This is a genomic window from Hymenobacter bucti (genome assembly GCF_042681145.1).
In the GTDB taxonomy this organism is placed as follows: Bacteria; Bacteroidota; Bacteroidia; order Cytophagales; family Hymenobacteraceae; genus Hymenobacter; species Hymenobacter bucti.
Genome location: NZ_JBHUFD010000002.1, coordinates 272,945 through 330,201 on the forward strand (window position 1 = coordinate 272,945; position 57,257 = coordinate 330,201).

General features: G+C 62.2%; 50 protein-coding genes (2 of these 50 running past the window's edge). 18 read left to right on the forward strand and 32 right to left on the reverse strand.

The features are described from left to right. From ACFSDX_RS07115 to ACFSDX_RS07125, 3 genes are all read right to left on the reverse strand, one after another. Positions 1-369, reverse strand: partial view of an aspartyl protease family protein gene (locus tag ACFSDX_RS07115; RefSeq protein WP_382312576.1) — the 5' portion only. Its footprint begins 954 nt before the window's first position; the window shows 369 of its 1,323 coding nt (coding positions 1-369); the start codon lies at positions 367-369; the stop codon falls past the left edge of the window. A gap of 181 nt (positions 370-550) precedes the next feature. Continuing rightward, entirely contained in the window at positions 551-1,636 is a 1,086-nt protein-coding gene (locus tag ACFSDX_RS07120; protein ID WP_382312577.1) for an o-succinylbenzoate synthase, read from the reverse strand. Positions 1,637-1,743: 107 nt separating this feature from the next. Next, entirely contained in the window at positions 1,744-2,016 is a 273-nt protein-coding gene (locus ACFSDX_RS07125) for a KGG domain-containing protein (protein WP_382312578.1), read from the reverse strand. A 292-nt stretch (positions 2,017-2,308) separates the two neighbouring features. Here ACFSDX_RS07125 and egtB point away from each other — a divergent pair, with 292 nt between their 5' ends. Next, on the forward strand, positions 2,309-3,655 hold the full coding sequence (gene egtB, locus ACFSDX_RS07130) for an ergothioneine biosynthesis protein EgtB (RefSeq protein WP_382312579.1): 1,347 nt from the start codon (positions 2,309-2,311) through the stop codon (positions 3,653-3,655). Between the two features lie 148 nt (positions 3,656-3,803). Here egtB and ACFSDX_RS07135 read toward each other — a convergent pair whose 3' ends face one another. The 6 genes from ACFSDX_RS07135 to ACFSDX_RS07160 all read right to left on the reverse strand — a co-directional run bounded on the left by ACFSDX_RS07135 (position 3,804) and on the right by ACFSDX_RS07160 (position 10,748). After that, a complete protein-coding gene (locus tag ACFSDX_RS07135) occupies positions 3,804-5,126 on the reverse strand; it encodes a HAMP domain-containing sensor histidine kinase (protein WP_382312580.1) in 1,323 nt (440 codons plus the stop codon). Beyond that, the gene (locus ACFSDX_RS07140) at positions 5,123-5,812 is read right to left on the reverse strand and encodes a response regulator transcription factor (protein ID WP_382312581.1); all 690 of its coding nucleotides are present in this window, start codon (positions 5,810-5,812) and stop codon (positions 5,123-5,125) included. The genes ACFSDX_RS07135 and ACFSDX_RS07140 overlap by 4 nt, the downstream gene beginning before the upstream one ends. Before the next feature lie 108 nt (positions 5,813-5,920). Then, positions 5,921-6,730, reverse strand: a complete 810-nt coding sequence (locus ACFSDX_RS07145; RefSeq protein WP_382312582.1) for an OB-fold nucleic acid binding domain-containing protein — start codon at positions 6,728-6,730, stop codon at positions 5,921-5,923. Between the two features lie 200 nt (positions 6,731-6,930). Further along, positions 6,931-7,512, reverse strand: a complete 582-nt coding sequence (locus tag ACFSDX_RS07150) for an LOG family protein (protein WP_382312583.1) — start codon at positions 7,510-7,512, stop codon at positions 6,931-6,933. 145 nt (positions 7,513-7,657) lie between these two features. Then, entirely contained in the window at positions 7,658-9,451 is a 1,794-nt protein-coding gene (gene argS / locus ACFSDX_RS07155; protein ID WP_382312584.1) for an arginine--tRNA ligase, read from the reverse strand. Between the two features lie 55 nt (positions 9,452-9,506). Then, entirely contained in the window at positions 9,507-10,748 is a 1,242-nt protein-coding gene (locus ACFSDX_RS07160; RefSeq protein WP_382312585.1) for an MFS transporter, read from the reverse strand. Between the two features lie 182 nt (positions 10,749-10,930). Between ACFSDX_RS07160 and ACFSDX_RS07165 the strand changes: the two genes are divergently transcribed. Beyond that, positions 10,931-12,148 carry an alpha/beta hydrolase family protein gene (locus tag ACFSDX_RS07165; protein WP_382312586.1) on the forward strand — a complete coding sequence of 406 codons (1,218 nt, stop codon included), beginning with the start codon at positions 10,931-10,933 and terminating at the stop codon, positions 12,146-12,148. 37 nt (positions 12,149-12,185) lie between these two features. On the opposite strand, the gene ACFSDX_RS07170 is transcribed toward ACFSDX_RS07165, so the two are convergent. Further along, positions 12,186-13,142, reverse strand: coding sequence for an arginase (locus ACFSDX_RS07170; protein ID WP_382312587.1), 957 nt, complete (start codon positions 13,140-13,142; stop codon positions 12,186-12,188). Positions 13,143-13,444: 302 nt separating this feature from the next. Here ACFSDX_RS07170 and ACFSDX_RS07175 point away from each other — a divergent pair, with 302 nt between their 5' ends. The 3 genes from ACFSDX_RS07175 (at position 13,445) to ACFSDX_RS07185 (ending at position 16,002) form a co-directional block, all read left to right on the forward strand. Next, a complete protein-coding gene (locus ACFSDX_RS07175) occupies positions 13,445-14,866 on the forward strand; it encodes a type III PLP-dependent enzyme domain-containing protein (protein ID WP_382312589.1) in 1,422 nt (473 codons plus the stop codon). A gap of 143 nt (positions 14,867-15,009) precedes the next feature. After that, positions 15,010-15,156, forward strand: coding sequence for a hypothetical protein (locus ACFSDX_RS07180; protein ID WP_382312590.1), 147 nt, complete (start codon positions 15,010-15,012; stop codon positions 15,154-15,156). 75 nt (positions 15,157-15,231) lie between these two features. Next, positions 15,232-16,002, forward strand: a complete 771-nt coding sequence (locus ACFSDX_RS07185) for a DUF2625 domain-containing protein (RefSeq protein ID WP_382312591.1) — start codon at positions 15,232-15,234, stop codon at positions 16,000-16,002. Here the strand turns inward: ACFSDX_RS07185 and ACFSDX_RS07190 are convergent. The 11 genes from ACFSDX_RS07190 to ACFSDX_RS07240 form a co-directional block, all read right to left on the reverse strand. After that, entirely contained in the window at positions 15,986-16,642 is a 657-nt protein-coding gene (locus tag ACFSDX_RS07190) for an HAD family hydrolase (protein WP_382312592.1), read from the reverse strand. The two genes, ACFSDX_RS07185 and ACFSDX_RS07190, sit on opposite strands and share 17 nt — an antisense overlap. Positions 16,643-16,647: 5 nt before the next feature. Continuing rightward, positions 16,648-19,056 carry a transglycosylase domain-containing protein gene (locus tag ACFSDX_RS07195; RefSeq protein WP_382312593.1) on the reverse strand — a complete coding sequence of 803 codons (2,409 nt, stop codon included), beginning with the start codon at positions 19,054-19,056 and terminating at the stop codon, positions 16,648-16,650. Positions 19,057-19,108: 52 nt separating this feature from the next. Beyond that, positions 19,109-19,546 carry a hypothetical protein gene (locus tag ACFSDX_RS07200; RefSeq protein ID WP_382312594.1) on the reverse strand — a complete coding sequence of 146 codons (438 nt, stop codon included), beginning with the start codon at positions 19,544-19,546 and terminating at the stop codon, positions 19,109-19,111. A 77-nt stretch (positions 19,547-19,623) separates the two neighbouring features. Continuing rightward, positions 19,624-20,013 (reverse strand): hypothetical protein, encoded by a 390-nt coding sequence (locus tag ACFSDX_RS07205; protein WP_382312596.1) that lies wholly within the window; start codon positions 20,011-20,013, stop codon positions 19,624-19,626. A 209-nt stretch (positions 20,014-20,222) separates the two neighbouring features. Next, positions 20,223-20,624 (reverse strand): ribosomal maturation YjgA family protein, encoded by a 402-nt coding sequence (locus ACFSDX_RS07210; protein ID WP_382312598.1) that lies wholly within the window; start codon positions 20,622-20,624, stop codon positions 20,223-20,225. A 40-nt stretch (positions 20,625-20,664) separates the two neighbouring features. Next, complete coding sequence (locus tag ACFSDX_RS07215; RefSeq protein WP_382312599.1) at positions 20,665-21,465, reverse strand: ferritin-like domain-containing protein; 801 nt, start codon at positions 21,463-21,465, stop codon at positions 20,665-20,667. Positions 21,466-21,867: 402 nt separating this feature from the next. Then, entirely contained in the window at positions 21,868-22,254 is a 387-nt protein-coding gene (locus tag ACFSDX_RS07220) for a hypothetical protein (protein WP_382312600.1), read from the reverse strand. A gap of 126 nt (positions 22,255-22,380) precedes the next feature. Continuing rightward, entirely contained in the window at positions 22,381-23,832 is a 1,452-nt protein-coding gene (locus tag ACFSDX_RS07225) for a B12-binding domain-containing radical SAM protein (protein WP_382312601.1), read from the reverse strand. Between the two features lie 192 nt (positions 23,833-24,024). After that, entirely contained in the window at positions 24,025-25,647 is a 1,623-nt protein-coding gene (locus ACFSDX_RS07230) for a DUF4153 domain-containing protein (RefSeq protein WP_382312602.1), read from the reverse strand. 233 nt (positions 25,648-25,880) lie between these two features. After that, positions 25,881-26,174: a winged helix-turn-helix domain-containing protein gene (locus ACFSDX_RS07235; RefSeq protein ID WP_144851031.1), complete on the reverse strand. Its 294-nt coding sequence runs from the start codon at positions 26,172-26,174 to the stop codon at positions 25,881-25,883. Positions 26,175-26,185: 11 nt separating this feature from the next. Continuing rightward, on the reverse strand, positions 26,186-26,869 hold the full coding sequence (locus ACFSDX_RS07240) for a hypothetical protein (RefSeq protein ID WP_382312603.1): 684 nt from the start codon (positions 26,867-26,869) through the stop codon (positions 26,186-26,188). A gap of 242 nt (positions 26,870-27,111) precedes the next feature. On the opposite strand from ACFSDX_RS07240, the gene ACFSDX_RS07245 reads away from it, so the two are divergent. From ACFSDX_RS07245 to ACFSDX_RS07260, 4 genes are all read left to right on the forward strand, one after another. Beyond that, the gene (locus ACFSDX_RS07245; protein ID WP_382312604.1) at positions 27,112-27,393 is read left to right on the forward strand and encodes a hypothetical protein; all 282 of its coding nucleotides are present in this window, start codon (positions 27,112-27,114) and stop codon (positions 27,391-27,393) included. Between the two features lie 233 nt (positions 27,394-27,626). Beyond that, positions 27,627-28,394: a DUF4197 domain-containing protein gene (locus ACFSDX_RS07250; RefSeq protein ID WP_382312605.1), complete on the forward strand. Its 768-nt coding sequence runs from the start codon at positions 27,627-27,629 to the stop codon at positions 28,392-28,394. A 99-nt stretch (positions 28,395-28,493) separates the two neighbouring features. Then, positions 28,494-29,294 carry a class I SAM-dependent methyltransferase gene (locus tag ACFSDX_RS07255; RefSeq protein WP_382312606.1) on the forward strand — a complete coding sequence of 267 codons (801 nt, stop codon included), beginning with the start codon at positions 28,494-28,496 and terminating at the stop codon, positions 29,292-29,294. A 70-nt stretch (positions 29,295-29,364) separates the two neighbouring features. After that, positions 29,365-30,243 (forward strand): UbiA family prenyltransferase, encoded by an 879-nt coding sequence (locus tag ACFSDX_RS07260; protein WP_382312607.1) that lies wholly within the window; start codon positions 29,365-29,367, stop codon positions 30,241-30,243. A gap of 5 nt (positions 30,244-30,248) precedes the next feature. On the opposite strand, the gene ACFSDX_RS07265 is transcribed toward ACFSDX_RS07260, so the two are convergent. Both ACFSDX_RS07265 and rho read right to left on the reverse strand, forming a co-directional pair. Beyond that, on the reverse strand, positions 30,249-30,716 hold the full coding sequence (locus ACFSDX_RS07265) for a hypothetical protein (RefSeq protein WP_382312608.1): 468 nt from the start codon (positions 30,714-30,716) through the stop codon (positions 30,249-30,251). A gap of 186 nt (positions 30,717-30,902) precedes the next feature. Beyond that, complete coding sequence (gene rho, locus ACFSDX_RS07270; RefSeq protein ID WP_382312609.1) at positions 30,903-33,218, reverse strand: transcription termination factor Rho; 2,316 nt, start codon at positions 33,216-33,218, stop codon at positions 30,903-30,905. A gap of 481 nt (positions 33,219-33,699) precedes the next feature. Here rho and serS point away from each other — a divergent pair, with 481 nt between their 5' ends. The 3 genes from serS to ACFSDX_RS07285 all read left to right on the forward strand — a co-directional run bounded on the left by serS (position 33,700) and on the right by ACFSDX_RS07285 (position 36,673). After that, a complete protein-coding gene (serS, locus tag ACFSDX_RS07275) occupies positions 33,700-34,971 on the forward strand; it encodes a serine--tRNA ligase (protein WP_382312610.1) in 1,272 nt (423 codons plus the stop codon). A 227-nt stretch (positions 34,972-35,198) separates the two neighbouring features. Beyond that, positions 35,199-35,663: a hypothetical protein gene (locus tag ACFSDX_RS07280; RefSeq protein WP_382312612.1), complete on the forward strand. Its 465-nt coding sequence runs from the start codon at positions 35,199-35,201 to the stop codon at positions 35,661-35,663. Positions 35,664-35,782: 119 nt separating this feature from the next. Beyond that, a complete protein-coding gene (locus tag ACFSDX_RS07285; protein WP_382312613.1) occupies positions 35,783-36,673 on the forward strand; it encodes a DUF2911 domain-containing protein in 891 nt (296 codons plus the stop codon). 114 nt (positions 36,674-36,787) lie between these two features. Here the strand turns inward: ACFSDX_RS07285 and ACFSDX_RS07290 are convergent, their stop codons facing one another. From ACFSDX_RS07290 to ACFSDX_RS07300, 3 genes are all read right to left on the reverse strand, one after another. Next, a complete protein-coding gene (locus ACFSDX_RS07290; RefSeq protein WP_382312614.1) occupies positions 36,788-38,767 on the reverse strand; it encodes a CocE/NonD family hydrolase in 1,980 nt (659 codons plus the stop codon). 108 nt (positions 38,768-38,875) lie between these two features. Next, complete coding sequence (locus ACFSDX_RS07295) at positions 38,876-40,333, reverse strand: aspartate kinase (RefSeq protein ID WP_382312615.1); 1,458 nt, start codon at positions 40,331-40,333, stop codon at positions 38,876-38,878. A gap of 173 nt (positions 40,334-40,506) precedes the next feature. Then, on the reverse strand, positions 40,507-40,725 hold the full coding sequence (locus tag ACFSDX_RS07300; RefSeq protein WP_382312616.1) for a hypothetical protein: 219 nt from the start codon (positions 40,723-40,725) through the stop codon (positions 40,507-40,509). A gap of 370 nt (positions 40,726-41,095) precedes the next feature. Between ACFSDX_RS07300 and ACFSDX_RS07305 the strand changes: the two genes are divergently transcribed. From ACFSDX_RS07305 to ACFSDX_RS07315, 3 genes are all read left to right on the forward strand, one after another. Next, positions 41,096-44,089 (forward strand): PD-(D/E)XK nuclease family protein, encoded by a 2,994-nt coding sequence (locus tag ACFSDX_RS07305; RefSeq protein WP_382312617.1) that lies wholly within the window; start codon positions 41,096-41,098, stop codon positions 44,087-44,089. 155 nt (positions 44,090-44,244) lie between these two features. Then, positions 44,245-46,032, forward strand: a complete 1,788-nt coding sequence (locus tag ACFSDX_RS07310) for a chloride channel protein (protein WP_382312618.1) — start codon at positions 44,245-44,247, stop codon at positions 46,030-46,032. A 160-nt stretch (positions 46,033-46,192) separates the two neighbouring features. Next, entirely contained in the window at positions 46,193-47,416 is a 1,224-nt protein-coding gene (locus tag ACFSDX_RS07315) for a BaiN/RdsA family NAD(P)/FAD-dependent oxidoreductase (protein WP_382312619.1), read from the forward strand. Positions 47,417-47,520: 104 nt separating this feature from the next. Here ACFSDX_RS07315 and ACFSDX_RS07320 read toward each other — a convergent pair whose 3' ends face one another. Continuing rightward, positions 47,521-47,772 (reverse strand): ATP synthase subunit B family protein, encoded by a 252-nt coding sequence (locus ACFSDX_RS07320; RefSeq protein ID WP_382312620.1) that lies wholly within the window; start codon positions 47,770-47,772, stop codon positions 47,521-47,523. 218 nt (positions 47,773-47,990) lie between these two features. Here ACFSDX_RS07320 and ACFSDX_RS07325 point away from each other — a divergent pair, with 218 nt between their 5' ends. The 3 genes from ACFSDX_RS07325 to ACFSDX_RS07335 all read left to right on the forward strand — a co-directional run bounded on the left by ACFSDX_RS07325 (position 47,991) and on the right by ACFSDX_RS07335 (position 53,254). Continuing rightward, a complete protein-coding gene (locus ACFSDX_RS07325; RefSeq protein ID WP_382312621.1) occupies positions 47,991-49,454 on the forward strand; it encodes a diadenylate cyclase in 1,464 nt (487 codons plus the stop codon). Between the two features lie 178 nt (positions 49,455-49,632). After that, the gene (locus tag ACFSDX_RS07330; RefSeq protein WP_382312622.1) at positions 49,633-50,478 is read left to right on the forward strand and encodes an N-acetylglucosamine kinase; all 846 of its coding nucleotides are present in this window, start codon (positions 49,633-49,635) and stop codon (positions 50,476-50,478) included. A gap of 151 nt (positions 50,479-50,629) precedes the next feature. Continuing rightward, positions 50,630-53,254, forward strand: coding sequence for a glycoside hydrolase family 5 protein (locus ACFSDX_RS07335; protein ID WP_382312623.1), 2,625 nt, complete (start codon positions 50,630-50,632; stop codon positions 53,252-53,254). Between the two features lie 72 nt (positions 53,255-53,326). Here ACFSDX_RS07335 and ACFSDX_RS07340 read toward each other — a convergent pair whose 3' ends face one another. The 5 genes from ACFSDX_RS07340 to dnaJ form a co-directional block, all read right to left on the reverse strand. After that, positions 53,327-54,739, reverse strand: coding sequence for an ABC transporter permease (locus tag ACFSDX_RS07340; protein WP_382312625.1), 1,413 nt, complete (start codon positions 54,737-54,739; stop codon positions 53,327-53,329). Between the two features lie 21 nt (positions 54,740-54,760). Continuing rightward, positions 54,761-55,717 carry an ABC transporter ATP-binding protein gene (locus ACFSDX_RS07345; RefSeq protein ID WP_382312626.1) on the reverse strand — a complete coding sequence of 319 codons (957 nt, stop codon included), beginning with the start codon at positions 55,715-55,717 and terminating at the stop codon, positions 54,761-54,763. Between the two features lie 121 nt (positions 55,718-55,838). After that, positions 55,839-56,474 (reverse strand): hypothetical protein, encoded by a 636-nt coding sequence (locus ACFSDX_RS07350; protein ID WP_382312627.1) that lies wholly within the window; start codon positions 56,472-56,474, stop codon positions 55,839-55,841. 21 nt (positions 56,475-56,495) lie between these two features. Continuing rightward, positions 56,496-57,023 carry an RNA polymerase sigma factor gene (locus tag ACFSDX_RS07355; protein ID WP_382312628.1) on the reverse strand — a complete coding sequence of 176 codons (528 nt, stop codon included), beginning with the start codon at positions 57,021-57,023 and terminating at the stop codon, positions 56,496-56,498. Positions 57,024-57,254: 231 nt separating this feature from the next. Next, positions 57,255-57,257: the 3' end of a molecular chaperone DnaJ gene (gene dnaJ, locus ACFSDX_RS07360; protein WP_382312629.1), read on the reverse strand. 1,146 nt of this gene lie beyond the right edge of the window; 3 of the gene's 1,149 nt are visible here — the last part of the coding sequence; the start codon falls outside the window, past its right edge; the stop codon is at positions 57,255-57,257.

Here is a 57,257-nt window from a genome sequence, read left to right on the forward strand (position 1 = left end):
GGTGCGGTAGGCGCGCAGGGGGGTGTCTTCGCCACCCGCGCCCACCACCCGCAGCTCCTCGCCCCGCGTCAGGTGCAGCGAGTCGCCGAGGGCGGAGTTAGTGAGCAGGCTGGTGCTCACGCCCGTGTCGAGCAGAAAATGGTACGGCCCGTGCCCATTGAGGCGGGCCGCCACGATTATCAGGTTGCGCTGGGTGTCGAACTTGAACGAGGTGTGCGTGGCCCGCGGCCGCATGAGCTGAAACGGCCCGGTGGCTTGCGCCCACCCCGCCTGGCTTAGCAGCACTAGCCCGAGCAGCCCAACCAGGCGCCCGCGCAGGGCACGGCCGAGCACCCCCAGTATTGCCGCTAAAAGTACCAGACAAGTCATTGCGCGCACCCCGGCTAAAAAGGGTGCTTAAAGTTAGCTAACAGTTGTTAGTTTCCTGCAATAGTGTGCAAGCAGGCTGTAGCGCGAACTTTATAGTTCGCGTCCGCTAGCGAGCACCTGGACGAACGCGAACTACAAAGTTCGCGCTACGGCTTGACGAGCGCTCGCACCAAAACCGACCCTAGGCCGGCTCTTCGGGCGCGAGCGGGCCCCAGGGGCCGCTGGGGTCGTAGTGCAGCGCCCCATGCGCGATGCGCAGCGGTGCGGCCACGTTGTTGTGGTAGAGCTGGCCGGTGCCCAGGCCCTGCGCAAAGCCTGCCACGTCGTACTCGCCCGTGAGCTGAGCCACGGCATTGAGGCCCACGTTCGACTCCAGGGCCGAGGTCATCCACCAAGCCAAGCCGTGGGTTTCGGCCAGGGCAATCCAGCGGCGGGTGGCGGCGTGGCCACCCAGCAGAGTGGGCTTGAGCACGAGATAGGCGGGCCGCACGGCCGCCAGCAACTGCGCCTGCTGGTCGGGGTCGGTGAGGCCAATCAATTCCTCGTCGAGGGCCACCGGAATGGGCGACTGGCGGCACACCTCGGCCAGCGCGGGCCACTGCCCCGCCGCCACGGGCTGCTCGATGGAGTGCACCGCAAAGCGCGCCAGCGCCTCCAGCTTACCTAGGGCCTCGGCGGGGCTGAAGGCGCCGTTGGCATCGACGCGCAGCACCAGTTGCTCGGGGCCGGCTTCGGCCCGGATTTCGGCCAGCAGCGCCAGCTCGGTGGCAAAGTCGATGCTGCCTATTTTGACTTTTAGGCAGGCGTAGCCCGCCGCCAGCTTCTGTCTAATTTGCTCGCGCATGAAGGCGGCGTCGCCCATCCACACCAGCCCGTTGATGGGGATGCCCGCCTGACCCTGGCTGAAGGCATTGGCGTACAGCTGGTGCCGGCCGCCCTGGGCCAGGTCGAGCACCGCCGTTTCGAGGGCAAAGCGCAGGGCCGGCTGGGCGGCGCTGATGAGGCGGGCCGGGTCAATATCTTCCAGAAACGTGTAGCGCTGCTGGTTCACGGCCTGGCACAGCGCCTGCACCTGGGCTTCGAAGGCCGGCCCGTAGTCGGGGCTGAGGCCGGCCAGCGGCGCGGCTTCGCCCCAGCCCACGCGGCCCGTGGTGCGGAGGTCGCGCAGCTCAAGGTAATAGGCCACGTGCTCGGTGAGCGCGCCGCGCGACGTGCGGGCCGGAAAATTGAAGCGCAGGGCCCGCCGCTGGTAAGAAAGAGTCAGCATAAGGCAAAGATGGCAGCCTAGGTTGTATTCTGGCCCAAACGCAAAACGGCCGGGTAGCTACGCTACCCGGCCGGATGAAGGCTGCCTACTGGAGGGCTAGCTTCAGTTTACGAAGCGCTATCGGTTTTCTTTTTGCCGCGGCGGCTAATCTGGCCACCTTTGCGGCCAGCCTCGCGGGCTTCTTCGGGCGAGAAACGGTGGCCTCGGCCGCTCTGGTGCGAGGCCCGTCCGCCTTCGCTAGCGATGCGGCGCTGCTGCTCGGGCGACATAGCGGCGAAGCCGCGGCGGCTCTTTTCGCCAATGCGGTTGGCGGGGCGCAGCGAACGCTTGGCATCGCCAGCGGTCGTTGCGGTTGTTGCGGTAGTGGGGGTAGTTGCCATGGGGTAGATGGAGAAATAGGAGGAAATGGAGTCGTGTTTTTCGTAAGGATGGATGAAGCTAATCACTTAATTATGAACCTAACAAATTAATGCTACTACCCCTTCAATAAATACCAACTACTACTTAGCGCGCCCTACGTACTTCCCGTAGTGTTGGGCTTACACTGCGGCAAACCGCAACTGTCCGCGGCGCCTAACAGGTTCTGCCAGACAGGTTCTCGTAGTTAGTGAGTACCCGCCGCAACCCGGGGCCCGTTCTGGCGGTTCTTACTGCTGCTATCTAGCTTCTCCTATGCCTACCTCCCCTTCCCTTTTCGCGGCGCCGCCGGCGGTGCCCGGCACTTCCTCCCTGGCCGCTCATTACCAAGCCGTGCGCGCCCAGTCGGTGGCCTTGGTGCAGCCACTGCTGCCCGAAGACACCGTGGTGCAGCCCAGCCTAGACGTGAGCCCGCCCAAGTGGCACCTTGCCCACACCACCTGGTTTTGGGAAACCATGCTGCTCCAGCGGTTCGCCCCCGGCTACGAGGTCTTCCACCCCGAGTATGCCTTTCTGTTCAACTCCTATTACAACTCGCTCGGCTCGCGCGTGAACCGCGCCGACCGCGGCACCCTCTCGCGCCCGCCCCTGGCCGACGTGTACCGCTACCGCGCCTACGTAGACGAGCACATGGCCGCCCTGCTCGCCCGCCTAGCCGAGCTGCCGCCCACCGCCACCGAGCTAGTAGAGCTAGGCCTGCACCACGAGCAGCAGCACCAGGAGCTGCTGGCCACCGACATTAAGTACATCCTCAGCACCAACCCCCTGGCGCCCGGCTACTTGAGTGAAGAGTTAAGAGTTAAGAGTGAGGCACTCAAATCCGGCAACTCCTCACTCTTAACTCTTCACTCTTCACTTAGCGAAGCGACCTGGCTGGCGGTGCCGGGCGGCATCTACGCCGTGGGGCACCAGCAAGAGGGGTTTTCGTTTGATAATGAGCTACCGGTGCACGAGGTGCTGGTGGCCCCGTTTGAGCTCCAAAACCGGCTCGTGACCAACGGCGACTTCCTCCGGTTTATCGAGGCGGGTGGGTACCAGCAGTTTCAATTCTGGCTGGGTGAGGGCTGGGATTTGATAAACCGCGAGGGCTGGACGGCCCCGCTCTACTGGTCGAAAACCGCCGAGGGCCAGTGGCTGCGCTACGGCCCCACCGGCCTGGCGCCGCTCAATTTGGCTGCGCCGGTGGCGCACCTTAGCTTCTACGAGGCCGATGCCTACGCGCAGTGGGCCGGCGCTCGCCTGCCCACCGAGGCGGAGTGGGAAACCGCGGCCCGCTACTTTGAGGCCACGCCCCAGGGCGGCAACTGGCTCGAAACCGGCCACTTCGACCCCCAGCCCCTGCCCGCCGATGCCGACCCTACCCAGTGCCACCAGTTGCTGGGCGACTGTTGGGAGTGGACCTATTCGCCCTACCACCCCTACCCCGGCTACCAGCGCGCCGCCGGCGCCCTAGGGGAGTACAACGGCAAGTTTATGATAAATCAGCTGGTGCTGCGCGGCGGCTCCTGCGCCACGCCCGAAAGCCACATCCGCCTCACGTACCGCAACTTCTTCCACGCCGACAAGCGCTGGCAATACACCGGCCTACGCCTAGCACGGTAGCAAGCTGTAGCTTGGACTCTGCGAGTCCGAGCGCGCGCGCAGCGCGCATCCACGCTAGCCCGGCCACCACTCACGCGCCTAGGTACGCTAGTGGGAACCATGCCCACGCGGATGCGCGCTGCGCGCGCTCGGACTCGCAGAGTCCGAGCTACCCGGCCAGCCGCAGGCGCACGTGGAGCTGGCCGTCGGCCTCACGCAGGGCCAGCGGGGCGCCGTGCAGCTCGGCAATGCGGTTGCTAATCCACAGCCCCAAGCCGGCCCCACTGCTGAGCACCTCGGCTTGGTAGTGGGCCGCGGTGAGGCGCGAAAGGTCGCCGAGCGAGGCGCGCAGCGGGTTGCTGACTTCGGCGTAGAATAAGCCCGTGTCCGCTTCCTGGCCCACGGCCACGCGCACGGCGGCGCCGGGCAGGGCGTGGCGCAGGGCATTATCGAGCAGGTTGAGTACTACGGTGGTCAGCTTATCGGCATCGGCGGCCACGGTGTAGTCGGCCACACTTTCATCCACAGCTAAGTATAACTGCCGGCCCGCCGCCCGAAAGCGCGGCAGCAGCTGGTCGGCCGCGGCCAGCACCAGCCCATCGAGGGCCACGGGCCGGCGCGTGAGCGGCAGCGCATCGGAGCGCAGGCGGCTTACTAGCAAGAAGTCCTCAACCAGCCGACCTAGGCGCTCCAGCTCCTGGGCCTGGGCGTCGAGGGGCGGCCGCAGGCTGGCGGGCAGCTCGGGCGACTGCTGCGTGACGGCCAGGCTGGTTTGCAGCACAGCCAGCGGAGTGCGCAGCTCGTGCGCGGCGGCGGCCAGGAAGTTGTCTTGCAGCTCGGCGCCGGTTTGCAGGCGGTCGAGCATTTGGTTGAGGGCCTGGGCCAAGGCCTGCACTTCGTCGCCGGTGGCGGGCTCGGGCAGGCGCTCGGCGCCGGGCGCCGCCCCAATGCGCCGCGCCTGCTGGCTGATGCGCCGCAGCGGGCGCAGCACCCACCACCCTAGGCCGGCCGCCAGCGCGGCCGCCAGCACCAAGCTGCCCGCCAGCGCCGCCCACAGCCCCAGGCGCACGCGGCGCAAATCGGCAGCAAGCGGGCCGGCTGAGTGGGCCAGCCACAGCCGCACCTGGGCCGGCTGGCCGGCGGCATCGTAGGTGGCGCGCGTTACCAGCACGCCCCGCAGAGTATCGGGGCCCGGCTTTTCAGCCAAAAAGCCCGGCGAATGAAACAGCTCGCGGCTGGCTTGGCCGGTAGCCTGCACCGCTACCTGCATTTGCTCGCCGCGGCTGGGCAGGGGCAGCACGGGCAGCGCGCCGCCTAGGTCTACTTGGTCGAGCAATTGGTAGGCGCGGGCGCGCAGGCGCTGGTCGTCGGCTTGGTGCAGCACCCGGCCCACCTGCCGGTACTGGTAGAGCCCGGCCAGCCCCACCACCAGCCCAAACACGAGCGCAAAGGCTAGCGCCAGCTGGCCCCGCAGGCCGCGCAGCGCGTTCATCGGGCGGCGGCCGGGTCGTGCAGCCGGTAGCCGTGGCCCACCACCGTTTCGAGCAGCGGCGGCAGGTGCGGGAAGGCCCGGTCGAGCTTGCGGCGCAGCTGCGAGAGGTGCACTTCTATCACGTTGGAGCCCATGTCAAAATCGACTTCCCACACCTTTTCGGCGATGCGGGTTTTGGTGACTACCCGGTTGGGATTGCGCAGCAACAGCTCCAGCAGCGCAAACTCGCGGTTGGTGAGCGTGAGCACCTGCCCGGCGCGGCTCACGCGGCGGTGTATCAGATCCAGCTCTAGGTCGGCTAGGCGCAGCACGGGCGTTTCGGCCGAGGCGACGCGGCGCTGCACGGTGCGCAGGCGAGCCAGCAGCTCTTCAAAGGCAAAGGGCTTGCGCAGGTAGTCCACCGCCCCGGCGTCGAGCCCCCGAATAACGTGCTCGGTGCCGCCGAGCGCGCTCACGATGATAACGGGCGTTTCGATGCCAAACTCGCGCAGGTTGCGCAGCACGTCGAGGCCGTTTTGGCCGGGCAGCATCAGGTCGAGCAAAATCACGTCGTAGGGCGTGGCGGCGGCCATTTCGAGGCCGGTGGCGCCGTTGTCGGCCCCGTCGGCCAGGTGGCCGGCCTGGCCCAGGCCCTGCCGCACAAACTCGGCCAGGCGCGGCTCGTCCTCAATTACTAAAATGCGCATGGGTAGAAATAAAGCTGGTGGCTCTGGTTACGTAACCGCAGCGCCCATAGCCAATTCGGCCCCGAACCTGGCGGGTTCGGGGCCGAATTGGCTATGGGCACTACCTGGTTAGCGCACCAAAAACTGCACGCCGTCGAGGGTGATGGTTTGGGCGCGCACCACGCGCACGGGCTTAGCGGCTACCTCGCCGGCTACGGGGGCCCGCAAGGCGCCGGTGGCGGCCACCGTGGCGCCTACCTTCAGCTTCTCAGCTAGCTGGGCGGCGGCATCGGGGGGCAGGCGCAGCACGGTGCCATCGCTGATGACCACGGCGTTGGTGCGGCCTTTGGGGTCTTGGGCGATGCGCTGCACGGTGCCCCGCACGGTGGTGGCTTCTTCAGTAGGCGGGGTGGTGGGGCGTGCCGGCGGCGTGTCGCGCACGGTTTGGCCACCGGCCATGAGGCTTACTAGGTGCAGGGCCGCGCGGCCCTCCGGGTCAGTATTGCGGAAGCCCGATACGGTGACCTGGCTGCCGGCCTTGGCGGCGGCCATCAGGGCCTGGGCGAGGTGGCGCGGGAAGTGCACGGTTTCGGTGCCGGCGCTGGTTTTGAGCGTGAAGGCGTCATACACCTGGTCGTCGTTGGCGGCGGTGTAGTCGGTGAGCGTACCGCTGACATCACTCAGCGCCTGCACGCCGGCCGGGCGCGGGCCGGGGCCGTTGGGGCGGCCGGGACCGTCGCCAGGGCGGGGCGGCTTGGGGCCGCCGGCGAGCGGCGGGGGCGTGGGGGCCGTGCCAGTAGTAGCGAGCGCCGGGGCTGCTTGGCTGGTTTTGCTCTGCTTGGTTTTGGTAGAAGAAGCTTGCTGGGCGTGGGCTAGGGGGCCGGCCAGCAACAGGGCGGCCAGGGCCGCGGCGACGGTGTGCATGGTGGGGTGTGACATGGAGATGCTATATGAGCTTAGGGCGGCGGTTCGTTCCGCTTTCCTGATTCAAAATTGCCAGCACCACCTTAGGAGCACCTGAAGCTCTTATTAATTTTTCTTCAGCCCCGTTTCGGTCAGTTTTCCGCGCGCTGCTAGGCTTAATTAACTCTTGACATTGCTTGAATTAACTAAGTCCCACGCCCGCCACCTTCTACACCCTAGGTCGTCTCGGGCGTCAGCCACTTTTCCAGGCGCAGGGGCTGGTAAGCCTGCATAGCGTCGAGCAGCGCGGCAGCATTGGCATGCTGCAATACCTGGTCGCGGTTTTCGGCGCGCAGGAATGCCTCGCCGCTCATGTGGTCGAGCAGCGCCAGTAGCGCGTCGTAGAAACCTAGGGTATTGAGCAAACCCACGGGCTTGCCGTGCAGGCCCAGCTGGGCCCAGGTTAGCACCTCAAACAATTCCTCTAGGGTACCAAAGCCGCCCGGCATGGCCACGAAGCCATCGGCGAGGTCGGCCATGAGCAACTTGCGCTGGTGCATGGTTTCGACCACGTGCAGCTCGGTGCATCCTTTGTGCGCCAGTTCTTTATCGGCCAGAAAGCCGGGGATGACGCCGATAACCTTGCCGCCCTCGGCCAGCACGGCGTCGGCGATGGTGCCCATCAGGCCCACGCAGCCACCACCGTACACGAGCGTGAGGCCGCGGCGGGCCAGCTCGCGGCCCATTTCCCGGGCTTGCTGGGTGTATGCTTCTTTGTTGCCGCTGCTAGAGCCGCAGTACACTGCTACGCTTTTCATAAGCTTACCTACTAATAAATAAGAATGTCATGCTGAGCGCAGCGAAGCATCTTGGCCGCATCCATTGGCTTACTAAACCAACGTTGCGATAGAGATGCTTTGCTACGCTCAGCATGACGGCTTCATTTTTTTTGCACCCAAATAATTACATGCGCTCGGGTACGGCTATACCGAGCAGCCCTAGGCTGGTTTTGATGGTCTCAGCCGTTTTGGCCGACAGGGCCACCCGGAAGGCTTTTTTCAGCGGGTCGGCTTCCTTCAAAATCGGCACTTCGGTGTAGAAGCGGTTGTAGCTCTTGGCTACTTCGTAGGCGTACTGCGCTACCACGGCGGGCGAGAGGGCCCGGGCAGCCTCGGCCACCACGCCCGCGTAGCCCACCAGCTGCTGTATTAGCTCGGCCTCAGCCGCGTGCAAGGCGCCTAGCTGGCTGAAATCAGCACCGGCGACCACACCAGTGGCTTCCGCATCGCGCCGAATTTTGGAAATTCGGGCGTACGAATACTGAATGAACGGTCCCGTGTCACCCTCCAGCCGCACCGACTCAGCGGGGTTGAAAAGCATGCGCTTCTTAGGGTCTACTTTCAGCAGGTAGTACTTCAGGGCACCTAGGCCGAGCGTGTGGTAGAGCTGGGCCAGCTCCTCGTCGCTGAGGCCTTCGGTTTTGCCTTTTTCGAGGGTCGCGGCTTCGGCGGCTTCTTCCACCTCCTTCACCAGCTCGTCGGCATCAACCACGGTGCCTTCGCGGCTTTTCATCTTGCCCGAAGGCAAATCGACCATGCCGTAGCTGAGGTGGTGAATGGCATCGGCGTAGGGCTTACCCAGCTTTTTGAGCGTGGCTTGCAGCACCTGCATGTGGTAGTTCTGCTCGTCGGCAATGACGTAGATGCTGCTGTCGTAGCCAAAATCCTGGTATTTGAGCTCAGCCGTGCCCAGGTCCTGGGTGATGTAGACGCTGGTGCCATCGGCGCGCAGCAGCAGCTTTTCGTCCAGGCCTTCGGCTTGCAAATCAACCCAGACCGAGCCGTTTTCTTTCTTGAAGAACACGCCTTTTTGCAGGCCTTCTTCCACGCGCTCCTTGCCCAGCAGGTAGGTACCCGACTCGTAGTAAAACTTGTCGAAATCGACGCCGATATTGGCGTAGGTAGCGTTGAAACCCTCGTAGACCCAGCCGTTCATGCGGTGCCAGAGGGCCATTACTTCCTCGTCGCCGGCTTCCCACTTCTGGAGCATCTCCTGGGCTTCGAGCATCAGCGGCGCTTGCTTTTTGGCTATCTCGTTGGTGACACCTTCGGCTTCGAGCTGCTTGATTTCTTCGCGGTAGTGCTTCTCAAACAGCACGTAGTACTTGCCGGCCAGGTGGTCGCCCTTCAGACCCGCGCTCTCGGGCGTGGCGCCCTCGCCGAAGCGCTGGTAGGCTATCATCGACTTGCAGATGTGAATGCCGCGGTCGTTCACCAGGTTGGCCTTGGTAACGGTGGCGCCGGTAGCCTTCAGAATCTCGGCCACGCTGTAGCCCAAGAAGTTATTGCGCAGGTGCCCTAGGTGCAGGGGCTTGTTGGTATTGGGCGACGAGTACTCGACCACCACGTTTTTAGGGCCGTCGAAGGGCACGGGCGTGCCGGCCGGCTGCTGGCTGAGCTCGGTGAAGAGCTGGAGCCACTCGGCGTCGGCAATTTCGAGGTTCAAGAAGCCCTTCACCACGTTGTAGCCGCGCACGGCGGGCGCGTGGGCTTGCAGCCACTCGCCCAGGGCCTGGCCGATTTGCTCGGGGCCTTTGCCGAAGGCTTTGGTCAGCGGAAACGTGACGAGGGTAAAGCTGCCCGCAAAGTCTTTGCGCGTGGGCTGCAGCACGAGGCTGGCGGCGGGAATGTCTTGGTTGAAAACGGCCTGCGCGGCGGCTTGCAGGGCGGTTTTGAGGTTTTGTTCAAGCTGTTGCACGAGGGCAAAGGTACGGCGGGGCCAGTCGAACCCGCAGGCCCAAACGCGAATTGCCTCAGGTGACCAGCACCACTTCGGGCGTAGTGGCCGCCAGTTTTCCCTTTCGATAGTTTCGGAGGTAAAGCACTCCTATCAACAAGCACAGGCCGCCCTCGGCCAGCACGGTGGGTTGCACGCCAAAGCGTTCCGACGCCGCGCCCACCAGCAGGCTACCTAGGGGCAGCGCGGCCGCGTACACCAGCACGTAGAGGCTGATGACCCGGCCCCGCATGGCCGGCGCCACCGTGGTTTGCAGCAACGTGACGCTGATGGTGGTTTGGGCCATCATGCCGAACGCCGCCACCACCAGAAAGCCCAGCGCCAGCCCGTACTGCGGCGTGTAGGCAAACAGCAGCAGCCCCGCCCCGAATACAAACGTGGTGACGGCAATGACCTTGTATAGGCTAACCTCCGGCTTGCGCGAGGCCAGGTAGAAGGCCCCCAGCAAACCACCCAGGCCGATAGCCCCGTCGAGCAAACCGAAGGTGGTGGCATTGCCCCGAAAGATGTCCTTCGCGTACACCGGCAGCAGGTTGACAAAGGGCAGCACGAGCAAGGCCGTCAGCCCCACCATACTGATAATGAACCGAATAGTAGCCGTGTCCCGCACGTAGCGAAAGCCCTCGGCCAGCTCGCTCAGGATGCTGGTATCGTGCACCTTGGCCACGTAGGCTGGCAGCCGCAGCGCCAGCAACGACCCAATAACGGCCACGAAGCTGAGCGCATTCAGCCCAAAGCAGGCGGCGGCACCCAGCTGCTCCAGCGCCAGGCCGGCAATGGCTGGCCCCAGCAGCTTCGACAAGTTGAGCATCATCGAATTGAGGGCCACGGCGTTGGGCAGGTCCTTTTTGTCTTCGACCAAGTCGTAGACCAACGACTGCCGGGCGGGTACGTCGAAGGCATTGATGAGCCCCAGCACCGCGCTCAGCCCAATGAGCACCCACACCAGGTCGGGCCGCCAAAACACCGCCCCGGCCAGCGCCGCCGCCTGCACCATCGACAAAACCTGCGTGAGCAGCAGCACCCGGTAGCGGTTGTAGCGGTCCGACACCACGCCGCCGAACAAGGACAGCAGCGCCGACGGAAACAGGGTGGCGAACACGCTCACGCCGAGCATAAACTTGGAGTGCGTTTGGGTATAAATCACCCAGCTCACCGCCGTTTTCTGCATCCAGGTGCCGAGCAAGGAGATGGACTGCCCGGCAAAAAAGTAGCGAAAGTTGCGGTTGCGAAACGCCCGCCCGGCTTCTATATCCATTTGATTTCTCAAAGGTAAGCCGGCGCCAGGGCACCTAGGGACGCGGGCCGCGGCGGGCAGTTCCTGCCTGGCGGCCGGACTGCGGCGCGAGCGCTGACTTTCGCCTTTTCAGCCGTCGCTCGGAACGCAGCCCTTGCCCGCTGGCGTTAGAAATTACTTTCTAGCCCTAACTTCCTCTCCGCGTGTCGCTATTTCGTTTTTCGATTCTCCCCAGTTTGTGGCTTAGTCTAGGCCTGCTGGTGGCCCCCGCCTGCAAAAACAGCGCCCCCGACCCCACTACCCCTACCCCAACGACGCCTACCACGCCGGGCAGCAGCACGACGGTGCTCACGGGCAGCACGCTCATTGGCGAGTACAGCACGGCCACGCTCGCCACGCGGGTGTCGGCCATTCCGCTGGCGGGCGCGCTGGTGCGGTACCCCATTAAGGTCTATCGCCTCACCTACCGCACCCGCACGCCCGAAGGCCAGGAAACCACGGCTTCGGGCGCGGTGCTGCTGCCCACGGCCCCCACGACGCTGCCCGTGCTGAGCTACCAGCACGGCACCATCACGCCAAACAATGAAAATCAGGCGCCCAGCTACTACGCCCAGGGCTCCGACGTGTGGTCAGTGGTGTCGGTGCTGGCCTCGACGGGCTACGTGGTGTCGGCGCCCGATTATATTGGGTATGGGGCCAGCAAGGCCCTGCCCCACCCCTACGAGCACGCCGCCTCGCTGGCCAGCGCCTCGGCCGATATGCTGCGGGCCACCCGCGAGTTTTGCCAGCAGCAAAACGTCAGCATTAATCAGAAAAACTTTCTCCTAGGGTACTCGGAGGGCGGCTACGCCACGCTGGCGCTGCACAAGTATTTGCAAGAAAACTACGCCACCGCCCTGCCCGTGACGGCCAGCGCGCCCGGCGCCGGCGCCTACCACAAGTCGGCCTTTGCCAAATACATCTTGCAGAGCACCCAGCCGCTTAGCTTCCTAGGCACCTACGTGTGGGTGCTACGCACCTACGACCGCATCTACGCCCTCAACCGGCCCTTCTCGTACTACTACCAGGAGCCCTACGCCACGCGGCTGCAAGCCGACCCATTTGCCGAGGTGCCCACCCAGCAGAGTCAGCTCTTTGCCAACACCTTCCGCCAGGCGGTGCTAACGGGCTCGGACGCGGCCCTTACGGCCACGCTCACCGCCAACGACATCTACGACTGGAAGCCGACCGCGCCCTTAGCCCTCTTCCACGGCACCGCCGATGATTACGTCCCCTTCTTCAACTCGCAGGATGCCTACGATGCCATGCAGGCCCGCGGCGCCACCCAAGTTACGCTGCGGCCCATTCAGGGCGGCAACCACTTCACCTCGGCTACTACTTATACCCTAGGGGCTTACGCCTTTATCAGCCAGTATAACTAATAGCCTATCGGTGTAGCTTGGACGCTGCGAGTCCAAGCTACACCGATAGGCGGCGCTCGATGGCGATGGTGGCTTTCTCTAAGATGCCGAAGGCATTATCAGCCATCGTGTTTTCGCTGTCGAGGGTCGGGTTGATTTCGCCCATCTCGAAGCACACCACGCGCTCGTTTTCCAGCAAGTCCTGGCACAGGTTTTCGCCTTCGGAGAGAAAAAGCCCTTCCTCCACCGGCGTGCCGGTGCCTTTGCTGAAGCTCGAATCGAGGCTATCGACATCGAAGGAGATGTAGACCATGTCGCAGGCGCTTAGGTGTTCGTAGATTTCCTGAGCCAGCTGGCGCGAGCCTTTTTCCTTGATTTCGGGCAGGCGTATCCACTTGATGCCCAGGCGCTCGATAAGGGCTTCTTCTTCCGCCTCGGTATCGCGCACGGCCACGTATACCAGGTGCTCGGGGCGTAGCTTGGCGCCGGGCTCGCTCAGGTTTTGGAGGCGGCGCCAGAAAAATTCGGTGTCGGCATCGGGCTGCTGGCGCTGGCAGGGCAGGTTGTCCTCGCCTAGGGCAGCGGCCAGGGGCATGCCGTGCACGTTGCCGCTGGGCGTGGTATAGGGCGAGTGGATGTCGGCGTGCGCGTCTATCCAAATGACCCCTAGAGTCTTATTGGGGTGCGCGGCCTTGACGCCCGCGATAGTGGCGTTGGCACTGCTGTGGTCGCCGCTCAGCACCAACGGGAAATCGCCAAAGCGCAGCGTCTGCTCCACGGCGCTGGCCACGCTCTTCTGCACGGTATAAATGGCGTCGATGTGCCGGGCAAACGAAAATGGCGTGTCGTCAAACAGCGCGTAGTTGAGGTCGGGCACCGCCACTGAGCCGTAGCGCCGAAAGTAATCGGAACCCTTATTGAGGCAGGCCACACGCAGCGCGTCGATGCCCATGCTTGAGCCGCGGGTGCCGGCGCCCAGCTCAGAGCGGACTTCCAGAATTTTAATGCGTTTCATCGGGTAGGAAAGAAAAAATAACATGACGAAAATGCACCGGACCGCCCGCCCCCAAAGGTGCTGGCGAGCGCTGCCTTGCGACGCCGTAGCGCCGTAGCCATGTCGCTTTCTGCCCCCTAGGGCCGATGCGCGGAGCCGGATAATTGCCGGCCCCCGGCGGTACTTTTGGACCGCCCGCCGTAAAGGTCGGCAAAACGCTTGTCATTGCGAGCGCAGCCAAGCAACCGCACCTGTTACGCCACCGTTCAGAGGCGATTGCTTGACTACGCCCGCAATGACAACGATTCTCAATTAGCTCTTCGATGGATACCTACCAGGACCTCATTACCCAAACTTTCGACTTCCCGAACGCCGATTTTCAGGTGCGTGACAACGAGCTACTCTTCCACGACATCGACCTGATGGCGCTGGTAGAGAAGCACGGCACCCCGCTGCGCCTCACCTACTTACCTAAAATCAGCTCCCAGATTCAGCGGGCCAAGGAGTGGTTTGCCGACGGCATTGCCAAAACGGGCTACACTGGCACGTACTCCTACGCCTACTGCACCAAGTCGTCGCACTTCCGCTTCGTGCTCGACCAAGCGCTCAAGAACGATGTGCACCTCGAAACCTCGTCGTGGTTTGATATCAGCATCATCCGCTCGCTCTACGCGCAGGGCAAGTTTGGCAAGGATAAGTACATCATTTGCAACGGCTTCAAAACCGAGGAGTACAAGCGCGAAATCACCGCGCTGCTCAACGACGGCTTCGTCAACTGTCTCCCTATTCTCGACTCGCCCAACGAGGTAGAGTACTACCACGAGCACGTACAGGAAGGCAAAAAGGTGAAACTGGGCCTGCGCCTGGCCTCCGATGAGGAGCCGCGCTTCCAGTTCTATACCTCGCGTCTAGGTATCCGCTACACCGATGCGGTGCCGCTCTACGAGCAGCGCATCAAGGAAGACCCGCGCTTCGAGCTGACCATGCTGCACTACTTCATCAGCAGCGGCATCAAGGACACGTCGTATTACTGGACTGAGCTGTCGCGCTTTATTCATAAATACTGCGAGCTGCGCAAGCTGTGCCCCACGCTCACGACCATCGACATCGGCGGCGGCCTGCCCATCCAGACCAGCATTCAGAAGGAGTACGACTACGCCTACATGATTTCGGAAATCCTGCGCACCATCCAGCGCATTTGCGCCGAGGAAGGCGTGCCCGAGCCCGACATTTTCACCGAGTTCGGCATCTTCACGGTGGGCGAAAGCGGCGCCACCATCTACTCGATTCTGGATGAGAAGCTGCAGAACGACAAGGAGCTGTGGTACATGATTGATGGCTCGTTCATCACCAACCTACCCGATACCTGGGCCCTCAACCAGCGCTTTATCATGCTGGCCCTCAACGGCTGGCAGCGGCCCTACCGCAAGATTCAGCTCGGCGGTCTCACCTGCGACTCGCAGGACTATTACAACGCCGAGAAGCACATCTACCAGACGTTTTTGCCGCAGCTCCAGCCCGCTCGCCAGGAGACGGCTACCGGCCAGCCGCTCTACGTGGGCTTCTTCCACACGGGCGCCTACCAGGAAAGCCTCAGCGGCTACGGCGGCCTCAAGCACTGCCTCATCCCCGCGCCCAAACACGTCATTCTGGACCGCGCCGAAGATGGCACGCTCACCGACATCGTGTTTGCGCCCAAGCAAACGGCCGAGAGCATGTTAAACATCCTCGGGTATACTGAATAAATAAGTCTGGCGTTAGGAACCTAATTAGCCCTAAAAGTACTATTTAAAGAAATGGCGCTTTTAGGGCTAAAGCCTTAGCTAAGTAGCGTTCAGGCACCCTATCTTTGAACCCTAAACCGATAATTTTTAATTTTTTACTCTTTATGAAAAAGCTTTTTATCCTCGCCATTGGTGCTGCTACTCTAGGCCTAGGTGCCTGCAACAAGAGCACCTGCCCCGCCTACTCGTCGGCCAAATCGACCAGCGCGCCGATTACGGCCAGCGTCGCTACGCCGGTGGCGCAGCAGTAAGCTAGCAGTTCACTTCGCAAACGAAAGCGCCCGATTGGTTTAGGACCAGTCGGGCGCTTTTACATGTGTAAAATAATGAAACGGGTAATTGGTATCTTCAGCTTTGCAGCCTTTATCTACGCTAATTTACCTATCTCTGCACACGCCCAGCAAATGCCTAAACGCTCACTTAAAGAGTTAATTAACAAGCAAGAGTCAGGTTGGGAGTTGGTAGCCGACTGGATTAAGCAGGCCAAAAACAATGTCCAGGTGTTACCTAGAAACCAAGTGCGGGCTGACAGCGCCTTATTAGCGGCCCAAGTCACTACTAGGTCACCTATGGGAGCAATCATCTACGAAACCGGCGGCATTCTGGTAGATAATGGCTGGTTGCGTATTCTAGGCTCCGGCAGCTCTGGTTTAGACCGCGACTTGATGGGTTGGAATAAGAATAAGCAGCAGGGCTTCTTATTGGTGGCTGATGATGTGCTTGGTGGCTTTTACGCCATTAACGCTGGCGCATTCGGGTCAGAATCAGTAGGTAAGATTTTTTACTTCGCCCCAGATAATCTGCATTGGGAAGCTACTAATAAATCGTACTCGGAATTTCTGCTTTTCTGTTTCTCCGGTGACTTAGCTGGTTACTATAAGAATCTTCGCTGGAAAGATTGGAAGCAGGAAGTAAGCGTATTGAACGGCAACCAAGGAGTAATGTGCCTCCCTTTTCTATTCACTAAAGAAGGAAAGAACATATCTAAGAATCAGCGAAAAGCTATCCCTATTGAGGAATTATGGAGCTTTAGCCAGGACATTCAGCGACAGTTAGACAGCACTCCTCAATTCAGAGAATCTAGGCAAGCGCCTTAATCCGCTCAGCCGACAGCTCCGAAAAGTCTTGGATAACCAAGTCGGCCAACCGCACATCCTGACCCGCCGAATGGGGGCTAGCGTAGCCAATGCAGTAGATACCCGCCGCCTTAGCAGCGGCCATGCCGTTGGTCGAATCTTCGATGACTACGCATTCCGACACGGGCGTTTTGGAGAGCTCAGCGGCGTGCAAGAAAATAGCCGGATTAGGCTTCGACTCCTCAAAATCTTCGCCGCTGACAATGTACGTGAAGTAGGGCGCGAGCCCAAACCGATTGAATACCCGCGCGATAGTGCCCTTGGAGGCCGACGAGGCCAGTACCATCTGCACGCCGTGCTGATGCAGGTCTTCGATAAGGGAGCGCACGCCGGGCAGCAGGTCTAGGTCGGGGTCCGTGTCAAAACGCGCGTTGAAGATTTCGCGCTTGCGTCGCAGCAGGTCGTCTATTTCGGGACCTAGGTGGTACTTCTGCTTGAGCTGCTGAAATACGTTGCGCGTCGACTTACCTAGGAAAGAGGCGTATTCGGCGTCCGAAATAGCTAGGCCCAACTCGGCAAACTGCGTGAAAAAGGCGTGGTGGTGGACGGGCTCGGTGTCAATGATGACGCCATCCATGTCGAAGATTACGGTACGAATCATGCGGGTTAGTCGGGAGTGGGAGCTTCGCTACTCTTGGTGTTGAGCTGCTCCAATAAGTTGTCGGCGCTGATGCTATCGACAGCCTCGGCGCGGCGGCGGCGCGGCTCGTACTCGGTGTAGCACACGTATTTACGCTTGAGCGTGGCCGGGGCCTTGGGGAAGGGGCCGTAGTCGTAGTTCAGCTTTTTATCTTGGTACACCTTCTCCATGTAGCGGCCGAAGATGGGCAGCGCCATGCGGCCACCTTCGCCCTGCTGCGAGCGCAGGAAGTGAATGCTGCGGTCTTCGCCGCCCACCCACACGCCGCTCACCAGGTCCTTGGTGAGACCCATGTACCAGCCGTCGGAGTAGTTAGAAGTGGTGCCAGTTTTACCGCCAATCTGGTTGTCTTTGTGCCATAGCTCAGGGAAATCCCACAGCGCCTGCGAAGTGCCGCCTTGCTCTTCCATGCCGCCGCGCAGCATGTAGGTCATCAACCAGGCCGTTTCGGGCGAAATGGCGCGCTTCTGCACCGGGTCAAACTGCTGCAAGACATTGCCGTTGCGGTCTTCGATGCGGGTAATCAGGCGCGGCGTCGAGCGGAAGCCGCTGTTCATAAACGTCGAGTAGGCGTCCACCATCTCGTACACGCTCACGTCGCCACCCGACCCTAGGCCGATGCTCGGCACCGACAGCAAGGGGCTGGTAATGCCCACTTTGTGCGCGTACTGTGCCACCTTGCCCCAGCCTACCTTCTCGGTGAGCTGGGCCGTGACGGAGTTCACCGAGCGCGCCATGGCGTGGCGCAGGGTCATGTTGGTACCGGTATATTCGCGGGTTACGTTGGCGGGTTGCCACTCCATGGGCTTGCCGTTTTCGACGTAGTTGATAGTCACCCGCTGGTCACGAATGCGGTCGCAGGGCGAGTAGCCATTGTCGAGGGCCGTGAGGTACACGAACGGCTTGAAGGTAGAGCCCGCCTGGCGCTTGCCCTGCCGCACGTGGTCGTACTGGAAAAAGCGGTAATCGAGGCCGCCCACCCAGGCCTTGATGGAGCCGGTGTAGGGGTCCATCGTCATCATGCCGGCTTGCAGAAAGTGCTTGTAGTAGGCCAGCGAATCGAGCGGCGACATCACGAGCGTGGTGTCGTGGTCCTGCTTTTTCCAGGTGAACACCTTCATCGGGCGCTTGGCATTCAGGGCCGAATCGAGGCGGGCGGGCTGGCCTTGGTAGCGGGCGGCCAGCGTTTTATACGACTCGGTGCGCTTCATCTGAGTTTCGATGAAGTTCGGGATTTCGTTGCCGTCCTCGTCTACCCAGGGATTAGTGCGCTGATTGCGCCAGAAGTTGTCGAAGGTTTGCTGCAAGGACTTCATGCGCTGGTCCACCGCCTCTTCGGCGTGCTCCTGCATGCGCGAGTCGATGGTGGTGTATACCTTCAGGCCGTCGCGGTAGAGGTCGTAGCCGTGCTCGTCGCACCACTTGTTAGCCGCCTGGCTGATGGCGCCGCGAAAATACGTATCGGGGCCATCGACGTGCTTTTCTACTTGATAATCAAGCACGATGGGCTCGGCCTGCATGGCCTGCACCTCGGCCGGCTTAAGGTAGCCCGCCTGCCCTAGGCGCTGCAACACCACGTTGCGGCGCTTGGTGGCGGCCACCGGGTGAAACTTCGGGTTGAAAGCCGTGGGGTTGTTCAACACCCCGATGAGCACGGCCGCCTGCTCGGGCGTGAGGCTGTCGGGCGTGGTGCTGAAGAAGGTCTTTGCGGCCACCTTGATGCCGAAGGCGTTGGAGCCGTACTCCACCGTGTTGAGGTACATCCGTAGGATTTCCTCCTTGGTGTAGCGGCGCTCCAGCTCCACGGCGGTTATCCACTCCTTGGTTTTGGCCACCACAACGCCCACGCCGGGCACGTGGCTGAGACCGCCGCGGTTTTCGCTGCGACGGGTTTTGTACAGGTTTTTGGCGAGCTGCTGGCTGATGGTGGAGCCGCCGCGTTTGTCGCCTTTCAGGCCGTAGTAAATAGTCGAAGCCAGCGAGGGCGCATCAATGCCCGAGTGCTCGTAGAAGCGCGCATCCTCAGTGGCAATCAGCGCCTTAGTAAGCCAAGGGGACATCTGGCTGAGCGGCACCGGCGAGCGGTTTTCGCGGAAGTAGCGACCTAGGAGAACGCCATCAGCGGTGAATACTTCCGAAGCCTGCTCGACTTTGGGATTTTCCAGCTCTTCCAGGCTTGGCGACTTACCAAACAGAAATAAGAAGTTGCTCTTGACCAGCAGCGGATACGCCAGCACTACGCCCACCACGAGGAAGAAGACCGTCCAGGCCACGCGCACGAGGCGGCGGGTGCCCCGGCCGGGGCGGCGGCCCCGGCGGGCAGGGTCAGGAGTAGCGGAGCTAGGCGAAGCGGGTGGGGTGGTTTCGTCGGCCATGAACGGCGGTTAACAAGAGCGAAGAAGGGCAAAGATACCAGCCAGCCCAACGCTAGGCGGCTTTTAACAGTGCCCGCAGGCCGGCGCGGTCGCGGTAGCGGCGGTAGGCAATCTCGGCCAGCGCCGCCAGCGAGAACGCCAGGCCCAGCCGGTAGCTCCAGTCGAGGTAGCGCAATTGGCGCAGGGTGGGCGCCCCGCCGGTGGCCCGCAAATAGAGCACCAGCCCCCACAATTCGTCCAGAATAGTGAACAGCCAGATGCCCACCGCGGCCCGCCGCCGAAAGCTTCCCAGCACCATCACCCACCTAAATAAGTAGAGCACCAGCCCCGGCAGCACGGCCAGCACCAGCAGCGGCCGGCCTTGCAGCATTGGCACGCCCAACAAGATGATGGTGGCCGTTTCCTTGGCAAGCTGCAAGGTTGCCAGCCCCCGCCCGAGGGGCGACAGCCTTTTGGGCGACGGAATAGGATGGGCGTGCGGACGAGGCATGAGCGCGGGGGCGGTATCGGCAGGCAAGATACTCGCCGCCCGGCAGTGGCACGCCCTAGGTGGCCGCCCGCGGCTAGCTAGCGCCGCAGTACGCGCTCGCTAGCCTGGCAGCGCCAGGTGAGCACCACGATGAGCAGGCCCTTGAGCGAATCGAGCACCAGGTTGTCGGGCCGCCCGAAGGTGACGTAGATACCTACTCCAATGCCTATCCACCACAGCCCCAGCAGGTAGCACAGGCCCGCGTAGCCAGGCCGCCGCCGCTGCACCCGGGCCCAGGCCAGTGCCGCCAGCAGCGTCACAAGCAGCAAAAACCACCCGGTGAGGTAGGCCAGAAACTGGGTTTCGGGACCGTACTTCACCTTGAATTGCGCCAGGGTAAATGCCGGGGCAAAAAAAGCGCCGCCCGTCAGCCCCAGCTCCAGCAGAATAGCAATGGTGAGCACAACCAGCAGCAGCGTTCGGGGCATAGCGAGTAGAGTACATAGAACCGCCACCTAGCGGTGGGCGAAGCTACTAAGTTTACGCCAACGTGGAGCTTACTCGGGGTTTAGCTGCTACGCAATGCCCAGCTTTTCGAGCCCCGCACTACTACCCCGGCCCCGCCCAGTAGCAACGCCAGCCACCCGGCCACTACCAGGCAGGCGCCGGCAGCGGCAATACCCCCGCAAAAAGCAGCTTACGCAAAGCGCTGCTTGTACATTACCATTGCCTGCTCGGCGGCCACAATACCCAGCGCCCCTAGGGTATACGCCAGCATGTCGCCCCACTCGAAGTGGTTGCCCAGCACCACGGCCGCCAGCCGCGAGTGCTGCAGCCCCACGTAGGTGAGCAGGTGCAGGTATTGCAGCGCCTCAATGCCGTAGGCCACCAGCAGCACCGCCGCCACCGTGGGCCGCACGGGCGTGGTAACCACGCTGCGCACCAAGCAGTACAAAAAGACGACGGCCAGCAAGTCGCCTACGTAGGGCCGCACGATGCGGTCGTGCAAAAACGCCGCAATAAATACTTCTACGCAGAACAAGCACCCGGCTCCGTAGAGCCAGTTTTTCTGATTTTCGACCATGCCAAGTGGTTGCATAAACATCTGTATTAAATAACTACAAAAAAAATCCGGGTGCTTACCGCGCCACGCGCAGGCCTGGGCTGGGCCACTGCCAGGCGCCAGCGGGGCTAGCAGCACCGGGGGCCGGGGCCGCCGGCCCACCCCGCACCACCAGCGGCGCATCGGGGCGCTGCATGGCTTCCACGCGGGCGTACTCGGTGGCGATGGCCGCGCAAAAGCGACCTAGGCCGTAGCCCCCGGCCCGCAGCGCCCGGCGGCAGCTGAGATACACCGTGAGGGCGGTGCCGGCCATCAGGCCGCGGTAGAGTTGCTTCCAAAGCCAGGCGCTCAGCCAGTTGCGGCGGGGCGAGAGTTGCCGGATGGCCAGGCAGTGGTAAATCAGGTGCATTTCCTCATCGAGCAAAATGCGGCGACACATCTGCTGCAACAGCCCCGAAAACGTGGCCGTGTACAGCGCTCGGTAATAGATGGTGGCCACCACCTCGGCCGTGAGAATGACGCGCACCATGTGCACCAGCCCCAGCGGCCGCCCTAGGCCCCGAAAGATGTTGTGCAGCCAGTGCGTCTGGAGGCGCGGAATGCCTTGCCGGTCCATAAACTGCCCCAGCATGTCGGCATGGCCTTCCTCTTCCTGAATGAAGAGGCGCATAGCCGCCGCGTAATCGGCATCGCCGAGCTGGTCGGCCAGGGCCAGCAGGTGGTCGCCGCCCGTGCCTTCGCCCCGCTGAAAGGTTTGGAGCGAGGCGCTGATAGCGCGCTTTTGGGTAAGTGAAAGCTGGTGCGGGTCGTCCCAGGCCAGGTCGGCAAAGCGGTCGCGGTTGGCTTGAAAATAGGTGGTTACGTCGGCGAAAGTCATTGCGATTTTGAAGGTGTAGGAAGGCCAAGCTTACAGAGTCAGTTATTGCTTGTAGGCGGCCCGGAAAAGGCCAGTAAAAGGAGCTCGAAGAATACCCAAGCTATTTGCGTAGTTATCAACATACTTATCCACAGCACTATAAGGCAGTTGATAACCGAAAGGCTTACCTTGTTCAGCACTGGCGAGAGCACTGCCTTTTTCCAAACCAGGCAGTAGGTGGGTACAAAGCTGAAAAGCAGAAGTGCCGGTTGTAGCGTCCGACATTCGTAGGGCAAGTCTGCGACGCAATAGCTCAGCCCTGCCCAGCAGAGCGAGCAAGCAGTTACCCAGCACACGCTACCCAGCAGCCACTGCCCCGGTGTGCGCGGCTTCGCAAAAGGATTAAGCACGGCTACTGACGACCTAGAAGCTCAGGCCGCCCGAGCTGCCACCATCACACACTAGCAGCAGGGCCAAAAATAGCAGGGCCAGGCACGAGAGCTGAAACAGGATGAGCACCAGTGTCCAGCCGGCGCTGACGAGGCTGAGCCAAATAGGCTCGGTGTGCTCGGCCACGGTTTCCCAAGTGGTAAGTACCGACTTATACCATATCAGTAAGTGCGCGGCGGCGGCAGCGCCGAGTAGCAGCCAGTCGGCCCACACGCTACTGGCAGCCAACAGCTTACTCAGCCCCAGGCTGAGCAGTAACCAGCCTAGGACGCTGGCTAGCGCCCAGCCCATGCTGCTTCGTAGCCACTCGGCCGGCGTAAGCGGTTTTTTGACCTTCGCGGTCAGGGTTAATTGTTCCATAGTTGTTTGTGATAGAATGAGTCATGCAGCGCGCAGCGCAGCATCTCGCCCGCTTCATTGCTGACGCAGGGGTTTACTGCGCCACGCGAGATGCCTCGCTGCGCGCTGCATGACAATCGTGATTGGTTATTGCAGCACTGGCAGCGGCAGCAGCATGCCTTCGGAGGCAGCCGGTGCGGGCGGCACCCCTACCCCACCGCGCGGGCTAGTGCCGCTGACTTTGCTCAGGATGACTTCGAGCAGGGGGCGCATGGCGTCGAGGTGGCGGAACTTGATGACGAAATTCCAGAGCGGCTCAAATTTCTTCCAGCCGCCGGCGTAGGCGAAATGCTTGAGCTGGTGGCGCACGGTGTCGTGGACCAGGCTGGCCTTGGCGATGTTGCCCCAGCTGTAGAAGTCGCGGTAGGCCTGGTCGTAGCCATTTTTGAGCTGGCGGGCGGTGAGGTGCGGGCCGGGCTGGCAGACCACCGTGCGGGTGTCGTACTCGTTCCAGCGGCGGTGCAGCAGGCGGCCTTCGGCTTCCATGCGCTGGAAGAGCGCCGTGCCGGGATAAGGGGTAGCAATGTGGAAAGTAGAAGTGGTAATACCTTGCTCAACCGCCCAATCGACGGTGCGCCGAAACACGTCGGGCCGGTCGTCATCGAGCCCAAACACGAAGCTGCCGTTTATCATAATCCCCAGGTCGTGCAGGCGGCGGATGGCGGCGGCGTAGTCGCGCCCCAGGTTCTGGGGCTTGTTGCTGGCCTTCAGGTTAACGGGGCTCAGCGTCTCAAAACCCACAAACAAGCTGCGCAAACCCGCCTGGGCGGCCTTCTCCAGCAAGCCATTATCGCGCAAAATGCTATCGACCGTGGCCGCGCCCTGGAAGAGCCGGCCCATGCCGCGCATCCCCTCGAAAAGCCCGGCCGCGAAGCGCACGTTGCCCAGCAAATGGTCGTCGAGAAAGTAGAGGTGGCGGCCGGGCAGACGGTCGATTTCGGCCAGCGCGTCGTCCACCGTCTGGGTGTAGAAGGACTTGCCACCGGCAAAAAAGGCGTCTTTGTAGCAGAAATCGCAGTGGTGCGGGCAGCCCCGCGTCACGACTATCGAATTGGGCACTAGGTAGCGCGTGCGCTTAATCAGGTCGCGCCGGATGGGCGGCACGCCCACCAGCGAGCGTCCGGCCGTGGACGCGTAGCGCGCCCGCGCCTGCCCGGCCCGCCAGTCGCGCAGAAACTCGGGAAACGTCTCCTCGCCCGGCCCTAGAAAGATGCTATCGGCGTGCGGCGCGGCCTCGTCGGGCAGGCTGGTCACGTGCAGGCCCCCTAGGCACACGTAGGCGCCGCGGGCGCGGTAGTGGTCGGCCAGCGTGTAGGCCCGGTAGGCATTGGTGATGTAGACCTGGATGATAACCAGGTCGGGCGCATCGTTGAGGCGTAGGGCCTCCACGTGCTCGTCTTGCAGGTCGGCCTCCCAGTCGGGCGGCAAATAGGCGGCCAGCGTGGCTAGGCCCAGCGGCGGGAAGAGCGAATACTTGATGGGCCGCCAGTAGGGGTTGGTGGCTTCGGTGAGGGCGGGCAGAATGAGCTTGACTTTCATAACTAAGGCATTGGTTTATATACATTTGCTAAATAGTCACGCTTGGTATTTCTGAATAAGGCTAGCCCAATGGCCACTAGCACTACCCACAGGCAAGCCAGTAGCGAGAGGTACAGTGCGAGCTGACCTAGCCCAGCCCACAACCCAGCCCAGCGGAAGCCCCGGCGCGGCTGCTTAGGCTGGCCGTAGTCGCTATCGTGCTTGCTCATGGCTAGCTAAGATTTTGTGAGCCAGATAATCAGCACCCGTTCGGCTCTGCCAGTCCTGCTCGGGATAGGCCTGCCGGAACTCCACCACCTTTTGCCGCAGTAGTGCGTGGGCCTGGGCTTTTTCCATGGTGTAGTAGTAACCGTCGCTGCCCTCGGCCACCAAATGCGGCATTTGGTCGAGGACGGCCTCCCGCGCCGCCAGCACCGGCAGCACCCTAGGCGGCATATTCAGCAAAAAGCCGATATCGAGGCGCGCAAAACCTGCTTGCAGGTTGTACTCGGCAATCCAGATTTCCCAGTTGCCGGCCGCCAAGCCTACTATCACCGCGTAGGCCGCCCACGAATTGAGCCGCACCAGGTTGAAAGCCGAGCGCCGCTGCCAGATTTTGAGCAGCACCGTACCTAGGCCAAATAAGGTTAGCAGCAGGAAGCCATACACCCCGATGCGCTTGTAAGCCAGGCCCGTGTACACGATGTAGTAGTAGTTGCGCAGCCCTACCGAGATAGCCAGCACCACGTTTTGCAGCACCCACAGCGTGGCGCCCCAGCGCAGCAGCGGCAGGCCGGGCTGGTAGAAATTGAGGTTACGCCGGAAAAACCACAGCATGATGCCCGCCGCCAGCAGAATGCTGAAAATCAGCACGTAAGTACCCTCGTGCACAAACTGCGTGAGGTCGAAGCCCGGCGCCGGCTCGAAACCCAGCCATATCCAGTTGATATCGACCACGTTCACCACCAGCAGCAGCGCGTTGAGCAGGCCGAAGCTTACCACGGCGGCCAGCCACTCCTTGCGCAGGTCGAGCATCGGGCGGGCATTGTGGGCGAAGTTGGGCCGCCGTACCCCTAGGGAGGCAACGCCATCGCGCTGCCGCCGCACAAACTCCCCGAAGCGCGACTCGTGGTCACTGAAAAAATGGATGGGCACCACCACCAGCGCGCCCGCCGCGCCCACCAAGCACACCACAAAAAACAGCAGGTGTGGCACCGAAATATCAGCGAATAACTGCCCCAGCAAGTCAGCCAGTCCGTTCCAAAACCGCGCGCTCAGCGCTGCAAACCGAGGGTTGGCGGCCGCAAACAAGGCCTGGAAAATGCCCACCGCCAGCAGCGGCATCCCCAGCACCCGCCCGTAGAACCAGCCGCGCTGCAACCGCCCGCCCAACTGCCGCGGCGCCCGAATGCTGCCCACCACGGCCCCCACCGCCGGCAGCACTCCCGCCGCGGCCGTCAGTACCGCGTAGCCCAGCAGCCGCAGCTGCGGCTGGTTTACCATGCCCACCAGCAGCAGGCCCGAGGCCAGCGCCGCCCACAGCGCCGCGCTAGAGCCATACCACGCCACCAGCCCGCCACTCAGCAGGCAGCCCACTACAATGACCCAAAAGCTACCTAGGCGCCGCACCGGCGCGTGGCGCGGCAGCAGCACTAGGTGCGCTCCCACCAGAAATATCATGTACACCAGCACATTAAGGCCTGCCGACTCGTGCCAAAAAAGGTAGTCGCTCAGCACGGCCGAGGCGGCCACCAGGCTACCTAAGAGCGTTGAAATACGGTAAGCGGGGCGCGCGGGAGCGGGGGTAACCGGAGCCCAAGAAGCGGTTGTTTCCATTATTAAAGAACTTTGTATTTCAAAGTAATAGAATAAAAAAAAGGCCGATTCAGGTCGGCTGTTGCGTGAACTTCACCCCCCGACTCCCTCTCCAAAAAAGAGGGGGAGCCGGATGGTAATTTATTTCTAAATTTCACTGCCAAAAATCAAAAGGAAGATGAACCAACTGCGTCCGGCTCCCCCTCTTTTTTGGAGAGGGGGTCGGGGGGTGAGGTCCACGCGCAGGGTTCGCCCTACCCCCGCAGCAGCTTCTCCAGCGCCGCTAGGTGCTCCTGAAAAGCGGTTTTACCTTCGGCAGTGGCATTGTAAGTCGTATTGGGCTTCTTGCCGATGAACTGTTTGTTTACCAGCACGTAGCCAGCCTTTTCGAGCGCCGCCACGTGCGAGGCCAGGTTACCATCGGTCAGGTCGAGGCTTTCTTTCAAGTCATTGAAACTCACCGACTCGTTGGCCAGCAGCACGGCCATTACGCCGAGCCGCACGCGGTGGTCGAAGGCTTTATTAAGCGTGTGGATGGCATATTTCACGGGCTGCAAATTTACGCCTGGCTGCGGGCACCCGCGGCGGGGCGCTCGTAGCGGTTATACATCAGCAGGCCGTAGCCAATGTGCCCTAGCCCGAAGCCCACCCCGAAAAGCAGCAGCCCGTAGCCCGGCATTAGCAGTCCCAGCAAGCCTAGGGCTATCTGGGTCAGCCCTAGATACTTAATTTCTTCTAGAGTGTACTTGCTGCCATTCAGCAGGGCAATGCCGTAGAACACCAGCATACCCGGTACCACCAGCTCGGGCGCGCCGCTCAAAAACAATTTAAGGCAAAATAGCCCCCCCACCGCCAGCGGAATAAACAGCGCCGCGGCTAGGCGCCGAGCCGGGGCCGTCCACAGCGAGCGCAGGCCCTCGCGCCGGGTGCGGCGCAGCGTAAAAAACGCCGCCACCAGCAGCGCCGCCGCTATCATGGCCAGCGCCAGGCCCAGCAAGAACGGTAGGGCCTCCAGGCGCTCGCCCAGCGAGGTTTGAAACAGCCGCAGGTAGCCCTGGGCGCCGTACTGCGCGCTGCCGTACTCTTGCAGCAGGTAGTAGTGCGCCACCAACGTGCCCACCAGCGCCACCACGCCGGCCCCTACCCCACTGAGGCCGCTGAGCGAGATGAAGCGCGAGCTGCGCTCCATAATGGCGCGGATTTCGGTGAGCTGGGCGAGCGGGTCCTGGGTGGCGGGCTTCATGCGGGGCGGTGAAGTACTTTGTGATGCAAAGCTAATAGCAGAAGAGCGTATGTTTGCATCAACCGGCTTATTTTTTTATGCCCATTATAAGGTTACTGAATCCACCTCCGCATTCGTCTGCGGTAATAGTATGGTTAATCACCGTGCTAGCTGGCTCCGCTGTCACTACTACGGCTGCCACTTTTTTCTTCCTGGGTGAGCTAGATATTAGCGCTATAGTTCGCGCTGGCATACTCTGCCTAATGGTGGCACTGGTAGTTTCCACACCAGCTCTGTTTGTGCTGCCGCTGGGAATGCGTTGGGCAATGGCTGCCTCAACTGCTACTCAACAGCTGAAGCGGTTAATTATACTGATTTGCAGCCTCTTTGGCATAGCGGCCTTACTGCTATTTAATTTTATCACTGACGCAGCATTAATAAAGTCTGGTGTTCTGTGGTTTGCCGGCTGCTACTTACCAGTAGCTATTGCCGCTATCTATTGGCTGTATGCTGATTGGCTTCTCATGGATGGCCGCAAAAATTAAGTCTCCTTTGATTACCCGGAAGACAACTTGCAAAACAGCTTTTTCCACTACGCGCCCCACCGCTCGGTCGCTGAAAAGCGGGCGTTAGCCGAGTGCAGTTGGATGATATCAGAAACTGGTACGTCTTTTGGCTGGTGCTAGGGCGCGGGCAACTTTCGGCGCCGCCCGGCAGTTGCCTTACGAACCAGCTCGCACCATTTATATTCCTTACTAGCGCTCATTTCCATTTCATTATGAAAAATCGTCTGCTCCTCGCTACCCTTGCCCTCACTGGTCTTACGCTCACCGCTCACGCCCAAATCAGCTTTCCCAGCAGCCTAGGCGGCCTGAAGCTGCCCACCAAGAAGACAACGACTACCACGACGTCTTCCTCCACCGGCGTGGCGGGCCTCACCAACACGGAAGCCGCTAATGGCCTGAAAGAGGCACTTATCCAAGGCATTAGCAAGGGCGCGGACCAGGCCTCGGCCACCGATGGCTTCAACCTCAACAAATTCATCCGCATTCCTTTTCCGCCCGATGCGCAGCGCATGGCCACCACCCTGCGCAAAATCGGCCTGGGTAGTCAGGTCGATAAGTTTGAGCTTTCGCTGAACCGCGGCGCCGAAGACGCGGCCAAAAGCGCCAAGCCCATCTTCCTCAATGCTATCAAGCAGTTGACTTTCACAGATGTGTGGAATATTCTGACCGGTCAGAAAGACGCCGCCACCCAGTACCTCAAGCGCACCACCACCACGCAGCTCACCACGGCCTTCATGCCCATCATGCAGCAAAGCTTGGAGAAAGTGGACGCTACCAAGTACTACAGCAGCCTGAGCACCACCTACAATAAGCTGCCGCTGGTAACGCCCGTGCAAACCGACCTCAACCAGTACGCCACCGGCAAAGCCATCGACGGCTTGTTCACGCTCATTGCCCAGGAGGAAGCCGACATTCGGGAAAACCCCGTGGCCCGCACCACTTCGCTGCTTAAGAAAGTGTTTGGCATCGGCGGCAAGTAAGCCTTCTCTCCAGCTACAGAAATGCCCGTTGCGCCCCCGCAACGGGCATTTTTTAGTGGGGGCCGCTACTCTTTTGGACCGGGGCCGTAGGGATTACTTGTGAAGTTTCGCCTGCACCTGTTCGAGTTTGAAGACCAGCCGTGGTTTCCGGCCGTGCTGCGCGCGGGGCAAATGGATTACCTGCGCTTCATGATTTCGGCGTTGGGCATCTACCGCCCGGTGGCGCCGCTGCTGGCGGCCGCCCTGCACCGCACCCGACAAAGCCAGCTACTGGAGCTGGGCGCCGGCGCGGGCGGCGGCACCGAAACTGTGCTGGCTGCCCTGCGCCAGCAGCCCACCGCCCCCCCTGACCTAAGGCTGCTTCTCACCGACCTGTACCCCCAGCCCGCCGCCTGGGCCGATGTGGCGCGCCGCACCAACGGCGCCATTCGGGGCCACGCGGCGCCCGTCGATGCCCTGCGCGTGCCCGCTGACCTAGGGGGCTTCCGGGTTATTTTTTCGGCGTTTCACCACTTCGCGCCGCCGCAGGCCGAGGCGCTGCTGCGCGATGCCGTGGCCCAGGGCGCGGGCATCGGCGTGTTTGAGGGCGCGGGCAAGAGCTGGCTCGAAATCGGGCTGGCCCTCACGGTGCTGCCGGTGGCGCAGTTGCTGCTCACGCCGTTTTTCCGGCCGTTTCGGTGGAGCCGACTGGTTTTCACGTACTTGCTGCCGCTCATTCCGCTCACCACTATCTGGGATGGCGTGGTTTCTATCTTCAGGATGTACCCGCCCAACGAGCTGCGGGCGCTGGCCCAACGCGCCGACCCCATCGGCCGCTACCAGTGGCAAGCCGGGCAGCTACGCCACTGGTGGGGCCCGCACGTGACGTACCTGATTGGTACAATAAGCAGTGAGCAATGAGCAGACCGACCAGTTGGCTTACTCCTCAGCGCTCGCGTTACACCTTTGCACGCTCATTGCCACCTGCTCATTGTTAATTGCTCATTACAAAAAAGCGCTGCCGCTGCTGCGCATTCCGTTCTCACTGTTCCTGATGCCAATCTTCTGGTTCGGGCTCAGTGCGCTACGCTTGCCCTTTGGCGCAGGGCGGGCGGCGGCGGTATTCGGTATTTTACACCTGCTGGTGTACCCCGCTTCCAACGGCTATAACTCCTTCTATGACAAGGACGAAGGCAGCATTGGCGGGCTGAAAGCGCCCCCGAAGGTCACCCCCGAGCTGCTGCACCTCGTCTGGCTGTTCGACGCGCTGGCCCTAGGTGCCTCGCTGCTGCTGGGCTGGTCTTTTGCGGCGCTGGTGCTGGTGTATCTACTGGTTTCCAAGGCCTACAGCTACGAGGGTATTCGCCTCAAGAAGTACCCGCTGGTGAGCACGGCGGTGGTGGTCGTGTTCCAGGGCGCCTACACGTTTCTGCTCACGCAGGTGGGCGTGGGCGCCCCCGAGGCCCAGCTTTTTGAGAAAACCAATCTGCTGCTGGCGCTGGTGAGCACGCTGTTTTTGTGCGGCTCCTACCCCCTCACCCAAATATATCAGCACCAAGAAGATGCGCAGCGCGGCGACCGCACGCTTAGCCTGCGGCTGGGTATTCGGGGCACGCTGGTATTTGCGGCGGGCGGGCTGCTCATCGGCGCCCTGGCCATGAGCCTGGCCTACTGGCTGCGGGGCGAAAGACAGAACATTCTGGTTTTCCTCGTGGCCACGGGGCCGGTGGTGGCGCTGTTTGCGCGCTGGGCCTGGCTGACGTGGCGCGACCCCGCGCACGCCAATTTTGAGTGGACCATGCGCATGAATATTGTGTCATCGCTGTGCCTGAGCGCCGCTTTCATTACTATGCTCTTCCTCGTCCGGTAGCGCCCCTAGGGCTGGCGCCGGGTGCTGATAATGACCATGCCGCCCTGCGCCCGGGTCCCGGCAATGACAGCTGCATTCTTGCCAATCAGCAGGTCTATTTTTTGCACCTGCCGCCGGGTAAGCAGCGGCTGCCACTGCGCCGTATCAGCCGGCGCTACTACTTGGCCATCAATCAGATAAAACAACACCACTCCTAGAGGCCTCGGGTCGATGGCTTCGGCCTGGCGCTGCTTTTCCTGCGCGGCCCGAAAGGCCCGCTGGCCTTCCGCCGTGAGGCAGGCTACGCACAGGGCGGCGGCCGGCACCGGGCCGCGCACGCGGGCATCGCAGGCCAGGCGCTGGCGCACCGCGGCCACTTGTTTCCTCAAGGGCAATTGTTGAGTGGCCACCACCCAGGCATCCGACGCCGCTACGGTCGCATACACCTTGCACGGCGGACCTAGGAGGCTGTAGGCTAGTAGGAGCAGCTTCATGGCTAGGTTTGTTTCCCGCAGGGTTTCGCGGGGTAAGGCGCAGGGTTTCGCAAAGTTCAGCAGAAAAACCCTGCGTAACTCTGCGCCTCACTCTGCGCGACCCTGCGAAACCCTGTGGGAAATCATAAAAAAAAGCGGCCCGCGGAGCAAAACTCCACGGGCCGCTTTTTTATGCCAAGCAGTTGCTTAGCCGTTCATAGCCAGCAAGAATTCCTCGTTGTCCTTGGTGCCTTTCATGCGGTCCTTCAGGAATTCCATGGCTTCGGTAGCGCTCATGTCGGTCATGAATTTGCGCAGCACCCATACGCGGCTCAACTCGTCGCGGGTCATCAGCAAGTCTTCGCGGCGGGTGCCGGAAGCCGGAATGTCGATAGCCGGGAACACGCGCTTGTTGGCCAGCTTGCGGTCAAGCTGCAATTCCATATTGCCGGTGCCTTTGAATTCTTCGAAGATAACTTCGTCCATCTTCGAGCCGGTTTCAATCAGCGCGGTGGCGATAATCGTCAAAGAGCCAGCACCTTCAATGTTACGCGCCGCGCCAAAAAAGCGCTTAGGCTTTTGCAGTGCTCCGGCATCAATACCACCCGAAAGGATGCGCGACGACGACGGCTGCACCGTGTTGTAGGCGCGGGCTAGGCGGGTAATCGAGTCGAGCAGAATCACCACATCGTGGCCGCACTCCACGAGGCGACGGGCCTTATCAAGCGCCAGCTCCGCGATTTTAACGTGGCGGTCGGCCGTTTCGTCAAAAGTTGAGCTGAGCACTTCGGCTTTCACCGAGCGGGCCATGTCCGTCACTTCTTCCGGGCGCTCGTCGATGAGCAGGATGATGAGGTAGACTTCGGGGTGATTCTCCGAAATTGCGTTGGCGATTTCCTGAAGCAGCACCGTCTTACCCGTTTTGGGCTGGGCCACGATGAGGCCCCGCTGGCCCTTGCCGATGGGCGCAAACAGGTCGAGCACGCGGGTGCTCACTTGGGTGGGCTTGGTGCTGAGCTTAAGCTTCTCGTCGGCAAACAGCGGTGTCAAGTGGTTGAAGGGCACGCGGTCGCGTACTTCCTCCACCGTGCGGCCGTTGATGCTATCGACCCCCACCAGGGCAAAATACTTCTCGTTTTCGCGGGGCGGGCGCATGGTGCACTGCACCGTGTCGCCGGCCTTCAGCCCGTATTGCCGCACTTGCTGCGGCGACACGTAGATGTCGTCGGGCGAGGTGAGGTAATTGTAGTAGGGCGAGCGCAGGAAGCCGTAGCCGCCATCGGGCATCAGCTCCATGGTACCCGAGCCGGGCACCGTCAGGTCGAGCTCCGGGGTACGGGGCGGGCGCGGCGCCTGCTGCGGCTGGCGCTGGCCTTCGGCAGCCTGGCCGTTCTGGGCCGGCTGGCCGTTTTGGCCGTTGGTACTAGGTGCCTGGGCTACTGCGCCTTGCTCGGTTGCGGGCTGGCCTTCGGTGCCGGTGCGCTGGCGCTCTTCGCGGCGCTGCTGGCGCTGGGCTTCGCGCTGGGCGTAGCGCTCCTCGCGGCTCAGGCGGGGCTGGTCGGTGGCGCCGGCGCCGTTCACGGGGCGCGCCTCGCGCGGCTGGTCGTTGGTGAAGCGGGGCTGACCATTCTCGCGGGGCTGGCCGTTTTCGCGGTCGGTGCGGGGCTGGCCGTTGCGGTCGCGGTTGTCGCGCGAGTCGCGGCTACCATCGCGGTTTTCACGGTCGAAGCGCTGCTCGCGAGTTTCGCGGCGGTCGGCATACGCCTCAGGGGCGGGCTGCTCGGCGGCGGCCTCCGAGGCGGTTGCCTCGGTGCTAGGGGCTTCCTCAGCACCAGAAACGGCGGTGGTGGGGCGGTCTTCGCGGCGGGGCAGCGGCCGGCCGGCGCGGTCTACGCGTTCGCGGCGGTGGCGCACCGGGGCGCTTTCGCCATCCGAGTGCGTTTCCTGGGCCGGGTTGGTTTCGGCGGGCGGCACGGTAGCTTCTTCGGCCGCTACCGATACGGTAGCCACATTTTGCTCATCGGCCTCCACCACGTCGAGGCGCGTGGGCTGCGGCGCCTCAGCAACCACTTCAGCGGCAGCAGCTTGTGCTACGGTCTCCTCCACGGCGGCTGGGGCCTCCGCTACCGCGGGCGTTTCGGCTACCGGCGCCACTGCTACGGCGGCCGCCGGGGCGGCTACGTCGGAGAAAGGCTGCTCGGCCACGGGCGCGGCGGCGGGGCGGCGCCGGCCGCTACCGCCGCGGGCACCCCGCGCGGGGGCGGCCGGGGTAGCGGTTTCGGCTTCGGCGGCAGTGGGAGCAACTGTCACTTCGGCAGCGGGTGCTTTAGCAACAGGCGCTTCGGCCGGGGTAGCGGGCTTTTTGCTAGGTAGCTGGTCGGCCGGCAGCAGGGCTTGCTGGTCGAGGATTTTATAAATTAAATCCTGCTTGCTCAGGCGCTTGAAATTACCGACGTTTAATTGCTCAGCAACTTCCTTAAGGTCGGATAATAGCCGGTCCTTCAGCTCGTTAAGGGTATACATAGGGGAAATTAGGGAATTCGGCGCATGGGGCCCGGCCGCGTAGCAGCCTCCAGCCCTGGTTCCTGGCCGCAAGAAAATTGCCTAAGGCCAACGGCCCAGCTCAACTTCCAAAAAGCGGCAATGCGCAACACAACCAGCAAGGCGGCGGGCAACAACAAGAAACGGTGAGGTATAAAAGGGGCGGCCGCAGCTCTACCAAGGCAAAAATGTCGGTCCGGCAACGCAACGGGTGGACCCAGGGCCTCCCCTGCCAGCCCCATGGGCCGGCTTGCAGCTGCAATATTAACGCATTACGGACAAACTCCCAACTTAGGTGCGTTGGTAGCCGGTCATTGCCCAAATTTTAAGAAAAAACAGGCGGCGCAGACTATTACTCTCTTACTACTTACCCTTGGCACTGGTGCCTGCGTCGGCTTCCCAACGTGCACCTGGGGCCGACTGGTTCCGCGCTGGCGGCCGCCGCAATACCTTTGCGGCCACTATGCTACAAATTTCTGTACTTAAAGAGCAAACCGACCGCGTGCTGGCCGGCCTGGCCAAGCGCAACTTTAAAACGGCCGCCGCTGATGTAGCGACGGTGCTCGACCTCGACCAGCGGCGCCGGGCCCTACAAACGCAGCACGACACCGCCCAGGCCGAGGCCAACGAGCTGGCCCGCCAGATTGGCGGCCTCATGAAAAGCGGCGACAAGGCCGGCGCCGAAACGCTGAAAATCCGCACCTCGGAGCTAAAAATTCAGGTTAAAGCCCACGCCGATGAGCTATCGGCGCTCGAAAAGCAGCAAACTGAGTTGCTCTATAAAATCCCCAACGTGCCGCACGAGAGCGTGCCCGCCGGCCGCTCGGCCGAGGACAACGAGGTGGTGCGCGAGGGCGGCACCAAACCCGACCTAGGGCCCGGCGCGCAGCCACACTGGGAGCTGATAAAAAAGTACGATATCATTGATTTTGACCTAGGTATCAAAATCACGGGCGCGGGCTTTCCGGTGTATAAGGGCCAGGGCGCGCGCTTGCAGCGGGCCTTGATTAACTTCTTCCTCGACCAGGCCCGCGACGCGGGCTACGTGGAAGTGCAGCCGCCCATCCTGGTAAACGAGGCCAGCGGCTACGGCACGGGCCAATTGCCCGATAAAGAAGGCCAGATGTACCACGACGCGGCCGATAACCTGTACCTGATTCCGACCTCGGAGGTGCCGATTACCAACCTCTACCGCGACGAGATTATCCCCCTGGAGAAGCTGCCCGTGCGCAACACTGGCTACACGCCCTGCTTCCGGCGCGAGGCTGGCTCGTGGGGCGCCGACGTGCGCGGCCTCAACCGCCTGCACCAGTTCGATAAGGTTGAAATCGTGCAGATTACCCAGCCCGAGCACTCCTACGCCGCCCACGAAACGATGGTGGCCCACGTGGAAAAGCTGCTACAGCTGCTGGAGCTGCCCTACCGCGTGTTGCGCCTCTGCGGCGGCGACATGGGCTTTACCTCGGCCCTCACCTACGACCTCGAAGTGTGGAGCGCCGCCCAGGGCCGCTGGCTCGAAGTATCGTCGGTGAGCAACTTCGAAACCTTCCAGGCCAACCGCCTCAAGTGCCGCTACAAAGTGGATGGCAAAACCCAGCTGCTGCACACCCTCAACGGCTCGGCCCTAGCCCTGCCCCGCATCGTGGCCGCGCTGCTGGAAAATAACCAGACGCCGGAAGGCATCAATCTGCCCGAAGTATTGCACTCCTACTGCGGGTTCGCCCAGATTAAGTAGGCTTTCACCCACAAAAGCCAGTTATTGAACGAGAATACCCGATTAGCGAGTGCTAGTCGGGTATTCTCGCTTTTAGCACTATTCTCCTCTTCATTTGCTCCCTAACTACTTGTGCGTTAGCCTTATTTTAGAAGTAATATAAAGTTTATTCTTTATTCAGAATAAGCGCTACTATCCCGTTTTTTTGTCTTTAGCTTGGCAGTGTCGAATTTATTCTCCGTCCTGCTATGTCAAAATTTACTCGCTTTTTTTCAGCTGGAATCGCCCTCGTCGCTTTCGCGCTGGCCGCCCCCGCTGCCCAGGCCCAAACCACTGATTTTGCGTCGGTATCGCTGGCGAGCAGCACATCAGTTGAGTCTAGCAGCCGCTCGCTAGCGCTGCCAGCCACCGACGAGCCCACGCAGCGCCTCAGCGCGCCGCCGGCCCCCGAGGTGCACGCCGCCTACTACAACGACGCGCACAAAGATTTACATCAGGCGCTGGCCTGGATGCAGGAAACCAACGCCCTGCACCCCGAGTACTGGAACGTGTATGCTGAAGCGCGTATCCGCTTGCAGCTCAAGGACTACGCCGGCGCCCACGCCACGGCCCAGGCCGCCAAGAAGCTGGCCCTGGCCGCCTCGCCGCCCAACGCCGACTACGTTCGGAGCAGCGAGGAAGTAGTGGCCCAGGCCACCTCCAAACTGAAATAATCCGCCGCGCGGCTCCTACTCTACCTAGGTAATTTGCCCGCCGTTTGGCACTGCGAAGCCCGCCCACTCGGCGGGCTTCGCTATTTTTGGCCTTTCAACCTCTTTTTCTCCCCGCTGAAATGACCAGAATTGCCATGCACCTGACCGCCGCCGTGGCCCTCACAGCCTCCGTACTCACGGCCTCCGTGACCCAGGCGCAGATTGTGACCCCGCAGCCCAGCCCCAAAAGCACCGTGACGCAGCGCATCGGGCTCACCGACGTGACCATCGCCTACAGCCGCCCCTCGCTCAAAAACCGCGAAGTATTTGGCGCCGCCTCGCCCCTAGCGCCCTACGGCAAGCGCTGGCGCACGGGTGCCAATGCCACCACCAGCATCAAATTCTCGGACGATGTGACCATCGAGGGCAAGAAAGTACCGGCCGGCGAGTACGGCCTCTACACCGTGCCGGGCGCCGCCGAGTGGACGGTAGTGCTCAACAAAAGCCTCAAGCAAGGCGCTGACGTAGACGGCTTTAAGGACGACCAGGACGTGGCCCGTTTTACCATCAAGCCTTACAAGCTAGCCAACAAGGTGGAAACCTTCACCATCAGCTTTGCTGAGCTGACGCCCGCCACCGCCAACGTGGATATCTTATGGGGCCTAACGGGCGCCAAGTTTAAAGTCACCGCCGATGTAGACAGCAAGGTGCAGGCGCAGATTGATGAGAAGGTCATCAAAAACGCCAACCCCAGCGCGAATGACCTGGCCGCTGCGGCCGTTTACTACAACGACAACAACAAGGAGCTGAAGCAGGCGCTCACCTGGATTCAGAAAGCCAACGCCACCGACCCCAAGTTTTGGAACGTGAACACGGAAGCCAAAATCCGCCTGAAAATGAAGGATTACAAAGGCGCCGTAACGGCGGCCGAGCAGTCGAAAAAGCTTGCCCTCGCCTCCACGCCGCCCAACGCCGAGTACGCTAAGATGAACGATGAGCTAGTGGCCGAAGCCAAAAAAGGCGGCAAATAGTCGCCTAGGTTATCTAAATCTAAAAAAGGCCGCGCAACGAAATTCGTTGCGCGGCCTTTTTGTGTATTCTTAAGTACGTCCGCCATGCTCAGCATGACGGGCTTTAGTATTGCTTTACTGCGCAGCAGCGGGTAGCACCTTCACGACCAACTGCGAGGCGTGCCCCGGGTTGTGGTAGAGCTGATGGGTTTGGGTTTTGAAGTCCGTTTCGTTGGCCTCGTAGATGTTAGGCACGTAGGTCTGCGGATTGCGGTCGACGAGCGGAAACCAGGTGCTTTGCACCTGCACCATGAGGCGGTGGCCTTTTTTGAAGGTGTGCAGCACGTCTTGCACCGTGAAGGGCACGGCGGTTACTTCATTGGCCACGAAGGCCTTGGGCGTGGTGAAGCTCTCGCGGAAGCGGCCACGCATAACCTCGGAGCGCACCATCTGCTGGTAGCCGCCTAGGTGGACGCCGGGGGCGGTGCGCGGGTTATCGGGCGTGTCGTCGGGGTATACGTCGATGATTTTCACGACCCAGTCGGCGTCGGTGCCGGTGGTGGCTACTTGCAGCCGGGCCAGGATGGGGCCGGCCAGGGTCAGGTCTTCGTCGAGCGGCGGGGTTTGGTAGGTGAGCACGTCGGGGCGGCGGCTGGCAAAGCGCTGGTCGTCGGTCATGTACTCGCGGGTCATGCTCGGGGCCGTGGCCTCGGTGTAGGGCACCGGGTGGGCGGGGTCGCTCACGAACTGGTCAAACTCGAAGTTGACCTCGGGGCGGCGGCGCTCGTTGTCGCCGCTGGTGGGTGGGCTAAAGCTGAGGCCACCGGCTTGCCGGAAGTACAGCGTGCGCTCCTGCGCCGGCTTGGGCGGCCAGGCATCGAAGGTGCGCCAGCGGTTGGTGCCACCCTCGAAGACGGTGGCTTCGGGCAGCGCGGCTACGGCGGCGCCGGGCTTATCGTCTTTCAAATACGACTTGAAGAACGGCGCCTCAATATGCTCTTGATACCAGCGCGAGGGCGAGGGGCCGTAGGCCACGTTACCCACCATTTCGCCAGTGGTGCCGCTCCAGCCGCCGTGCACCCAGGGGCCCATCACGAAGCGGTTGCTGAGGCCAGGATTCTGCTTCTCAATGGTTTGGTAGGTATTGAGCGTACCAAACAGGTCTTCGGCGTCGTTGAAGCCGCCGACCACCAGCACAGCGGTTTTGAGGTCGCGCAGGTGCGGGCGGGGGTTGCGGGCCTGCCAGAAGGCATCGTAGTTGGGGTGCGCCACAATGTCATTCCAGTGCTTGTACTGGTCGTGAAAGTAAGTGGTATTCACGTTTTTGAGCGGGCCGAGCTGCTGGTAAAAGGCGTAGCCGTCGGGCGTGCCCATCTGAGGGCCTTCGGGGTACTGCGCCAGCGGCGTGGGCCGGGGCTGGCCAAAATTGCCCCAAAAGCCCATCACGCCCGTTAGAAAATACGCGCCGTTGTGGTGGTCATCGTCCCAAAACCAGTCCGTGACCGGCGCCTGCGGCGAGGCCGCTTTCAGCGCCGGGTGGCGGCTCAGCAGGCCCACGGTGGTGTAGAAGCCGGGGTACGAAATGCCCCACTGGCCCACGCGGCCGTTGTTGCGGGGGCCTTTTTTGGTCAGAAATTCAATGGTGTCGAACGTGTCGGTGCTCTCATCGATGGCGGTTTTGGGCGCGTGCGGGGGCAGTTGGGGGCGCACGTCCTCAAAAACGCCTTCCGACATGTAGCGCCCGCGCACGTCCTGAAAGGCAAAAATGTAGCCCTCGTGCACCATCTGGCTATTGGGGCTGATGCGCACCCGGTATTTGCCCGGCCCATAGGGACGCGCCGAGTAGGGCGTGCGGTTCAGCATGATGGGGTAGCGCACCTTGTCGGCGTCGCGGGGCACGTACACCTCGGTGTAAAGCTTCACCCCGTCGCGCATCGCAATCTGGTACTCCATCTTGGCGTAGTGCTGCCGGATATAGAGCGTGTCGGCCAGAATCTTATTACGAAAATCATCCTCGCTGCTGGTTTGGGGAGCGGGCGGCGGGGCTTGGGCGTGGGCGGCGGCGGTGGCAAGACCTAGGCCGAGCAGGAGCAAGGCAGCGTATGTTTTTTTCATGAGCGAATAGGAAAGTAGCCTGGCCACAAAAGAACGTCAGGCCGACCGTTCTGCTTGCGGCGCAGCGCGGTCGGCCCGACGGCTCGTTCTTCCCTAGGTCAGCAAAAGCTAGCGCGCCAGCTCGAAGCTCTTGTTGAGGGCGATAATGGCAGGCTTATAGTCCTCACGGCCAATCACAAACTGAATATTGACCTTGCGCAGCGCGAAGCCCGCGCTACGGATATTGATACCCGCTTCGGACAAGGCGCCGGCCGCCTGGGCCAGCAGGCCCGTCCGGTCGATGTTGGAGCCGATGAGGCAGACCAGGGCCACGTTTTCGACGGTCACTTTCTCGTACTTGGCTTCCAGCACCTCCACCAGCGACGGCTTCAGGTCCTTCTGCCAGATAACGAGCGAGATGCTGTTGGCGCTGGTGGCCTTGAAGATGTAGCTCACCCCTAGGTCGTAGAAGGCCTGCATGAGGTGCAAATCAAAGCCGGCAGCGCCCACCATCAGCGGGTCGTAGATGTCGATGATGACGACTTTTTCGGTGCCCGTGATGACTTCGACGTGTTTCTCATCCGACACGTAGTCGCGGGTGATGAGCGTGCCGGGGTGCTCGGGCTCGAAGGTGTTCTTGATGCGCAGGTCAATCGCGTTGATTTCCAGCGGCTTCGACGCCTTGGGGTGAATGGCCTCCATGCCCACGTCGGCGAGTTGGTCGGCCACGTCGTAGTTGGTGAAGCCCACCGGGCGGCAGTGGTCGATGCCCACCATCATGGGGTCGGCCGAGCAGAGGTGATATTCCTTGTGAATAATGGCCTCCTGGGGCTGCACCGCCACGGCTATCTTGCTGAAAGTCACCTCCGAGTAGCCGCGGTCGAACTCGCGCATGATGCCCTCCACGCCCTTGGTGTAGCCGGTGGCAATGCAGATGGTATCGGCAAAATTGATGCCCGCAAACGCCTGCTGAATACGCTCGTCGATGGTGAGCGCCCGCGCGTCGTCGAAGCCGCTGAGGTCCACCAGCGTGGCATTTACGCCCTTGCTGCGCAGGATATTAACCGAGTTGAACGCCGAGTGCGCCTCCCCTATTGAGGCCAGAATCTCGCGGGCGGCCTGCAAAATATTGTAGCTGTTAACGTAGCCCGAGGCCAGCACGTTGGTGAGGCTTTCGAGGTAAGCCTGGGCCTGGTCGATGCGCTGCTGAATAAAGGCGTCGGCCGCGGCCAAATCGAGCCCTAGGGGCGCGTAATGCGTGTTCAGCTCCTTGAGCTTGGCGGCTACTTCTTGCAGGGCGGCCCGAAACTCCTGGTTCTGGGTAATGTGGTGGTAGACGCCGGGCGCGCCGGTTTTCTTGTTCTCCAGCAGCCAGTTGGTAACGTTGGCGTAGGCCGACACCACGAAGATGCGGTTGTACAGGGCCTGGCCCTGGCGGCCGTGGAAGATGATGTTCTGCAGAACATCGGCGAAGGCGGTCATGGAAGTACCGCCGATTTTTTCTACTGTGAGCACGGTTGAAGGGAGCGGGGTTGCCCGCCGCAGTGGCACCTCGCCGGCGGCTCCCGAAAAGCGTGCATGGCGCATTTCCGACAGCAGCCCCGGCGAAGCGGAGTAAGCTAGTAAAACCAAACGGGCCGCCGACGCCAAAGCGCAAGCGACCCGCAAGGTAAAATCAACGTGCGCAAACTAAGCAGCTTATATAGTATAAATTCCTAAATCAATTGCTCTTTTTGCTGAGAAAGACACCGTTAGCACCGCTAGCTACAGTCGGCCAGTTGGCGCGGGCGCAGGCGGGAGGGCCGGCGCCGGGGGCGGGCGGCGGGCTGGGGCAGCAGCGGGCACTCGACCGGCGGCTGCGGGCTGGCTAGCGAAAAGACCGCGCAGTACTTGGCCGCCCAGCAGGTGGCGCAGCCCACGGCGGGCACGGTGGGTTCGGGCTCGTTTTCGAGCCGATGGTCGTTTGGGTTAAATAGCATAGCAGAAGGCACTGACTGGCTGAGAGTCAGGGCGAAAGAAAGAGGTAGATAAGTAGTGCCAGCGGCACGCTTGCACGCTGGCTGGTGTTTCAAAGTTCCGAAGCTTCCATAGCACTATTCCGGTCTTTAGGTACGAACTACTGGTTTTTGACTTCAAACACCGCCTAGCGCCATCCGAATAAAAAGCCCCCGTGTAGCGGCAGTATCTAACTGATAACCTTATCTTAGAATAAGAATAAACAGGCCCCAGACCGGCGCGGGGCCAGCCCGGGGCGCCCCGCGTTGCCACGTGGTCCACGGCACCCGATAGCCTCCGACCTAGGTAGCCGAAACCTCACGCCCCTCCCCAACACCCGTACCTTTGCGCATCATGCTGCCCTCCCCTTTATTGGCTGCGCCGGTGGTGGCGCCCGTTTCCAGCCGCACTTTTCTGGCGGAGGTGGCCCACGAGCTGCTGGCCACTCACGACGACGCGCTGGCCGACCTGGTGGTGATAGTACCCACGCGCCGCGCCGTGGTGTACCTCCAAAACGAGCTGGCCCTGGCCACGCCCGACGGGCAGGCGCTGTGGTCGCCGCGCATCGCGGCCATGGAAGACTACTTGGTGGAGCGCGCCGGTGTGCAGGTCGAGGAGCCCATCGCCCTGCAGCTCTTGCTGTTCGATATTTTTAAGGGTATCGATTCTGACCTGAACTTCGACCGCTTCGTGGGCTGGAGCGGGCTGCTGCTGCAAGACTTTTCGACCCTCGACCAAAATCTGGCCGACGTGAAAGAAGTCTTCGACTACCTCTCCGAGGCCAAGGCCTTGGAGCGCTGGAGCCTCGACCCCGAGAAGAGCAAGACCGATGGCCTGGCGCGCTACTTCGGCTTTTGGGGCCAGCTAGCTAAGGTGTACACCGAGCTCAAGCGCCGCCTCAAAGCCGACCACCTCGCCTACCCCGGCCTGGCCTACCGCGAAGCCACCAAGCGCCTGCAAACCGAGCTGCGCGACCCCAACCGGCCGCTGCCCGCGCCCCACGTATTCGTGGGCCTAGGGGGCCTCAGCAAGGCCGAGGAGAAGTTTATCAACCTGCTGCGCAAAGCCGGCCGCGCCGAATTGTATTTCGACGCCGACCCGTTTTACCTCGAGTTGGACTCGCCCAACCGGGCCGGGCAGCACCTGCGCCGCTACTGGAAAAAGTGGGATTTGCCGCACGATACCTTCACGCTGCAAGAGCACCTGCGCGGCCGGCCGCACCACATTCGCCTCCTCGGGGTGGCCAATGCCAGCATGCAGGGCAAGCTGGCCGGCCAGCTGCTGGCTGAGGCCCGTCAGCGCAACCCCGACGCCACCGTGGCCGTGGTGCTGCCCGACGAAACCCTGCTGCTGCCCGTGCTGCACGGCCTGCCGCCCGCCGAGGTAGTGCCCGATTTCAACGTGACGATGGGCCTGAGCTTCCAGAGCACGGCCTTGTTTAACCTAGTCGATTTGCTGTTTGAGGTGCACCTCACCGGCATTCGGGAGGGCGAGCCGGGGCGCGACTACGGCGTGCCCAAGTACCACCACCTGGCCGTGACCAAGCTGCTGGCGCACCCCTTTTTGCGCCGCTACGAGCAGTGGCAAGATGCGCAGGCCGACGAGCCGCAGTATCACCACTTGCTGGAAAATATCTGCCAGCAGATTGTAAAAAAGCACTTGGTGCTGCTGCCCGCTACCGAGCTGCTCAAGCTCGGCCACGGCCACCCGCTCATCGAGGCGCTGTTCCAGACCTGGGACAACTGCGATAATATCATCAGCGCCTGCTACACGCTCATCAAGCTGCTGAAGCAGGTGTACGAGCACGAGCATTCGGCCATCGAGGCCGAGTATTTGTACCTATTTTACACGCTGGTACGGCAGCTCGACTCGGCCTTCGACTGCCAGCAGCAGCGCCTGAGCGTGCGCTCGTTTCGGCGCTTTCTGTATGAGCAGATGCGCAACACGCGCCTGCCCTTCGCGGGCGAGCCGCTAGCCCAGGTGCAGATTATGGGCTTGCTCGAAACGCGGGCGTTGGACTTCGACCACGTCATCATCTTGAGCTGCAACGAGAACGCGCTGCCCGCCCCCAAGCGCCAAAACTCGCTGTTCCCCTACGATGTGTTAGCCGAGTTTAAGCTGCCCACCTATGCCGACACCGAGGCCACGGCGGCCTACAACTTCTGGCGGCTGCTGCAACGGGCCGAGCGCGTAGACCTGGTGCACGTGCTGCCCGGCGCCGAGGGCGTGCGCACCGGCGAGCGCAGCCGCTTCCTGCGCCAACTCGAGTTTGACCTGGCCGCCCAAAACCCGCTGCTGACGCTGGAAGACCGCACGGTAGCGGTGGTGGCCGACGCCACCGCGGCCGCCGGCGACCTCAGCACTGACCTGGTACTGGAGAAGGACGAGCTCATGCTCACGGCCCTGCGTGGCGTGCTCGAGCGCGGCCTCTCGCCCTCGGCCCTCAACGAATACCTGGCCTGCACGCTCAAATTTTACTTTTCGCGCCTGGCCCGCTTTCAGGAAAACGAGGAGGTGGAGGAGGCCCTGGGGGCCGATGGCTTCGGCACGGTGGTGCACGATGCGCTGGAGCATTTGCTCAAGCCCTTCGAGCTGGACCAGCGCGAGCTGACCGCCGCCGACATTCCGGAGCTGCTGAAAAAAGTGCCCGCCGAGGTCACCCGCCAGCTGCGCCAGGAAGAGGCCGACCGCCAGGCCCGCCCCGACGATGGCCTCAACCACGTGCTGGGCCAGGTGGCGGTGCGCCTCATCCGCAAGTACCTAGAGAGCCTGCCGGGGCAGCCGGGCGTGCTGCCGCTGCACATTGTGGCCCAGGAAACTGACCTAGTGGCCACCGTTTTTGTGGACCTGCCGGGCCGGGCCACCAAGCTGCCGGTGCGCCTGCGGGGCCGGGCCGACCGCATCGACGGGCTGCCCGACGGCCGCCGCCGCGTAGTCGATTACAAAACCGGCCTCGTGGAGCAGCGCGAGCTGAACCTGCGCGGCAAGGTGAAGCCCCTCACCGCCGCCGAAACCGTGGAGCGCCTACTCACCGAGTCGTCGAGCGGGGCCGACAAGGTGCGCCAGCTCTGGCTCTACCGCTTCATGCTGGAAAGCGACGAGTTGCACCCCGCCCCGGCCGGCTCGGAGGCGGCCATTATGTCGCTGCGCAAGATTGACGAGGGCTTGCTGATGGCCCCGCTCGACTTCATCACGGAGGGCACGGGCGAGCCCGATTTTCGGCGGGCCAGCGCCGAGCTGGTGGCTCGGCTGGCGCTGCGCGTGCTCGACCCCGCCGAGCCCATCCGCAAAACCGACGACCTAGCGAAATGCGAATACTGCCCGTACAAAGGCATCTGCGCGCGGTAGGGTTTGGAAGCAGGTCGCCTGTCATTGCGAGGAGGAACGACGAAGCAATCTTTCCTTTACGCCTCGTAGACGTCCGCTAACGGTGTAAGGAAAGATTGCTTCGTCGTTCCTCCTCGCAATGACAGACGTTTATTCTTACCCTAGTAAGTAAGCTCATGGCCCAGACCCGCCTTTCTCGCCTGCTCCACCCCTTTTTGCTGTGGCGGCTGCGCCACGTGAGCGAGCGCGTGTACGTGGTGTGGCTGGCGGTGCTGGTGGGCCTGCTGGCGGGCTTGGCGGCCGTGGCGCTCAAAACGGCCATTCACTGGCAGCAGAACCGCCTGGCGGCGGCCGTGACGGAGCCCAACCGGGTGTTTGCGCTCTCTATTTACCCGGTTATTGGCATCGCGCTCACAGTGCTGGTTACCAAGTATTTGCTGGGCGGCAACCTAGGGCGGGGCATCGGGCCCATTATCTATAGCACGGCCCGCGAACACGCCGTGGTGCCGCGCTCCAAGCTGTATTCGCAGCTCGTGACGGCCTTCCTGACGGTGTCGTTTGGCGGGTCGGCGGGCACCGAAGCGCCCATTTCGGTGACCGGGGCGGCCATCGGCTCCAATGCGGCTAGGGTGCTGCGGGCGGGCCGGCGGCGGCGGCGCCTGCTCACGGGCTGTGGCGCGGCGGCGGGCGTGGCGGCCATTTTTAACGCGCCCATCGCGGGCGTACTGTTTGCCGTGGAGGCCATTTTGCTAGAGCTGCCGGCGCAGTATTTTATTCCGCTGCTCATCTCGTCGGCCACGGCCACGGTGGTGTCGAAGGCACTCTACGCCGGGCAGCCGTTCACGCTCATTACCAATTCGTGGGTCTTGAACACGGTGCCGTTCTACGCCATCCTAGGTCCCATTACGGCCGGGTTTTCGGTATACATGATTCGCACCTACCATTGGTTCGACCACTTTGTAGAGCGCTGGCCGGGCCTGCGCTGGCAAAAGGTGCTGGTGGGCGGCGCGGCGCTGGGTCTGCTCATTTTCCTGTTTCCGCCGCTCTATGGCGAGGGCTACAACGTGGTGGAGAAGCTGCTCGCCGGCCGCTCGCAGGAGCTCACCGACGGCAGCCTGTTCTCGGTGTATGGCGACGATAACGTGTGGTGGCTGCTGGTGCTAGTCTTTTTCACGATGCTGACTAAGGTAGTGGCCACCAGCATCACGGTTGGCGCGGGCGGCAACGGCGGCATGTTTGGCTCGTCGCTGGTGGCGGGCGCGCTGTGCGGGTTTTTATTTGCGCGGCTCGTCAACCTCACGGGGCTAGTGGCCTTGCCCGAGGTGCACTTTGTGGTGCTGGGCATGGCGGGCGTGCTGGCGGGCGTGGTGCACGCGCCGCTCACAGCCATCTTCCTGATTGCCGAAATCACGGGCGGCTACGCGCTGTTTGTGCCCCTGATGCTGGTTACCAGCTTTTCCTACCTCATTACCAAGCATTTCGAACCCTACTCGGTATACACCCGCAAGCTGACGCTGAAGGGCGTGGACGTGTACGCCAACCGTGACCGCGACCTGCTCTCGCGCCTCGATTTGCACCGGCTCATCGACACCGGTTTTGTGCCCCTGCGCCCCGGCGCCACCCTCGGCGAGCTGGTCGAGGTGTTTCGCCACGCCCACCGCAACGTGTTTCCGGTGGTGGGCAAGAGCGGCGTGCTGCGCGGCATCATCACCCTCGACATGGTGCGCGATACGCTCTTCGACGGCGCGCACTACACCACCACCAAAGTGCGCGAGCTCATGCAGCCCGCCCCCGCCCTCATCGCCCCCACCGACACCGCCGAGCACGCCCTAGCGCTGCTGGAGCGCACCGCCAACCCCGCCCTCCCCGTGTGCGACACCGATGGGCAGTACCTGGGCTTCGTGACCAGAGCCACCATCCTGGCTCGCTACCGCCGCGAGCTCATCGAGGAAGGCCAGGCGTAGTCGTTGATGATTAGCTAGCCACAAGATGATTTGCGAAAATTTAAGTAGGGTGCGGGGCTGGCCCCCGCCCGGCGTTGTTCAGAACACATTGCCAAACAACGCCGGGCGGGGGTCAGCCCCGCACCCTACCTCGTAACAAGTAAACTAGCTTCCGCTTCGCATGCCCTCTTTTTCTTCTCCTGCGGCCCCGCTGGTAGCCATTGTGGGCGGCGGGCCGGCGGGCCTGCTGGCCGCCCAGCACCTGGCCGAAGCCGGCCTGCGGGTGCAGGTATTCGAGCAAAAAGCCACCGTGGGCCGTAAGTTTCTAGTGGCCGGCCACGGCGGCTTCAATCTCACCAACGGGGAAGACCTAGGCGCTTTCGCGGCGCGCTACGGCGCGGCAGCGCCATTTTTTGGGCAAGCGCTCGCGCACTTTTCGCCCGCCCGCCTGCGGCAGTGGGCCGCCGACCTCGGCATTGGCACCTTTGTGGGCACCAGCGGGCGCGTCTTCCCCGATGCTCAGCACACGCCCGCCGACCTGCTGCGCGCCTGGCTGCGCCGCCTGGGTGACCTAGGCGTGGAAATAAAGACCCGCCACCGCTGGCTCGGCTTCGCTGGCGAGCGCGGCCTGCGCCTGCAAAATGAGGTCACCGGCGAAGAATTTGCGGTAGTGCCCGCCGCTACGCTGCTGGCCCTAGGCGGCGCCAGCTGGCCCCAAACCGGTTCCGATGGCCATTGGACACAGGCGCTGGCCGCCATCGGCGTGCCGAGCCAGCCCTTTGCGCCCACCAACTGCGGGGCCGAGGTGGCGTGGTCGGCGTTCTTTAAAGAGAAAGTGGGCCGGGCGCCGCTCAAAAATATTGCCCTCAGTTGCGGGGGCCACACGGTGCGCGGCGAAATTATGCTCACCGACTACGGCCTGGAGGGCACGCCCGTGTACGCGCTCACGCCGCAGCTGCGGGCGGCACTGGCAGCAGGCACCCCCGCTTGGCTGAGCCTGAATCTAAAGCCCGACCTAGGCGCTGCCGATGTGCAGCGCCGCCTAACGCGCCGCCGGCCCGCCGACTCGCTAGCGTCCTTCTTAGGTAGCGCCTTCAGCCTGAAAGCACCGGTGCCCACGCTGCTGCGTGAGCTGCCCGCGCCGGCCGACCTAGGGGCGGCGCTCACGGCGTTGCCCATCCCGGTGGCGGGCCTGCGCCCGCTGGCCGAGGCTATCTCGTCGGCGGGCGGCGTGCCCTTTGCAGAGGTCGATGAAAAACTGATGCTACGCCGCCGCCCCGGCACTTTCGTGGCCGGCGAAATGCTGGATTGGGAAGCCCCCACGGGCGGCTACCTGCTGCAAGGCTGCTTCAGCACCGGCGCCTGGGCGGCGCAGGCAATTAATAACCAAGTAAACGGGCTGTAGCTTGGGCTTTGTAGTCCGGGCGCGAGCGCAGCGAGCATCTACGTTCGCAGACGTTTGCTTGCGTGGATGCGGGCTGCGCCTGCACTCGGACTACAAAGTCCGAGCTACTTGCTAACTGCTTTTTCCTGGGCTTCTTTCAGTATCTGGCGGGCTTCGCCGAGCAGGCGGCGGCCGGGGTCAAGCTCATCGCGGGCGATGAGAGCGAACAGCAGTAGAAACGAGACGATGGGCAGCAGCCAGCCCAGCGCAAACCACAGCCAGAACGAGCGGCCGCGCGAAGCGGCGCAGTAGCCCGTCATGATGGGAATAAAGGAGATGGCCACCACCATGACCAGGAGCATGTCGACAAAGAGCATAGGCTGAGCAGGATGGGGTGGAATCAAAACCGCCTAAGCAGGCGGATGTTATCCCGAAGATACGAATTTTTTTGCGCACTTGCGGGCTGGCCAGCGCGGTACGGACTACTGTTTAGTCCAATTTTACGTAAGCGTTATACTTGGAAGATAAAGGTACTATGACTGTCTCCCCGCCCGCCCCCCCGCCGGCTCGCCCCACCGCTTCTTTTCTGCCCCCTATGTGGGAACACCAAAGTCTGTTTCGCGTTTCGGCCCAGCTCTTCGCCGAAGGTATTTTTAACCTGCTCGACCGCAATTTGCGGCCCGAGGTTTTCTTGTTGGGCCTGGCTTCGGGCCGTGAGGAAAACGACCCGCACAGCGTGGTGATTGAGCCGCCGACCCTACGCTACGGCCCCGCCGATTTTGCGGGCATCAAGACGCTGGCCGCCACTTTTGAAACCGATGCCGGCCCGCGCGACAACGTGTACCACCTGCACCCGCAGGACCACGACCGCATGGAAAAGCAGCACTGGTACGAGCTGGTGTGCCGCGCCACCGAGCAAACCCTGCTAGAGCTGGTGGAGAGCCGCCAGGAAACCCGCCGTTCGTTTTGCTCCACGCCCCTCAATCTCAACGGCTACTTGGTGGTGCTGGTGGTGCAGCTGGCCGCCGGCCCCTACAACTCTTACTACACGCTGCCGGGCAAGGCTACTTCGCTGCGGCCAGCCTCGCTGCCGCACGCGGCGGTACTCGAGTTTTTGCACGAGTGCACCCGCGCTTTGCGGGAGGCTGATACCGCCGATAACGAGCAGCCGGTGCTCGACCGCGACTACAACGAGGTGCTGCGCGGGGCCGGGCGCCGCCTCATGCTGCGCATCTCGCCGGGCAGCGCCCACGGCCTCTACGATGCCTGCCTGGGCATTGCGGCCTTGCGCCACGAGGGCGGCGAGGGCCAGGGCACCATGCTGCTGGCCCGCCGCCAGCACGCGGCCATCGTGCCGGTGCTGACGCTGGAGGCACCCGTACCCCTGCGCGACCACCGCTCCATTCGCAAGCTGTTGGAGCTCACCGAGGGGCGCACCGGCTTGGTCTCGGATGCTTCGCACGTGTTTGGCCTAGGCTACATGGTGGAGGAGGGCGATGAAAAGTACGAGCCGCTGGCTACCGTGCAGTTTACCAACCACTATGGCTGGGAGCTGCGCCACGGCGGCCACACCCTCATGCGGGTGGTCAGCAACACGCCGCGCCTGCCCCAAAGCAAGGTGCAGGCCGACAACTTTGCCCGCGTGGCGCACCAGGTTTTCCCCGACCTCTCGACGGCGGAAATATCTTTTCTCTGGGAGCTGGCCCTCGAAGCCTCCAACCAGAGCCACGGCACCATGCTCTGCATCAGCACCGGGGCCAAGGCCGAGGCCGAGCGCCTGCGCCGCCAGTGCTTCCGGGTGGTACCTCGGGTAATGACCACGCCCGTGCTGCGCCAAGCCAGCAGCATCGACGGGGCCGTGCTCATCGAGCCCAACGGCACGTGCTACGCCATTGGGGTAATCCTGGATGGGCAGGCCACCGAAAAAGGCGACAGCAGCCGCGGCGCCCGCTATAACTCGGCCGTGCGCTATACCAGCTCGTCGCCCTACCCCTGCCTGGCCGTAGTCGTGAGTGAGGATGGCTGGATAGACCTGCTGCCCTCGACGCTGCACGCGTAAGGTTTTTCGGCCAATTAGGTAGTTCTTTGCGGTGTCGGATTATCATTGCGAAGAGGCACGACGAAGCAATCGCACCTGAACGAAGCCCGAATAGCTCGTCTAGGTGCGATTGCTTCGTTGTTCCTCCTTGCAATGACAATGGCTTTCTTACCCATTCACCTCCTCACCCATTTACCTGATGATACTCATTGCCGACGGCGGCTCGACCAAAACCAACTGGTGCCAACTCTCCGACGAGGGCCAGCGGGTGTACTTCAATACCCAGGGCTACAATCCTGATTTTGTGGACACTGCCTTCATCGTAGCTTCGCTCGACAAAGACCTGCCCGAGGACTTGCCCCGCGCCGAAGTGCGCGAAATTTACTTCTACGGCGCCGGCGTATCGAGCGCGGCCAAGGCCGAAGTAATTGCCGCCGCTATGCGCCAGATATTCCCCAACGCCAACCGCGTGGAGGTGACCGAGGACTTGCTGGCCGCCGCCCGTGCCCTGCTGGGCCGCGAGCCGGGCTTTGCCGCCATCCTGGGCACGGGCACCAACTCGTGCATCTACGACGGCGAGAAAATCACGTACAACGTGGATTCGCTGGGCTATTTCCTGGGCGATGAGGGCAGCGGCTCCTTTCTTGGCAAGCGCCTGCTGCGCGACTACCTGCGCGGACTGCTGCCCGATGGCCTAGCCGAAGCCCTGGAGAAAGAGTATCACGTGGGCTCGCGCAACGACATCATCGATAAGCTCTACAATCAGCCGCTGCCCAACCGCTACCTAGCCAGCTTCGCCAAGTTTTGCTACGACCACAACAACGTGAGCTACTGCCGCCAAATCGTGGTGGAGGCGTTCGAGGCGTTCTTCCAGAACATCGTGATGCACTACCCCGACTATCAGAAGTACACCTTCAACTGCATCGGCTCGGTAGGCTACAATTTCCGCGATGCCCTCACCCAAGTGGCTAACAGCCACGGCATGCAGGTGGGCAAAATCATCCGCTCGCCCATCGACGACCTAGTGAGCTTCCACGAGGGCTAGGCCCCAGGGAATACGTTTTTCAGGAAGACACCCCGTCCGTCATGCTGAGCTTGCCGAAGCATCGTAGCTGGTTCGTTGGAATCATACTCCTAACGCAACCAGCCACGATGCTTTGGCAAGCTCAGCATGACGGACGTTTTTTTAGTTTAATATGAAAGCTATTTGTCTGCTAATCAGTATTATATTACTATCACTTCTTGGCGCTCCCACCACTTACGCACAAGCGCTTACCCCCACCGGCGATGTGTACGTGGATGCCAAGGGCGTGCTGCGCTGGCAAAAGACCAAGGGCGAGGTGGCCCTGTTTGGCGTCAATTATACCGCGCCCTTTGCCTACTCGTACCGGGCTTTGCAGCGGCAAGGCATCAAAATAGAAGACGCCATCGACCAGGACGTGTACCATCTGAGCCGGCTCGGCGTGGATGCGTTTCGGGTGCACGTCTGGGATATTGAGATTACCGACACCCTCGGCAACCTGCAAACAAACGAGCACCTGCGCCTGCTCGATTACCTGATTACCAAGCTAAAAGCGCGGCGCATCAAGATTATTCTCACGCCCATTGCCTACTGGGGCAATGCTTACCCCGAGCCCACCAACACGGGCCAGGGCTTTTCGAGCATCTACGACAAGCGCGCGGCTTACACTAACCCGCGGGCCATTCGGGCGCAGGAAAACTACCTGGGGCAGTTTCTCAACCACCGCAACCAGTACAGCGGTCTGCTAAACCGGCAGGACCCCGACATCATTGCCTTTGAAGTGTGCAACGAGCCCAACTACCGCCCGCCGCTGGCGCCGGTGCTGAGCTTTGCCAACCGTATGGTAGCCGCCATGCGCGCTACGGGCCTCACGAAACCCATCTTCTACAACATTGCCGAGAGTCCGGCGGTGAAGGACGCCATTCTGGATGCCAACGTGCAGGGCTTCAGCTTCCAGTGGTACCCCGAGGGCCTGGTGGCCGGGCACGAGCTGCGGGGTAATTTACTGCCCTACGTGGACCAGTACCCGCTACCCTACCTAGGCGACAAACGCTTCGACCGCAAGGCCCGCATGGTGTACGAGTTTGAGTCGGCCGACGTGTTGCAGCCCATCATGTACCCGTTCATGGCCAAGAGCTTCCGTGAGGCGGGCTTTCAGTGGGCCACCCAGTTTGCCTACGACCCCATGGGCCTGGCGGCCTTCAATACCGAGTACCAGACGCACTACCTCAACCTGGCCTACACGCCGGCCAAAGCCCTGAGCCTGCTGGTCGCTAGCCGCGTATTTCACGAAACCCGGCGCGGCCAAAGCTACGGCCGCTACCCGGCCGATACGGTATTTGGGGCCGCCCACGTGAGCTACCGCCAGCAGCTGAGCGAGTGGAACGCGCCCACCGAGTTTTACTACACCGCCACCACCACCGCGCGGCCGGTGCAACTGGCCAAGCTGCGGCACGTGGCGGGCGTGGGCTCGTCGGGAGTGGTGCAGTACGGCGGCAGCGGCGCATATTTTCTCGACCAGGTGGCGGCCGGCGTGTGGCGGCTGGAGGTGATGCCGGATGCCGTGCCAGTGCGCGACCCGTTTGAGACGGCCTCGGAGCGCAAAGAAATAACCCAAATAAGCTGGAACAAGCAGCCCTTAACCGTTACCCTGCCCGACCTAGGGCCACAGTACCACGTGGCGCGGTTGAGCGCTGATGAACGGCTGGCCACTTATGGTGAGCCGAGCCTGGGCGCTCGGCAGAGCCAGGTCGTAGTCACGCCGGGCGTGTACCTGTTGGCCCGCCAGGAAGCCGATTTAAAGCGCCACCCGGCCACCGAGCGATTGGGCAACCTTCAGCTCGGCGAGTTTGTGGCCCCTGAGCCACCCGGCGGCGTAGCCCCCGCAGCGGCCCGCGCCTGGGTGCGCCACGTGCCACTGGCCCAGGCCAGCGCCAATCAGCCCCTACTCTTAATAGCCACCGTGCTGCCGGCCACCCCCACCGACAGCGTGTGGCTAGTGGCCCGGCATTACTATGGCCTGGTGCGCCGGCTGCCCATGCACCGCACCGAGCCGTTCACCTACGCGGCTACCGTGCCGGCCGCCCTCACCTACCCCGGCCAACTGCACTACTGGGTGGTAGTCGGCGCGGCGGGTAAGCCGACTGTTACGTTTCCTGGCTACCAGCCTGGCAATCCACTTGCCTGGGACTTTGCGGACGCCGGCCACTACGAGGTGCCGCTGGTGGCGGCCACCGCGCCACTGCCACTCTTCCGGGCCGACGCCGACCGCGGCCACGTGGAAGCCCAGGGCCTGCACCCGCAGGCCTGGGTAGACTACCCCACTACCGCCAGCGGCAACCTGGCTCTGCGCCTGGTAGTAGCGCCCGCCAAGGCCGACCAGCCCGCCCCGCCCGCTGGCCCCGCCGCCACCCTACGCACCTACCTAGGCGATAAAATAGCGGGCCGCACCGCCGACCTGGGTAATTTTAAAGAATTGATTATTAAGGCTCAGACCAACCAGCCAGCCGCCACCCAGTTGCGGGTGCTGCTCGTGACTAAAGACGCGACGGCCTACGCCGCCACCGTGCCGCTCACGGCTACCCTAGGCGAGGTGCGCGTACCGCTGAGCGCGTTGCAGCCCGCGCCGCTGCTGCTCAGCCCACGCCCCTACCCGGGGTTTTTGCCGCTCACGTTTGGCCCGGCTACGCGGGCACCCTTCCGGCTAGCTGACGTAGAGGTGCTGCAACTGGTGCTGGAAGGACCTAGGGGCCTGAGCGAGCCACTGTACGTGGATGTGGAGTCGGTGCTGGTGCAGTAGAGAAAAGCAGCTAAGCAAAAAAGGCTCCGTGGCGCATGCGCCACGGAGCCTTTTTTGCTTAGCTGCCAGAGCTTACCCTTTGTAGAACATCCACTTCGACAGCTCTTTGTACGTTACCTTTTTGCCATACATCAGAATACCCACGCGGTAGATGCGGGCCGCCACCCAGGTGGTCCCGATGAAGCCCAGCACCAGCAGCGTGCCCGACAGCGCCAGCTGCCAGGCCGGCACCCCAAAGGGCAGACGCATCACCATGGCGATGGGCGAGGTCAGCGGAATCATAGACAGCCAGAAGGCTAGCGGGCCGTTGGGGTCGCCATTAATAATGACGCTGATACTCACGATGTAGCTCAGGATGAGCGGTATCGTCACCGGAAACATAAATTGCTGGGCATCGGTCTGGTCGTCCACGGCCGAGCCGATGGCCGCGAACAACGACGAATACAGCAGGTAGCCACCTAGGAAGAAGAATAGAAACCCACCCAAAATGCTGCCGATAGGCAGCCCGCCCAGCACACTCCAGATGCTGAGCGGCTGGCCGGGCTTGGGCGCCTCGGCCACCGCGTCGGGGCTGCCAGGGGCGGCGGCCGGGCGGGCGGCCACGGCATCGACACCGGCACCGGCACCGGCACCGGCGGCCGGTGCAGCGGCGGTACTGGTAGCCGCTGGGGTAGCGGCCGTTACAGTTGGCTTATCGGCCTTCAGCAACAGGGGAGCTACCACCGTGGTAATGCCCCACGACAGCACCAGCCACAGGGCAAACTGCGTGAGCACTACGCCCGCAATCCCCAATATCTTACCCATCATGAGCTGAAACGGCTTCACCGACGAAATCATGACTTCCATGATGCGGTTCGACTTTTCCTCGCTCACGCTACGCATCACCTGCACGCCGTAGATGAAAATAAACATGTACACCAGAATGGAGAGCACGTAGGCGATGGTGGTGGTAGTGCCCGCGTCGTTGCGCTTGCCGCCTACCTCATCGAGGTTGATGGCCGCCAGCTCTACCCTAGCCTGCAGGTCGTCAATGGTTTGCTGCCGGATGCCCGAGCGGGCCATTTTCAGCTCGCTCACCGCTTTAGTCACGGCCTTGCGGATGTTGAGCTGGCGCTTGAGGGCCACGTTGCCCTTGCCCAGCACCTGAATGCCCTGTGTGCTATCGAGCGTAAAGCCGGCCGGGATGTGCAGCAGCGCCGCCTGCCGGGGCTTGGCGTTGGTGAAGGCGGCCTGCGCGGCGGCGAGCGGGCCGGGCGCGGCGGGCACAAAGTGCAGCTCGTCGGTGTCCTGCAAGCGGGCGGTTAGGTTAAGGCCGCTCTCGTCGTGCACGGCCACCACATCGGCCTCCGACGAAGAGCTGAATTTAGCAATGCCCACCGTGGTGAGGGCTACCAGCAGCGGAGCCAGCAGCGAAATCACCAGGAAGCTTTTTTTGCGCACGCGGGTAATGTATTCGCGCTGAATGATGAGCCAGATTTTGTTCATACTAAAGAGGCGTGGCCCCGGTTAAGCAGTGAGGTTTTCGACCAGGCTTCCCGGCATGGTTTCGCCCACGCGCCGGATAAAAATTTCGTTGATGCTCGGAATTCGCTCGCGGAAGGCCTGCACCTGCACCTGCCCGATGAGGTAGCGTAGCAAGTCATTGGGCGTGGCGCCGGCGTGCAGCTGCACGCGAGCGTAGAAGTGGTCGTTTCCGCGCTCTTTCTGCTCCACCACCTCAAAATCGGGGTGCAGCAGCATCAGGCGGCCCTGCCCTTCTACCTCGTAGGTATTGGTTTTGAACTGGTTTTTGATAGCGCTCACCGGCCCATCGAGCACCTTGCGCGACTTGTTGATGAGGGCGATGCTATCGCACAGCTCCTCCACCGATTCCATGCGGTGGGTCGAGAAGATGATGGTCGCGCCCTGGTCACGCAGGGCCAAAATCTCGTCCTTGATAAGGTTGGCATTGATGGGGTCGAAGCCCGAAAACGGCTCGTCCAGAATAATGAGCTTGGGCTCGTGCAGCACGGTAGCGATGAACTGCACCTTTTGCTGCATGCCCTTGCTGAGGTCTTCCACGTTTTTCTCGGCCCAGGGCTTCAGCTCCAGGCGGTCGAGCCACTTCTTGATGCGCTGCGTGGCGTCGGCGCGGCTCAGGTCGCGCAGCCGCGCCAGGTACAGCAGCTGCTCGCCCACCTTCATCTTTTTGTAGAGGCCACGCTCCTCGGGCAGGTAGCCAATGTCGCCGATATGCTTAGGGCTCAGCTTCTCACCTCGAAAAAGCACCTCGCCCGAGTCGGCCCCGGTTATCTGGGTGATGATGCGAATGAGCGAGGTCTTGCCCGCGCCGTTGGGCCCCAGCAGGCCAAAGATGCTTTGCTCGGGCACGGCCAGACTCACGCCGTCGAGGGCGGTGTGCGCGGCGTACTGCTTGCGCACATTGCGCACCTCCAGAATGGGCGCAGCGGATGATTGTGGCATGAGAAAAAAGAATATAGTAAAAACGTAGGGTAAATGTAGCAGCCTAGGTCAGTGCGCAGCTGCATTTGGGCGCCAAGCGGCACCTAGGGGCCTTCGACCAGCAAAAAATGCTTCCGAACGGTTAGGTAGCGGTTAGCTCAGTAGGCTCATCCAGCTCTTGTAACTGGCCCTCAAGCCGGTCGAGGTGCTGGCCGTACAGGCGCTGCATATACCAGCGCGTGACATACACGACGCCTACTTGCAGCCCCGCCCCCAGCACCAGTACTATTCCGCCCGCCAGCGCCAACGTTTGCCAGCTATAGGTTGCCTTGCCCGCCAGCATCTGCCCCGTAAAAAACCCGTAGACGAGCAATAGCATGTAGGGCAGCGTCCACAGCGTGAGCTTGTAGTTGAAGCGCAGCATTTGCCGCAGGCCCACGCACAGCTTTGCCAGGTGGCTGCGCACGCTACTGCCGGGCTCGGTCATTTGGCGCAGCACGGCCAGCAGGCGGTAGTAGTAGTACAGCAGCACGAGCATCAGCAACAAGGAGAACACCTCATATAGCAGGAAAACTGCCTTGTGTGTCTTCGTCAGCCCCAGCAGCATCAGCCCGCCAATGAGCGCTGCCAGGGCCATTTCCCAGCGCGCATTGCGGCGCATCTTTTCTATCAGGCCGCCGCGCTGCCGGGCCAGCATTTCGTGGAGCTGGGCAGCACTAAGCGCCGTGGCGCCCAGCTCGGGCTGCTGCCAGTGGCGGCGCAGGTCGTTGAGTTCCATAAGTAATTATTGCTTAAATTATTAGGCAGGCACCAGCAGCTTGCGCAGCTTCTCTTGCACGCGGTGCATTTTCACGCGCACGTTGTTCTGGGTGATACCTAGGATGTCGGCCATCTCCTCGTAGGGTCTATCCTCCAGGTAAAGCAGCACGAAGGCCTTGTCCACGTCCGAGAGCCGGCTGATGGCGGCGTAGAGCGCGGCGGTTTCTTCGGGCTCGTAGGCGCTGCCCTCGGCGGGCTGGGCTAGGTAGCGGGCGGCCTCGTCCTCTAGCCCCACCGCGGCGGGCCGGCGGGTGCGCTGCCGCAGGTTGGAGATGGCCACGTTCAGGGCAATGCGGTAGAGCCAGGTGCTGAGCTTGGCATCGGGCTGCGGCACGTAGCGCGGCCAAGCGCGCCACAGCTGCAAGACTATCTCCTGAAATAAATCTTGCCGGTCGTCGGCATCCTGGCAGTAAAGCCGGCATACCCGCCGCACCAGCGGCTGGTACTCGTGCAGGGCAGCCAAAAATTCGGCGGAAGGCGCAGCGCTCATGCGAGGTAAAGGTTTCAAAAAGTATATCGCCAGAGATGACCAACCATTACAGAATCGCAGATTTAACTGATTTAACGGATTGCGCAGATACGCCTGCCTGCGGCAGGCTGACTATTTGGGCGAAGCCACAAAAAAAGGCCGCCCAAATGGGCGGCCTTCTCACATTGCTTACATCTGTCAACATCCGCTTAGTCAGCCCGCCGCAGGCGGGCATGTCTGTGCAATCCGTTAAATCAGTTAAATCTGCGATTA

Coding starts and splice junctions, on each gene's coding strand:
- ACFSDX_RS07120 (WP_382312577.1), bottom strand. CDS start 1,636: ATGCTGACTCTTTCTTACCAGCGGCGGGCCCTGCGCTTCAATTTTCCG.
- ACFSDX_RS07125 (WP_382312578.1), bottom strand. CDS start 2,016: ATGGCAACTACCCCCACTACCGCAACAACCGCAACGACCGCTGGCGAT.
- egtB (WP_382312579.1), top strand. CDS start 2,309: ATGCCTACCTCCCCTTCCCTTTTCGCGGCGCCGCCGGCGGTGCCCGGC.
- ACFSDX_RS07135 (WP_382312580.1), bottom strand. CDS start 5,126: ATGAACGCGCTGCGCGGCCTGCGGGGCCAGCTGGCGCTAGCCTTTGCG.
- ACFSDX_RS07140 (WP_382312581.1), bottom strand. CDS start 5,812: ATGCGCATTTTAGTAATTGAGGACGAGCCGCGCCTGGCCGAGTTTGTG.
- ACFSDX_RS07145 (WP_382312582.1), bottom strand. CDS start 6,730: ATGTCACACCCCACCATGCACACCGTCGCCGCGGCCCTGGCCGCCCTG.
- ACFSDX_RS07150 (WP_382312583.1), bottom strand. CDS start 7,512: ATGAAAAGCGTAGCAGTGTACTGCGGCTCTAGCAGCGGCAACAAAGAA.
- ACFSDX_RS07160 (WP_382312585.1), bottom strand. CDS start 10,748: ATGGATATAGAAGCCGGGCGGGCGTTTCGCAACCGCAACTTTCGCTAC.
- ACFSDX_RS07170 (WP_382312587.1), bottom strand. CDS start 13,142: ATGAAACGCATTAAAATTCTGGAAGTCCGCTCTGAGCTGGGCGCCGGC.
- ACFSDX_RS07175 (WP_382312589.1), top strand. CDS start 13,445: ATGGATACCTACCAGGACCTCATTACCCAAACTTTCGACTTCCCGAAC.
- ACFSDX_RS07180 (WP_382312590.1), top strand. CDS start 15,010: ATGAAAAAGCTTTTTATCCTCGCCATTGGTGCTGCTACTCTAGGCCTA.
- ACFSDX_RS07185 (WP_382312591.1), top strand. CDS start 15,232: ATGAAACGGGTAATTGGTATCTTCAGCTTTGCAGCCTTTATCTACGCT.
- ACFSDX_RS07190 (WP_382312592.1), bottom strand. CDS start 16,642: ATGATTCGTACCGTAATCTTCGACATGGATGGCGTCATCATTGACACC.
- ACFSDX_RS07195 (WP_382312593.1), bottom strand. CDS start 19,056: ATGGCCGACGAAACCACCCCACCCGCTTCGCCTAGCTCCGCTACTCCT.
- ACFSDX_RS07200 (WP_382312594.1), bottom strand. CDS start 19,546: ATGCCTCGTCCGCACGCCCATCCTATTCCGTCGCCCAAAAGGCTGTCG.
- ACFSDX_RS07205 (WP_382312596.1), bottom strand. CDS start 20,013: ATGCCCCGAACGCTGCTGCTGGTTGTGCTCACCATTGCTATTCTGCTG.
- ACFSDX_RS07210 (WP_382312598.1), bottom strand. CDS start 20,624: ATGCAACCACTTGGCATGGTCGAAAATCAGAAAAACTGGCTCTACGGA.
- ACFSDX_RS07215 (WP_382312599.1), bottom strand. CDS start 21,465: ATGACTTTCGCCGACGTAACCACCTATTTTCAAGCCAACCGCGACCGC.
- ACFSDX_RS07220 (WP_382312600.1), bottom strand. CDS start 22,254: ATGGAACAATTAACCCTGACCGCGAAGGTCAAAAAACCGCTTACGCCG.
- ACFSDX_RS07225 (WP_382312601.1), bottom strand. CDS start 23,832: ATGAAAGTCAAGCTCATTCTGCCCGCCCTCACCGAAGCCACCAACCCC.
- ACFSDX_RS07230 (WP_382312602.1), bottom strand. CDS start 25,647: ATGGAAACAACCGCTTCTTGGGCTCCGGTTACCCCCGCTCCCGCGCGC.
- ACFSDX_RS07240 (WP_382312603.1), bottom strand. CDS start 26,869: ATGAAGCCCGCCACCCAGGACCCGCTCGCCCAGCTCACCGAAATCCGC.
- ACFSDX_RS07245 (WP_382312604.1), top strand. CDS start 27,112: ATGGTGGCACTGGTAGTTTCCACACCAGCTCTGTTTGTGCTGCCGCTG.
- ACFSDX_RS07250 (WP_382312605.1), top strand. CDS start 27,627: ATGAAAAATCGTCTGCTCCTCGCTACCCTTGCCCTCACTGGTCTTACG.
- ACFSDX_RS07265 (WP_382312608.1), bottom strand. CDS start 30,716: ATGAAGCTGCTCCTACTAGCCTACAGCCTCCTAGGTCCGCCGTGCAAG.
- rho (WP_382312609.1), bottom strand. CDS start 33,218: ATGTATACCCTTAACGAGCTGAAGGACCGGCTATTATCCGACCTTAAG.
- serS (WP_382312610.1), top strand. CDS start 33,700: ATGCTACAAATTTCTGTACTTAAAGAGCAAACCGACCGCGTGCTGGCC.
- ACFSDX_RS07280 (WP_382312612.1), top strand. CDS start 35,199: ATGTCAAAATTTACTCGCTTTTTTTCAGCTGGAATCGCCCTCGTCGCT.
- ACFSDX_RS07285 (WP_382312613.1), top strand. CDS start 35,783: ATGACCAGAATTGCCATGCACCTGACCGCCGCCGTGGCCCTCACAGCC.
- ACFSDX_RS07290 (WP_382312614.1), bottom strand. CDS start 38,767: ATGAAAAAAACATACGCTGCCTTGCTCCTGCTCGGCCTAGGTCTTGCC.
- ACFSDX_RS07295 (WP_382312615.1), bottom strand. CDS start 40,333: ATGCGCCATGCACGCTTTTCGGGAGCCGCCGGCGAGGTGCCACTGCGG.
- ACFSDX_RS07300 (WP_382312616.1), bottom strand. CDS start 40,725: ATGCTATTTAACCCAAACGACCATCGGCTCGAAAACGAGCCCGAACCC.
- ACFSDX_RS07305 (WP_382312617.1), top strand. CDS start 41,096: ATGCTGCCCTCCCCTTTATTGGCTGCGCCGGTGGTGGCGCCCGTTTCC.
- ACFSDX_RS07310 (WP_382312618.1), top strand. CDS start 44,245: ATGGCCCAGACCCGCCTTTCTCGCCTGCTCCACCCCTTTTTGCTGTGG.
- ACFSDX_RS07315 (WP_382312619.1), top strand. CDS start 46,193: ATGCCCTCTTTTTCTTCTCCTGCGGCCCCGCTGGTAGCCATTGTGGGC.
- ACFSDX_RS07320 (WP_382312620.1), bottom strand. CDS start 47,772: ATGCTCTTTGTCGACATGCTCCTGGTCATGGTGGTGGCCATCTCCTTT.
- ACFSDX_RS07325 (WP_382312621.1), top strand. CDS start 47,991: ATGTGGGAACACCAAAGTCTGTTTCGCGTTTCGGCCCAGCTCTTCGCC.
- ACFSDX_RS07330 (WP_382312622.1), top strand. CDS start 49,633: ATGATACTCATTGCCGACGGCGGCTCGACCAAAACCAACTGGTGCCAA.
- ACFSDX_RS07335 (WP_382312623.1), top strand. CDS start 50,630: ATGAAAGCTATTTGTCTGCTAATCAGTATTATATTACTATCACTTCTT.
- ACFSDX_RS07340 (WP_382312625.1), bottom strand. CDS start 54,739: ATGAACAAAATCTGGCTCATCATTCAGCGCGAATACATTACCCGCGTG.
- ACFSDX_RS07345 (WP_382312626.1), bottom strand. CDS start 55,717: ATGCCACAATCATCCGCTGCGCCCATTCTGGAGGTGCGCAATGTGCGC.
- ACFSDX_RS07350 (WP_382312627.1), bottom strand. CDS start 56,474: ATGGAACTCAACGACCTGCGCCGCCACTGGCAGCAGCCCGAGCTGGGC.